General features: G+C 67.4%; 61 protein-coding genes, 1 pseudogene and 1 riboswitch (2 of these 63 running past the window's edge). Of the genes and pseudogenes, 25 read left to right on the top strand and 37 right to left on the bottom strand.

Annotation, left to right across the window (positions count from 1 at the left end):
- From MC380_RS14400 to MC380_RS14410, 3 genes are all read right to left on the bottom strand, one after another.
- Nucleotides 1–395: the 5' end (the start) of a M1 family aminopeptidase gene (locus MC380_RS14400; RefSeq protein ID WP_242165564.1), read on the bottom strand. Its footprint begins 2311 nt before the window's first position; only the first 395 of its 2706 coding nucleotides appear in the window; its start codon is at nucleotides 393–395; its stop codon lies off the left edge, out of view.
- A gap of 134 nt (nucleotides 396–529) precedes the next feature.
- Nucleotides 530–1057 carry a carboxymuconolactone decarboxylase family protein gene (locus MC380_RS14405; protein ID WP_242165566.1) on the bottom strand — a complete coding sequence of 176 codons (528 nt, stop codon included), beginning with the start codon at nucleotides 1055–1057 and terminating at the stop codon, nucleotides 530–532.
- Between the two features lie 299 nt (nucleotides 1058–1356).
- Nucleotides 1357–1896 carry a peroxiredoxin gene (locus MC380_RS14410; RefSeq protein ID WP_242104698.1) on the bottom strand — a complete coding sequence of 180 codons (540 nt, stop codon included), beginning with the start codon at nucleotides 1894–1896 and terminating at the stop codon, nucleotides 1357–1359.
- Between the two features lie 128 nt (nucleotides 1897–2024).
- On the opposite strand from MC380_RS14410, the gene MC380_RS14415 reads away from it, so the two are divergent.
- The 3 genes from MC380_RS14415 (at nucleotide 2025) to MC380_RS14425 (ending at nucleotide 5939) form a co-directional block, all read left to right on the top strand.
- Complete coding sequence (locus tag MC380_RS14415) at nucleotides 2025–2993, top strand: LysR substrate-binding domain-containing protein (RefSeq protein ID WP_242104697.1); 969 nt, start codon at nucleotides 2025–2027, stop codon at nucleotides 2991–2993.
- Nucleotides 2994–3091: 98 nt separating this feature from the next.
- Nucleotides 3092–4783 (top strand): D-aminoacylase, encoded by a 1692-nt coding sequence (locus tag MC380_RS14420; RefSeq protein ID WP_242165569.1) that lies wholly within the window; start codon nucleotides 3092–3094, stop codon nucleotides 4781–4783.
- 79 nt (nucleotides 4784–4862) lie between these two features.
- Complete coding sequence (locus tag MC380_RS14425; RefSeq protein WP_242165571.1) at nucleotides 4863–5939, top strand: alpha/beta fold hydrolase; 1077 nt, start codon at nucleotides 4863–4865, stop codon at nucleotides 5937–5939.
- Nucleotides 5940–5947: 8 nt separating this feature from the next.
- Here MC380_RS14425 and MC380_RS14430 read toward each other — a convergent pair whose 3' ends face one another.
- Complete coding sequence (locus tag MC380_RS14430) at nucleotides 5948–6469, bottom strand: nuclear transport factor 2 family protein (protein WP_242165573.1); 522 nt, start codon at nucleotides 6467–6469, stop codon at nucleotides 5948–5950.
- Nucleotides 6470–6688: 219 nt separating this feature from the next.
- On the opposite strand from MC380_RS14430, the gene MC380_RS17950 reads away from it, so the two are divergent.
- Together MC380_RS17950 and MC380_RS14435 are read left to right on the top strand one after the other, a co-directional pair.
- Nucleotides 6689–6820 carry a hypothetical protein gene (locus tag MC380_RS17950; RefSeq protein ID WP_277929562.1) on the top strand — a complete coding sequence of 44 codons (132 nt, stop codon included), beginning with the start codon at nucleotides 6689–6691 and terminating at the stop codon, nucleotides 6818–6820.
- Between the two features lie 2 nt (nucleotides 6821–6822).
- Nucleotides 6823–7497 (top strand): hypothetical protein, encoded by a 675-nt coding sequence (locus MC380_RS14435; protein ID WP_242165574.1) that lies wholly within the window; start codon nucleotides 6823–6825, stop codon nucleotides 7495–7497.
- A gap of 67 nt (nucleotides 7498–7564) precedes the next feature.
- On the opposite strand, the gene msrA is transcribed toward MC380_RS14435, so the two are convergent.
- The 3 genes from msrA to MC380_RS14450 form a co-directional block, all read right to left on the bottom strand.
- A complete protein-coding gene (gene msrA / locus MC380_RS14440; protein WP_242104692.1) occupies nucleotides 7565–8245 on the bottom strand; it encodes a peptide-methionine (S)-S-oxide reductase MsrA in 681 nt (226 codons plus the stop codon).
- Nucleotides 8246–8323: 78 nt separating this feature from the next.
- Nucleotides 8324–9259 carry a DMT family transporter gene (locus tag MC380_RS14445; RefSeq protein WP_242165576.1) on the bottom strand — a complete coding sequence of 312 codons (936 nt, stop codon included), beginning with the start codon at nucleotides 9257–9259 and terminating at the stop codon, nucleotides 8324–8326.
- 20 nt (nucleotides 9260–9279) lie between these two features.
- Nucleotides 9280–11454, bottom strand: coding sequence for a GGDEF domain-containing protein (locus tag MC380_RS14450; protein ID WP_242165921.1), 2175 nt, complete (start codon nucleotides 11452–11454; stop codon nucleotides 9280–9282).
- A gap of 260 nt (nucleotides 11455–11714) precedes the next feature.
- Between MC380_RS14450 and MC380_RS14455 the strand changes: the two genes are divergently transcribed.
- The 5 genes from MC380_RS14455 (at nucleotide 11715) to MC380_RS14475 (ending at nucleotide 15802) form a co-directional block, all read left to right on the top strand.
- Nucleotides 11715–13484: a glutamine--tRNA ligase/YqeY domain fusion protein gene (locus MC380_RS14455; protein WP_242165577.1), complete on the top strand. Its 1770-nt coding sequence runs from the start codon at nucleotides 11715–11717 to the stop codon at nucleotides 13482–13484.
- A gap of 2 nt (nucleotides 13485–13486) precedes the next feature.
- Complete coding sequence (locus tag MC380_RS18030) at nucleotides 13487–13930, top strand: hypothetical protein (RefSeq protein ID WP_343223587.1); 444 nt, start codon at nucleotides 13487–13489, stop codon at nucleotides 13928–13930.
- A complete protein-coding gene (locus MC380_RS14465; protein WP_242165581.1) occupies nucleotides 13930–14505 on the top strand; it encodes a nucleoside deaminase in 576 nt (191 codons plus the stop codon). Before MC380_RS18030 ends, MC380_RS14465 begins: the two co-directional genes overlap by 1 nt.
- Before the next feature lie 309 nt (nucleotides 14506–14814).
- Complete coding sequence (locus MC380_RS14470; protein ID WP_242165583.1) at nucleotides 14815–15060, top strand: hypothetical protein; 246 nt, start codon at nucleotides 14815–14817, stop codon at nucleotides 15058–15060.
- A gap of 127 nt (nucleotides 15061–15187) precedes the next feature.
- Nucleotides 15188–15802, top strand: coding sequence for a hypothetical protein (locus MC380_RS14475; protein ID WP_242104686.1), 615 nt, complete (start codon nucleotides 15188–15190; stop codon nucleotides 15800–15802).
- Between the two features lie 75 nt (nucleotides 15803–15877).
- Here MC380_RS14475 and MC380_RS14480 read toward each other — a convergent pair whose 3' ends face one another.
- Complete coding sequence (locus MC380_RS14480; RefSeq protein ID WP_242165586.1) at nucleotides 15878–17074, bottom strand: FAD-dependent oxidoreductase; 1197 nt, start codon at nucleotides 17072–17074, stop codon at nucleotides 15878–15880.
- Nucleotides 17071–18288, bottom strand: coding sequence for a 2-octaprenyl-6-methoxyphenyl hydroxylase (gene ubiH, locus MC380_RS14485; protein WP_242165923.1), 1218 nt, complete (start codon nucleotides 18286–18288; stop codon nucleotides 17071–17073). The genes MC380_RS14480 and ubiH overlap by 4 nt, the downstream gene beginning before the upstream one ends.
- Before the next feature lie 64 nt (nucleotides 18289–18352).
- On the opposite strand from ubiH, the gene MC380_RS14490 reads away from it, so the two are divergent.
- The 10 genes and pseudogenes from MC380_RS14490 to MC380_RS14535 all read left to right on the top strand — a co-directional run.
- Nucleotides 18353–18934 carry a DUF6580 family putative transport protein gene (locus MC380_RS14490; protein ID WP_242104684.1) on the top strand — a complete coding sequence of 194 codons (582 nt, stop codon included), beginning with the start codon at nucleotides 18353–18355 and terminating at the stop codon, nucleotides 18932–18934.
- Between the two features lie 90 nt (nucleotides 18935–19024).
- Complete coding sequence (locus tag MC380_RS14495) at nucleotides 19025–19579, top strand: cob(I)yrinic acid a,c-diamide adenosyltransferase (RefSeq protein ID WP_242165925.1); 555 nt, start codon at nucleotides 19025–19027, stop codon at nucleotides 19577–19579.
- Between the two features lie 25 nt (nucleotides 19580–19604).
- Nucleotides 19605–20516 (top strand): histone deacetylase family protein, encoded by a 912-nt coding sequence (locus MC380_RS14500; RefSeq protein ID WP_242104736.1) that lies wholly within the window; start codon nucleotides 19605–19607, stop codon nucleotides 20514–20516.
- A 149-nt stretch (nucleotides 20517–20665) separates the two neighbouring features.
- Nucleotides 20666–23200 carry an LPS assembly protein LptD gene (gene lptD / locus MC380_RS14505; RefSeq protein ID WP_242104683.1) on the top strand — a complete coding sequence of 845 codons (2535 nt, stop codon included), beginning with the start codon at nucleotides 20666–20668 and terminating at the stop codon, nucleotides 23198–23200.
- On the top strand, nucleotides 23197–24573 hold the full coding sequence (locus MC380_RS14510) for a peptidylprolyl isomerase (protein ID WP_242165588.1): 1377 nt from the start codon (nucleotides 23197–23199) through the stop codon (nucleotides 24571–24573). The genes lptD and MC380_RS14510 overlap by 4 nt, the downstream gene beginning before the upstream one ends.
- Nucleotide 24574: 1 nt before the next feature.
- On the top strand, nucleotides 24575–25522 hold the full coding sequence (gene pdxA / locus MC380_RS14515; protein ID WP_242165590.1) for a 4-hydroxythreonine-4-phosphate dehydrogenase PdxA: 948 nt from the start codon (nucleotides 24575–24577) through the stop codon (nucleotides 25520–25522).
- A 14-nt stretch (nucleotides 25523–25536) separates the two neighbouring features.
- On the top strand, nucleotides 25537–25875 hold the full coding sequence (locus MC380_RS14520) for a tRNA-binding protein (protein WP_242104680.1): 339 nt from the start codon (nucleotides 25537–25539) through the stop codon (nucleotides 25873–25875).
- An 8-nt stretch (nucleotides 25876–25883) separates the two neighbouring features.
- Nucleotides 25884–26702 carry a 16S rRNA (adenine(1518)-N(6)/adenine(1519)-N(6))-dimethyltransferase RsmA gene (gene rsmA, locus MC380_RS14525; protein ID WP_242165592.1) on the top strand — a complete coding sequence of 273 codons (819 nt, stop codon included), beginning with the start codon at nucleotides 25884–25886 and terminating at the stop codon, nucleotides 26700–26702.
- An 81-nt stretch (nucleotides 26703–26783) separates the two neighbouring features.
- Nucleotides 26784–27167: a Co2+/Mg2+ efflux protein ApaG gene (gene apaG, locus MC380_RS14530; RefSeq protein WP_242104678.1), complete on the top strand. Its 384-nt coding sequence runs from the start codon at nucleotides 26784–26786 to the stop codon at nucleotides 27165–27167.
- Between the two features lie 13 nt (nucleotides 27168–27180).
- Nucleotides 27181–27993 (top strand): annotated as a pseudogene (locus tag MC380_RS14535) (symmetrical bis(5'-nucleosyl)-tetraphosphatase); the annotation flags it as partial.
- A gap of 71 nt (nucleotides 27994–28064) precedes the next feature.
- Here the strand turns inward: MC380_RS14535 and MC380_RS14540 are convergent.
- The 8 genes from MC380_RS14540 to MC380_RS14575 form a co-directional block, all read right to left on the bottom strand.
- Nucleotides 28065–28568, bottom strand: a complete 504-nt coding sequence (locus MC380_RS14540) for a dihydrofolate reductase (RefSeq protein WP_242165594.1) — start codon at nucleotides 28566–28568, stop codon at nucleotides 28065–28067.
- A 115-nt stretch (nucleotides 28569–28683) separates the two neighbouring features.
- Nucleotides 28684–29478 carry a thymidylate synthase gene (locus MC380_RS14545; protein WP_242104676.1) on the bottom strand — a complete coding sequence of 265 codons (795 nt, stop codon included), beginning with the start codon at nucleotides 29476–29478 and terminating at the stop codon, nucleotides 28684–28686.
- A gap of 16 nt (nucleotides 29479–29494) precedes the next feature.
- On the bottom strand, nucleotides 29495–30370 hold the full coding sequence (lgt, locus tag MC380_RS14550) for a prolipoprotein diacylglyceryl transferase (RefSeq protein ID WP_242104675.1): 876 nt from the start codon (nucleotides 30368–30370) through the stop codon (nucleotides 29495–29497).
- A gap of 228 nt (nucleotides 30371–30598) precedes the next feature.
- Entirely contained in the window at nucleotides 30599–31087 is a 489-nt protein-coding gene (locus tag MC380_RS14555) for a TPM domain-containing protein (protein ID WP_242104674.1), read from the bottom strand.
- Between the two features lie 10 nt (nucleotides 31088–31097).
- Nucleotides 31098–32015 (bottom strand): TPM domain-containing protein, encoded by a 918-nt coding sequence (locus tag MC380_RS14560; protein ID WP_242165595.1) that lies wholly within the window; start codon nucleotides 32013–32015, stop codon nucleotides 31098–31100.
- 43 nt (nucleotides 32016–32058) lie between these two features.
- Nucleotides 32059–32709, bottom strand: a complete 651-nt coding sequence (locus MC380_RS14565) for a LemA family protein (RefSeq protein ID WP_242104672.1) — start codon at nucleotides 32707–32709, stop codon at nucleotides 32059–32061.
- A gap of 104 nt (nucleotides 32710–32813) precedes the next feature.
- Nucleotides 32814–33563 carry a TerC family protein gene (locus tag MC380_RS14570; RefSeq protein ID WP_242104671.1) on the bottom strand — a complete coding sequence of 250 codons (750 nt, stop codon included), beginning with the start codon at nucleotides 33561–33563 and terminating at the stop codon, nucleotides 32814–32816.
- A 31-nt stretch (nucleotides 33564–33594) separates the two neighbouring features.
- A complete protein-coding gene (locus MC380_RS14575; protein WP_242104670.1) occupies nucleotides 33595–33975 on the bottom strand; it encodes a diacylglycerol kinase in 381 nt (126 codons plus the stop codon).
- Between the two features lie 223 nt (nucleotides 33976–34198).
- On the opposite strand from MC380_RS14575, the gene MC380_RS14580 reads away from it, so the two are divergent.
- Nucleotides 34199–34927 carry an SGNH/GDSL hydrolase family protein gene (locus tag MC380_RS14580; RefSeq protein WP_242165597.1) on the top strand — a complete coding sequence of 243 codons (729 nt, stop codon included), beginning with the start codon at nucleotides 34199–34201 and terminating at the stop codon, nucleotides 34925–34927.
- A 5-nt stretch (nucleotides 34928–34932) separates the two neighbouring features.
- Nucleotides 34933–35229: a DUF1330 domain-containing protein gene (locus MC380_RS14585; RefSeq protein ID WP_242104668.1), complete on the top strand. Its 297-nt coding sequence runs from the start codon at nucleotides 34933–34935 to the stop codon at nucleotides 35227–35229.
- 13 nt (nucleotides 35230–35242) lie between these two features.
- Here the strand turns inward: MC380_RS14585 and MC380_RS14590 are convergent, their stop codons facing one another.
- From MC380_RS14590 to nudE, 11 genes are all read right to left on the bottom strand, one after another.
- The gene (locus MC380_RS14590; protein WP_242165599.1) at nucleotides 35243–36250 is read right to left on the bottom strand and encodes an isoaspartyl peptidase/L-asparaginase; all 1008 of its coding nucleotides are present in this window, start codon (nucleotides 36248–36250) and stop codon (nucleotides 35243–35245) included.
- 103 nt (nucleotides 36251–36353) lie between these two features.
- A complete protein-coding gene (locus tag MC380_RS14595) occupies nucleotides 36354–37589 on the bottom strand; it encodes an ABC transporter permease (protein WP_242104666.1) in 1236 nt (411 codons plus the stop codon).
- On the bottom strand, nucleotides 37586–38134 hold the full coding sequence (locus MC380_RS14600; RefSeq protein WP_242165601.1) for a hypothetical protein: 549 nt from the start codon (nucleotides 38132–38134) through the stop codon (nucleotides 37586–37588). The genes MC380_RS14595 and MC380_RS14600 overlap by 4 nt, the downstream gene beginning before the upstream one ends.
- Nucleotides 38134–38838 (bottom strand): ABC transporter ATP-binding protein, encoded by a 705-nt coding sequence (locus MC380_RS14605; protein ID WP_242104664.1) that lies wholly within the window; start codon nucleotides 38836–38838, stop codon nucleotides 38134–38136. The genes MC380_RS14600 and MC380_RS14605 overlap by 1 nt, the downstream gene beginning before the upstream one ends.
- Nucleotides 38835–40376, bottom strand: coding sequence for an efflux RND transporter periplasmic adaptor subunit (locus tag MC380_RS14610; RefSeq protein WP_242104663.1), 1542 nt, complete (start codon nucleotides 40374–40376; stop codon nucleotides 38835–38837). The genes MC380_RS14605 and MC380_RS14610 overlap by 4 nt, the downstream gene beginning before the upstream one ends.
- A 95-nt stretch (nucleotides 40377–40471) precedes the next feature.
- On the bottom strand, nucleotides 40472–41746 hold the full coding sequence (locus MC380_RS14615) for a HAMP domain-containing sensor histidine kinase (RefSeq protein ID WP_242104662.1): 1275 nt from the start codon (nucleotides 41744–41746) through the stop codon (nucleotides 40472–40474).
- A 24-nt stretch (nucleotides 41747–41770) separates the two neighbouring features.
- Nucleotides 41771–42484 (bottom strand): response regulator transcription factor, encoded by a 714-nt coding sequence (locus tag MC380_RS14620; RefSeq protein WP_242104661.1) that lies wholly within the window; start codon nucleotides 42482–42484, stop codon nucleotides 41771–41773.
- A gap of 286 nt (nucleotides 42485–42770) precedes the next feature.
- Complete coding sequence (locus tag MC380_RS14625; RefSeq protein WP_242104660.1) at nucleotides 42771–43073, bottom strand: DUF962 domain-containing protein; 303 nt, start codon at nucleotides 43071–43073, stop codon at nucleotides 42771–42773.
- 94 nt (nucleotides 43074–43167) lie between these two features.
- Entirely contained in the window at nucleotides 43168–43989 is an 822-nt protein-coding gene (gene mazG, locus MC380_RS14630) for a nucleoside triphosphate pyrophosphohydrolase (RefSeq protein ID WP_242104659.1), read from the bottom strand.
- A 1056-nt stretch (nucleotides 43990–45045) separates the two neighbouring features.
- The gene (gene cysQ, locus MC380_RS14635) at nucleotides 45046–45840 is read right to left on the bottom strand and encodes a 3'(2'),5'-bisphosphate nucleotidase CysQ (protein WP_242165603.1); all 795 of its coding nucleotides are present in this window, start codon (nucleotides 45838–45840) and stop codon (nucleotides 45046–45048) included.
- Nucleotides 45837–46373: an ADP compounds hydrolase NudE gene (gene nudE, locus MC380_RS14640; protein WP_242165926.1), complete on the bottom strand. Its 537-nt coding sequence runs from the start codon at nucleotides 46371–46373 to the stop codon at nucleotides 45837–45839. Before nudE ends, cysQ begins: the two co-directional genes overlap by 4 nt.
- A gap of 68 nt (nucleotides 46374–46441) precedes the next feature.
- On the opposite strand from nudE, the gene bioA reads away from it, so the two are divergent.
- From bioA to MC380_RS14655, 3 genes are all read left to right on the top strand, one after another.
- Nucleotides 46442–47836, top strand: a complete 1395-nt coding sequence (gene bioA / locus MC380_RS14645) for an adenosylmethionine--8-amino-7-oxononanoate transaminase (protein WP_242102907.1) — start codon at nucleotides 46442–46444, stop codon at nucleotides 47834–47836.
- 157 nt (nucleotides 47837–47993) lie between these two features.
- A complete protein-coding gene (locus tag MC380_RS14650) occupies nucleotides 47994–48731 on the top strand; it encodes a 16S rRNA (uracil(1498)-N(3))-methyltransferase (protein ID WP_242165605.1) in 738 nt (245 codons plus the stop codon).
- 311 nt (nucleotides 48732–49042) lie between these two features.
- A riboswitch (S-adenosyl-L-homocysteine riboswitch) is annotated at nucleotides 49043–49120 on the top strand.
- Between the two features lie 11 nt (nucleotides 49121–49131).
- Complete coding sequence (locus MC380_RS14655) at nucleotides 49132–49863, top strand: MOSC domain-containing protein (protein ID WP_242102905.1); 732 nt, start codon at nucleotides 49132–49134, stop codon at nucleotides 49861–49863.
- Here MC380_RS14655 and MC380_RS14660 read toward each other — a convergent pair.
- The 9 genes from MC380_RS14660 to MC380_RS14700 all read right to left on the bottom strand — a co-directional run.
- A complete protein-coding gene (locus MC380_RS14660) occupies nucleotides 49794–50351 on the bottom strand; it encodes an NIPSNAP family protein (protein ID WP_242165607.1) in 558 nt (185 codons plus the stop codon). The genes MC380_RS14655 and MC380_RS14660 overlap by 70 nt on opposite strands.
- Before the next feature lie 274 nt (nucleotides 50352–50625).
- Entirely contained in the window at nucleotides 50626–50964 is a 339-nt protein-coding gene (locus tag MC380_RS14665) for a YciI family protein (RefSeq protein WP_242165609.1), read from the bottom strand.
- Between the two features lie 225 nt (nucleotides 50965–51189).
- Nucleotides 51190–51516 (bottom strand): low molecular weight protein tyrosine phosphatase family protein, encoded by a 327-nt coding sequence (locus MC380_RS14670; RefSeq protein ID WP_242165611.1) that lies wholly within the window; start codon nucleotides 51514–51516, stop codon nucleotides 51190–51192.
- 40 nt (nucleotides 51517–51556) lie between these two features.
- Nucleotides 51557–52309, bottom strand: coding sequence for a CPBP family intramembrane glutamic endopeptidase (locus MC380_RS14675; protein ID WP_242102901.1), 753 nt, complete (start codon nucleotides 52307–52309; stop codon nucleotides 51557–51559).
- Between the two features lie 80 nt (nucleotides 52310–52389).
- A complete protein-coding gene (locus MC380_RS14680) occupies nucleotides 52390–52746 on the bottom strand; it encodes a hypothetical protein (RefSeq protein WP_242102900.1) in 357 nt (118 codons plus the stop codon).
- Between the two features lie 44 nt (nucleotides 52747–52790).
- Nucleotides 52791–53207, bottom strand: coding sequence for a DUF1801 domain-containing protein (locus tag MC380_RS14685; protein WP_242165613.1), 417 nt, complete (start codon nucleotides 53205–53207; stop codon nucleotides 52791–52793).
- 135 nt (nucleotides 53208–53342) lie between these two features.
- The gene (locus tag MC380_RS14690) at nucleotides 53343–53777 is read right to left on the bottom strand and encodes a hypothetical protein (RefSeq protein ID WP_242165615.1); all 435 of its coding nucleotides are present in this window, start codon (nucleotides 53775–53777) and stop codon (nucleotides 53343–53345) included.
- A gap of 106 nt (nucleotides 53778–53883) precedes the next feature.
- Nucleotides 53884–54153, bottom strand: coding sequence for a hypothetical protein (locus MC380_RS14695; protein WP_242165617.1), 270 nt, complete (start codon nucleotides 54151–54153; stop codon nucleotides 53884–53886).
- Nucleotides 54154–54240: 87 nt separating this feature from the next.
- Nucleotides 54241–54495: the end of a T6SS immunity protein Tdi1 domain-containing protein gene (locus tag MC380_RS14700; RefSeq protein ID WP_242165618.1), read on the bottom strand. 285 nt of this gene lie beyond the right edge of the window; the window shows 255 of its 540 coding nt (coding positions 286–540); its start codon lies off the right edge, out of view; its stop codon occupies nucleotides 54241–54243.

The raw sequence follows: 54495 nt of genomic DNA on the forward strand, positions 1-54495 counted from the left end.
CCGAAGCGCGCGTCGTACTCGATGTCGATGGTGGCTTCGCCGGCAGGGATCTGTTCGGCGGCCTGCAGTCTGAGCACGCCGGACACATCCGCATCGCTTGCGCGCAGCGCGATCTTGCGGCCGTCGGCCAACGTCGCCTCGGCTTTGCCGATTTTCAGCCCGCGCCCGTGCATCCAGACCACATCGGTGGCCTGCGCGACCCTGGCCTGGATGCGGGTGCGGCCGCTGAACTCCGCCTGCTTCGGATCGAGCTTGAGTTCCAGCTGCACCAGCTCGGGCACGACGGTGCGCGGCAACGGTCCTTTCGGCACCTCCTGGGCGTGCACCAGGCCGGCAGCAACGAGCAGGGAAGCGGCCAGCATGTGCTTGGCGGGGGGGCGGTGGATCGCGGTCATCGCGTCGGAACTCCAGGGCAAAGCGCCGGAGCATACCGATCCACCCGGACCCGCGGAATCGGCCGAAGGTCCTGCCCGTCGTGTCACACCGGGGCCATGCCGGCTGGACTCTGCCGCCTGGTCGCGGGTCCGCCTTACGCCAGTTCTGCCGTCACCGCGACCGCGTGGATCACCGCGGCGATCTTCAGGGCGCTCTGCACACCCTGCGCGCTCACCTCGTGCTTGCGGATGGTCTTCTCGTGCGAGGCCATGCACATGCCGCAGCCGTTGATCGCGGAGACCGCCAGCGAAGCCAGCTCGAAGGTGATCTTGTCGATGCCCGGACTGGCCATCACGTTCATGCGCAGGCCGGCGCGCAGCGTCGCGTACTCGTCGTTTTCGATCAGGTGAGTGGCGCGGTAATAGACATTGTTCATCGCCATGATCGCGGCGGCGGCCTTCGCCCCGTTGATCTCCTCGGCCGATAGCTGCTCGGCGGCGAAGGCTTCGACGGCGGCGACCAGCGGGGCGTGGCGCGAGGCGATCGCCGACGCCAGCGCGATCGCGCGGATCTGCTTGCCATCGATGCCGGGCGATCCGGTTTCGCCCAGGACCGAGTCGAGGTTGAGCCTGAGGTCCTTGGCGTAATCGGGAAGGGTGTTGCGCAGTTCGGTGAGGGACATGGAGTCTCCAGTTGAGATGGCGAAGCGCCGTCCAGCGATTCCGCTGGCCCACGGCGGGAACGGTGGGCGCCAGGAACGAGCCCATGGCTGAGCCCGCGCGGAAACGCGACGCTCGAAGGCTATGGCGCGGCAGAATCGGGCGGGCCGCTGTCGCGGACAAAACGAAGGCGGCCGAAGCCGCCTTCGGGGCGATACCCGCGGACCGTGCGCCGTGCGAGGGAGGGAGTCGCGACGCGGTGTTGCTGTCCGCAGGTTGCCCAAGCTCTGCCCTTTCCGCGTGCGCGGAAGGGGCGATGGCGTCAGGCGGCCTTGAGCACTTCCTCGCCGGCTTTCCAGTTGCAGGGGCACAGTTCGTCGGTCTGCAGCGCATCGAGCACCCGGAGCACTTCGTCCGGGTTGCGACCGACCGAGCCGGAGGTCACGTACACGAACTGGATCACGCCGTGCGGATCGACGATGAAGGTCGCACGCTGGGCGACACCCTCTTCCTTGTCCAGCACGCCCAGCGCGGTCACCAGTTCGCGCTTGATGTCGGCCAGCATCGGGAACGGCAGGGTGCTCAGGTCCTTGTGGTGGGTGCGCCAGGCGTGGTGCACGAACTCGCTATCGGTGGAGCCGGTCAGCAGCTGGGCGTCGCGGTCCTTGAACGCCTGGTCGAGTCGGGCGAACCCGGTCAGCTCGGTCGGGCACACGAAGGTGAAGTCCTTCGGGTAGAAGAACAGCACCAGCCACTTGCCCTTGTAGGTGTCGTTGTCGATGTCCACGAACGCGTTGTTCAGGTCGTTCGAGACGGTGGCCTTCAGCTTGAAGGCCGGCAGCTTGTCGCCGACGGTCAGCATTGCAGCTCCTTGATGTGGATGGGGGAAGGTTCTGGGCGCGGTCACCGCCCACGATGTGATTATTGCAGCGCAGCATAAATATGACAATTCAATTGTTCTTATGTGCCCGATAGGAATAAACTATTGATATGAACCTGCGCGACCTGCGTTACCTAGTGGCCCTGGCCGACCACAGGCATTTCGGCAAGGCGGCCGCGGCCTGCTTCGTCAGCCAGCCCACGCTCTCGACCCAGATCCGGAAACTGGAAGAGGAACTGGGCGTGGCCGTGGTCGAACGCGCGCCGCGCAAGGTCATGCTCACGCCCGCCGGCCGCGACATCGCCGATCGCGCACGCAAGATCGTGGCCGACGTGGAGCAGATGAAGGAGGCCGCGCGCCGCAGCCAGGATCCGGAAGCCGGCACCGTAAGGCTCGGCATGTTCCCCACCCTCGGCCCGTACCTGTTGCCGCATGTCGTGCCCGGCATCCGCGCGCGGTTCCCCCAGCTGGAGCTGTTGCTGGTCGAGGAAAAAAGCGATGTGCTGCTATCCCGCCTGCGCGAGGGCCGGCTCGATGCGGCACTGCTGGCGCTGCCTCTGCACGACGACCAGCTGCACGCCGAATTCCTGTTCGAGGAACCGTTCCTGCTGGCCGTGCCGGAGGGCCATCCGCTGGCGAAAGCGTCTTCGCTTGCGCTGAAGGACCTCTCGCAGCAGAAGCTGCTGCTGCTCGAAGACGGCCACTGTCTGCGCGACCAGGCGCTGGACGTGTGCCAGTTGGCCGGAGCCGGCGAGAAGAGCGGGTTCCAGGCCACCAGCCTGGAAACCCTGCGCCAGATGGTGGCCGCCAACGTCGGCGTCACCCTGCTGCCGACGCTCGCGATCAAGCCTCCGGTTGCACGCTCGGACAATATCCACCTTCTGCGCTTCAGCGATTCGCGCCCCAGCCGCAGGATCGCGATGGTCTGGCGTCGCAGTTCGGCGATGGGCGACTTCCTGCTGAAGCTGGCACAGGTGTTCCAGGAGCTGCCGGCAGATTTGTTCCTACCCAGTCGGGAACAGCATCCCGCCGGGCCGGGCCGCACCCGGAAAACGCCGGCACCCGCACGGCGCGCTTGACGCCGGGCGCGACCGTACCGGCAAACCCGCCCAGCGCGCCCCAGCCCCGGTTCGCCGCTTGGCGCTAGCATCAGCCCCTGGCTTCAACGGGGCACGCGATGCGCACTCCTCTCCTGCTCGCCAGCGTTCTGCTGGCCGCCTGCGCTTCGGCGCCATCTCCGGCCCCCACCGCAAAGCCCTACGACCTGCTGATCCGCAACGGCGTGGTTTACGACGGCAGCGGCGAGGCGCCGAAGCGGGTCGACGTGGCGATACGCGGCGACCGCGTCGTCGAACTGTTGGCACCCGGCGCGCCCGCGGACGCGAATGAGATCGTCGACGCACACGGCCTCGCCGTCGCACCGGGCTTCATCAACATCCTGTCGTGGGCCGGCGACGCGCTGATCGAGGACGGCCGCGGCATGAGCGACACGCTGCAAGGGGTCACCCTGGAAATCTTCGGCGAAGGCACTTCGGGCGGACCGCTGACCCCGGCGATGAAGACCGAGATGCTTCAGCTGCAGGATGACATCCGTTACGACATCACCTGGGACTCGTTCGGGGGCTATCTCGAGCACCTGGAACGCAAGGGGGTGACGCCCAACGTTGCCTCGTTCGTGGGTGCCACCACTGTGCGCCAGAACGTGATCGGCAACGCGCCGCGTGCGGCCACGGCGGAAGAGGTGGCGCGCATGCAGGCGCTGGTGCGGCAGGCGATGCGCGAAGGCGCGCTGGGCGTGGGCTCGTCGTTGATCTACGAACCGGCGACCAACGCCGAGACCTCGGAACTCGTCGCGCTTGCGAAGGCAGCCGGCGAATCCGGCGGCGGCTACATCTCCCACATCCGCGACGAAGGCGAGAAGCTACTCGAATCGATCGATGAGCTGATCGCCATCGGCCGCGCCGCCGGCGTGCACGCCGAGGCCTACCACCTCAAGGCCAGCGGCGTGCGCAACTGGCCGAAGATGGCGCAGGCGATCGCCCACATCGAAGCCGCGCGCGAAGCCGGGCAACCGGTGACCGCGGACATGTACCTGTACCCCGCCAGTTCCACCGGCCTGGATACGCAGCTGCCCAAATGGGTCCGCGAGGGCGGCGCGGGTGAGCGTATCGCGCGGCTGAAGGACCCGGTGCAGCGCGGCAGGGCGATCACGGACGTCAAGGCCGAAATCGCCAGGCGCAACCCTGCCGAACTCGATGCGCTGCGGCGCACGCTGCTGGTGCAGTTCCGCTCCGAATCGCTCAAGCCGCTGACCGGCCGCACGCTGGCCGAGGTGGCCGAGCAGCGCGGCACCGATCTGGCCACGACCATCGTCGATCTCATCGCCGGGGACGAATCGCGTGTCGGCGTGGTGTTCTTCTCGATGAGCGAGGACAACGTGCGCCTGGGCCTGCGCCAGCCCTGGGTCAGCCTGGGCTCGGATGGCGCATCGGAAGCCCCGGAAGGCGTGTTCCTGAAAGGCAGCACCCACCCACGTGCCTACGGCAATTTCGCCCGCCTGTTCGCGCGATACGTGCGCGAGGAACAGTTGTTGAGCGTGCAGGAAGCGGTACGCCGCGTCACCGCGCTGCCCGCGCGCAACTGGAAACTCGCCAGCCGCGGCTGCCTGGATCCGGGCTGCCATGCGGACATCGTCGTATTCGATCCGGCCACCATCCAGGACCATGCCAGCTTCGCCAAGCCCATGCAGTACGCGGCCGGGGTACGCCAGGTCTGGATCAACGGTGTGTGCGTGGTACGCGATGGCGCACACACCGGCGCGACGCCCGGGCGGGTGGTGCGGGGACCGGGCTGGAAAGCAACACGTTGATGGATTCGCGCCGCCGCCTGATGTCGCCCACCGGTGCTTGCCCGGAATCGTCCGCCCACGCCATCGAGGGAGAACTGCCTTGCGTCCTCTGATCCATCTGCTGCTGGGTTGCGCCCTGCTCGTCGCTCCTGCCGCGCACGCAGTCACCCAGGCCCCCGAGGTCAAGGAAGGCGACTTCATCGTGCGCGACTTCCGCTTTGGCTCCGGCGAAAGACTTCCCGAGCTACGCATGCACTACCGCGCGCTGGGCGTACCGCGCAAGGACGCCCAGGGGCGGGTCGACAACGCGGTGATGATCCTGCACGGCACCGGAGGCTCCGGTGCGCAGTTCCTGCAGCCGCAGTTCGCCGACGAGCTGTTCGGTCCCGGCCAACCGCTGGATACATCGCGCCACTACATCATCCTGCCCGACAACATCGGCCACGGCGGCTCGTCGAAGCCGAGCGACGGCTTGCGCATGCGCTTTCCGAAGTACGACTACGACGACATGGTCGAGGCGCAGCGCCGGTTGCTGGCCGAAGGCCTCGGTGTGGAGCGATTGCGGCTGATGTTCGGCACCTCGATGGGCTGCATGCACATCTTCGTGTGGGCGCAGAAGCATCCGCAGGCCGCGCGCGCGTTCATGCCGATGGCATGCCAGCCGGCGCAGATCGCCGGTCGCAACCGGCTGTGGCGCAAGGCGGCGATGGATGCGCTCCGCGCCGATCCGGCGTGGCAGCAGGGCGACTACGCCCAGCCCCCGCTACAGGGCATGCGCACCGCGTCGAGCCTCACCCTGCTGGCGGGCGCGGCGCCCTGGTACATGCAGGCGCAGTATCCCGATCGGGACTCGGTCGATCGCTACTTCGAAGAGCGCATTGCTCAGGATCTCGCGCGCCGCGACGCCAACGACTTCCTCTACCAGCTCGACGCCTCGCGCAACTACGATCCCTCCTCCGGGCTGGCGAAGATCGTTGCACCGATGACCTGGATCAATTCCGCCGACGATTTCATCAACCCGCCGGAACTGGGGCTGGCCGAACGCGCGCTGCCGCAGCTGCGCACGACCCGGTATGTCCTGATCCCGCAGTCACCGGAGACACGCGGCCACGGCACGCACACCTGGGCGAAGTTCTGGAAGCAGGAACTGGTCGATCTGCTAAGGCGCAGCGAATAGGCGCCCCGTCACTCGTGCTTTGCCGCCTTGCCGTCGCAAGCCGCATGCAGCGCAGTATCGGTTGGGTCGGGGGTGTCCACTGCCGAGACGTGATTGAGCGCGATCACCCAGCGCCCGTCGATCTTGCGCATCAGCCGGGTGTTGATGCCGTACTGCGGCTGTGCAGGGCGCAGCAGGCGGTAGCGGCTGATCAGCTGCGCGGCATCGGCCGCCAGCGGCTGGATGCGGATGTCATAGAAGCACAGCGTGCCACGAGTGTCGGCGGATGCGCCGTAGTCCGATATGTAGTGGTCGAGCGTGCCCTGCCAGTCGCGCTGAAAGCGCCCCTTCGACACGAACACCACGCCGGGATTCTGGAATCCCTGCATGTAGCCGCGGAAATCGCCGCGGTTCCAGGCGCCCTGCATCTCGCGGATCACGCGTTCGATTGCCGCGGATTCTTCGGCCCATTTGCCGGCTCTCGGGGGCTGCGCCGAGAGCGCGGGCGCGGTGGCGCACAGCAGGAACAGCAGCAGGCAGCGGGAGTTCATGCGTTTGGTTTCCGTCTATGACCGGACGACCATAGCCCAGGCGTGGACCCGGCGCAGCAAAGACCAATCGCCCCGGCTTTGCCGGTTCTGCGATTCGCTGGCACAGTCGCTGGCGTCGCGACCCCGGAACAGTCCGGACCGCGAGGACAACCAGGCAAGATAAATGCAGACTTCCGGCCATAAATTGTGTTGCCCCCCTGTCGCGCTGCGGCTGCATCCGTGGCACTGACCAGCGGGCCACGCCACGGGGCGGAGCGCGTGGACATCGAAGCCGATCGCACACGCACCGAAGCGACGCACGATCGCGCGTGCGACGGTGCGCCGCCCGCCGACTTCGACGACGCGGCCTGAGCATGGGCCTGCGCGGCTGGGTGATCCTTGGCGTGCTGGCCGGAGCAGCCGGATGGTGGTATTCGCCGCTGTCCCCCCGCGTCCCGCCCGCGCCGGAGGTGCGCGCCGTTTCCGCGGCGGTGGGTGTCCGTGCCCCGGGTGCGAACCCGCTATGTCCGCCGCCACCGCGCGCAGGCGATGGCGGCGAGCCACTGCAGTCGCCGCTGCCCGCCGCGTTTCCAGCGGTGACCATCGAATCGGCCAGGCTCAATCCGCTAGCCGGTTTCAGCATCGACGCGCGGGTGCTGTCGCGTCGCGACTATGCCTATGGACGCGAAGCCGATTTCTCGCCGACCGACCTGGCCCTGGGCTGGGGCCGGATGCGCGACGAGGAGGTCCTGGCCAGGCTCGACATCGAGCAGCGCGGGCGCTGGTACCACTACCGCTGGCGCGACAGCCCGCCGATCCCGTCGCGCGAGATCGCGAAGTCGAGCGCCAACATGCACATCATCCCGGCCGATCCGGCCGCAGCCGGTGCGTTGCGCCGGGTACGCAACGGGCAGCGGGTACGCATCGACGGCTGGCTGGTCGAAGTGATCGCGGACGACGGCTGGAAATGGCGCAGCTCGCTGACCCGCGACGACATGGGCGCGGGCGCGTGCGAACTGATCTACGCCTGCCGCATCGTTGCGGAGTAGATGTACACCCGGCCGATTGTTGTCCGCCGCGGGCGCGTCCGGCTGCTGACCGGAACGCGACCGGTGATCAGGATTCGAGCGAGACGCCCACCGGACAACTCACCCCGGTCCCGCCAAGCCCGCAGTAGCCGGCGGGGTTCTTCGACAGGTACTGCTGGTGCTCGTCTTCCGCATAGTAGAACGGCGGCGCGGGAAACACGATCTCGGTGGTGATCTCGCCCAGCCCCGCGTCGCGCAACTTGCGCTGGTACGCATCGCGGCTGGCGATGGCCGCATCGTATTGCACCTGCGTGTCGCAATAGATCGCCGAACGGTATTGGGTGCCGGTGTCGTTGCCCTGGCGCATGCCCTGGGTCGGATCGTGGTTCTCCCAGAACGTCTTGAGCAGGGTGTCGAACGAGGTTTGCGCCTCGTCGTACACCACCAGCACCACTTCCGCATGCCCGGTCTCGCCGCTGCAGACTTCGCGATAGGTCGCATTCGGCGTATAGCCCCCGGCATAACCGACCGCGGTGGTGATCACGCCGGGCAGCGACCAGAACTTGCGCTCGGCGCCCCAGAAGCAGCCCATGCCGAACTGCACCTTCTGCAAGCCGGGGAAGCTTGCCTTCGACCCATCTCCGGAGTCGCCGCGCAGCGGCCGACCGTGCACGTGGTGCACGTTGCGCAGCGGCATTTCCGTGGTGCGACCCGGCAGTGCGCGGGCCGGGTCGACCATGCGTTGCTTGTAGGCGCCAATGCCGAACATGGAGTACTCCCGGAAGGTTTCCCCTGTTATGCGGCCTGCGGCTGGCGGATCAACCGCGCAGAGCGGTACAACGCGCGCTCACGCCGGCTGTGCGGGCAGCCGTTCGCGTCCCTTCAGGCCGGAGACGAAGATGCCCGCCAGGCTGACTGCCAGACCCGCCCATTCGCGCGGCATGGTCGCGCGGTCCAGCAGGGCCACGTCGAGCAGGAAGGCGATGATCGGCTGCAGCAGCAGCAACAGGCCGACCAGCGCGATCGGCAGCCGCCCCATGGCCTTCGAGATCAGGATCCACGCCAGTCCGTGCCCGAACACCGCCAGGGCCAGCAACGCCAGCAGCGATCGCACCCCCGGAATGACGAACGAAGCCCCCTCGGCCACGCCCGCGACGGCAAGCACACCCGCGCTACCCAGCGACGCCAGCGCCAGGATCTGCGCGACCTCGATCCGCGAGTCCGCGTCCGCCGCGCGCCGCTGGGTCGTGCGCAAGCTGACGTTGTACACCGCATAGCACAGGCCCGTGGCCAGCCCCAGCCAGACGCCCCAGCGGTAATCCTGCGGCAGGCTGGACCAGCCCTGCCCCAGCAACAGCCACAGGCCGGCGATTGTCAGCACCAGCCCGAGCAGGAATCGCGGGCCGACCCGTTCCCCGAACAGCAGGGCGCCGGCCAGCGCCATGAAGAACACCTGTGCATTGCCCAGCAGGGTCGCCAGGCCGGGGCCTACCAGCAGGATGCTGCGATGCCAAAGCCACAGGTCGGCGGCGAACGCCACTGCCGGCAGCAGGCACCAGACCCAGACGCGATGCGGCAACGCTCGCCACTGGCCGCGCAGGCCGACCAGCAGGCACAGGAACAGGCCGGCGAACAGCATCCGCCAGAACGCCGAGATCGTCGGCGGCACCTGCGATGCCCGCACCATCAAGGCGTTGGTGCCGATGAGCGCGGCACCGGCGAGCATCGCAAGCAGGGCGCGGGTGTCGGCGCTCGAACCGGCGCCGGGAGTGGGTGCGGACATCCCCCCAGCTTACGGATTGCTCAGCCGGGGAAAACCGCCGGACCGACCGAAATGCGATTGCGCCCCTCTCGCTTGGCCACGTACAGCGCCCGGTCCGCGCGGTCGACCAGGGCGGCGGGCTGTTCGCCCGGCGCGCGGGTGGCCACGCCGACGCTGACCGACAGGCGCAGCCGGCTGCCCTGCCATTCCACCACGCAGTCCTCCACGCTGATCCGCAGGGCTTCTGCGATCCCGCGCGCCGTCGCGACGTCGCAGTCGGGCAGCAGGGCGATGAACTCCTCGCCACCGTAGCGGCCGAGCACGTCCTGCGCGCGCAGACCCGTGCGCAGCGCCGCGGCGATCGTGCGCAGACAATGGTCGCCGCAGGCGTGGCCGTGCAGGTCGTTGATGCGCTTGAAATGGTCGATATCGATGAACAGCAGCGACAACGTGCGCTCGCCGTGCCGGCGGCCCGACTCGCGTGCGAGCCACTGGTCGATGCTGCGCCGGTTCAGCGTTCCGGTCAGCCCGTCCAGCTCGGCGGTGCGCTTGAGCGCCTGGGTCGCCACCGCCTCGTTCGCATGCAGCACCGTCAGACGCACGAATTCGGCCGCGGTGGCGAGCTCGTCGTCGTCGAATTCCGCGCCTCCGACGCGCTGCAGCAACAACGCGCCCCAGCCTTGGGCGCCCACCGCAACCGGCACGACCGCTTCGATCGTGCGGCGGGCGTCGCCGGCCAGCGCGTGCTGCAGCGGCCGCCCGGACAGGGACTGGCGCTTGAGCATCAGCAGGCGCGTGCCTTCCAGGCCTTCGACCAGGCGACGGTCGTCGATCGGCTCGGTCACCAAGACGTCGCGACCGTGGTAACCGTGCGCGATCACCGCGGCGCTCACCGCCGTGACGTGCGGAAGCAGGTGCTCGAGCATCAGGCGGAACGCGGTCCATTCCACGTCCGCGGGCGCCAGTTCGCGCAAGCGCGCCTGCAGCACGCGCGTGAGCGCGGTTCGGCCAGCCTCGCGCTGCATGCGGCGTTCCGACGCGACCCGCGCATTGCGTTCCCGGTCGCGCTGCTCGCGATACGAGCCGATGCGCGCGATCAAGCCCAGCCCCAATACCACCAGCAAGGCGAGCAATGCGAGCTGGTAGCCGTAGCGCGTCCACGCCACCACTGCGCCGACGCTCTCCTGCAACATCAGGCGTGCCGCCAGTGCCGTCAGCGTGAGCAACGACAGGGCCAGCGCAGGCAGCGCCATCGGGATTCGTTGCCACACCGCACCGGAGAGCGCGAACAACGCAGCGGCACCGGCCAGCGTCAGCCCGGCTTGCACGATGTACGGGCCCCATGGGGCGAGCTGCGCAACCCCGGCCATCAGCACCATGGCGGAAATCGCAAGCACGAGGACCATGCCCTGTATCAAGCGCTGCTGGTTCGAGCGTTGCCGATCGGCGACCTGCGACACCAGCGCCAGTACCGCTGCGGTGCAGGCCAATGACAGGCCCCACAGCCCGCGTTCGCCCAGCCCGCCCAGCAACCGCAGGCCAGGCACGGTGTACAGGTGACCGTTGCAGGCCCCGAACACCAACCCGGACAGGATCGCGGCGGTGGCCAGGCTCAGGAAGTAGCGCTCGCGCACGGTCCATGACAGCGCTACTGCCACCAGCGCCAGGCTGAAAGTCCCGGCGTAGACCAGCATGCTCAGCGCGACCGTCCGCTGGGTCAGGCGGATCGCGTCGTCTTCCCCGATCAGGTGGGGCTTCAGTGCCAACGCGACATCGCCGCTGGCGTGCAGTTCGATCTCACCGCCGGCCGAATCCGGAAGCGGAAACAGATAGGCGCCCGGGACGAGGCCCTCGTCCGCATCGGGCGCGAAGAATCTCCGGGGCGGGCTGCGCCAGCCCGGACCCTGCAGCCAGACCGCAGCCACCGGCTCGCGTGCGAGCCACACCATGCGCCTGGGTTCCCCAGGTTGTCGTGGAACGTTCTCTAACTGCAGACGCGCTACGGCATGCGCGTCGCTGCGACCGGAAACCGGCAGGGTCGCGCCAGTCGATTCCCGTGCGTCGGACGCCGGCATCAGCCGGACGGCCTGCGTACCCCAGTCGCCGGGGCGCGCCAGCAGGACGATGACCAGCGCGAACAACCCCAGCAGCAGCGCCATCGCCAGCGCGGGCACGCCCTCTGCCAGCCATTGCCAGGACTCGGTTTCGCGCACCATCACGCCCAGGCCCCGGCAACGCGGGCAGCGTTCCACAGCGGGCGCAAACTGCTGCCTGTGTGGGTTTTTCCCGGGTCCGGCATGTCCTTCCCCCTCAGGACGGCGCGCCAATGCTTGGGAGACAACCGACACACAAACCGTGCCAGTTATACAAGCATGGTGTGATTACCATCACAATATCGATCGCCCCCCGCGCCGAAGCGCGGTCAAGCGGGGAAGAGGCGCTCGGATAGACTGATGGTTTTCCCTATTCACTCCCCATGTCGCTGCCTGAATCCGCCATACCCACGCCCGTGATCCCCGACGCCGGAAAACCCGAATCCGTGCGCCAGGATTTCATCCGCCAGATCGTGCGCGACGACCTGGCCAGCGGCAGGCAGCAGGCCGTCCGTACCCGCTTCCCGCCCGAGCCCAACGGTTATCTGCACATCGGCCACGCCAAGGCGATCTGCCTGGACTTCGGCATCGCCGCCGAGTTCGGCGGCGACTGCAACCTGCGCCTGGACGACACCAATCCGTCCCGGGAAGACCCGGAGTACGTGCGCGCGATCCAGGAGGACGTGCACTGGCTCGGCTTCGACTGGCACGCGCTGCGCCACGCGTCGGACTACTTCGAGGTGCTGTACCTGGCCGCCGAGAAGCTGATCCGCCAGGGCGACGCCTTCGTCTGCGACCTGAGCGCCGAGCAGGTGCGCGAATATCGCGGCACCCTGACCGAACCGGGGCGCAATTCGCCGTTCCGGGACCGCGGCGTCGACGAGAACCTGGATCTGTTCCGGCGCATGCGCGCAGGCGAATTCCCGGATGGCGCGCGCACCCTGCGCGCGAAGATCGACATGGCCGCGGGCAACATCAACCTGCGCGATCCGGCGCTGTACCGGATCAAGCACGTGACCCACCAGAACACCGGCGATGCCTGGCCGATCTATCCGATGTACGACTTCGCCCACTCGCTCAGTGATGCAGTGGAGGGCATCACCCATTCGCTGTGCACGCTGGAGTTCGAGGACCACCGCCCGCTGTACGACTGGTGCGTGGACAAGGTCGATCTGGCACATTCCCCGGAACTGGTGAAGCCGCTGACCGACCGGGGCCTGCCGTTCGAAGCCGCCAAACCGCGTCAGATCGAGTTCTCGCGCCTGAACTTCAATTACCTGGTGATGAGCAAGCGCAAGCTGCTCGCATTGGTCGAGGGCGGCCTGGTCGATGGCTGGGACGATCCGCGCATGCCGACCCTGCAGGGCATCCGCCGCCGCGGCTACACGCCCTCGGCGCTGCGGTTGATGGTCGACCGGGTCGGCATCAGCAAGCAGAACTCATTGCTCGATATCTCGATCCTGGAAGGCGCGCTGCGCGACGACCTGGACGCCGCGGCGCCGCGGCGCATGGCCGTGATCGACCCGCTGAAGCTGACCATCACCAATCTGCCCGAGGCGCACGAGGAATCCCTGCATTTCCCCAACCATCCGAAGGACGATGCGTTCGGGGTCCGCCAGGTGCCGTTCTCCCGCCAGCTGTGGATCGAACGCGAGGACTTCGAGGAAGTGCCGCCCAAAGGCTTCAAGCGCCTGACCGTGGGCGGCGAAGTGCGCCTGCGTGGCGCCGGCATCTTCCGCTGCACCGACGTGGTGAAGGCCGGCGACACTGTGATCGAGGTGGTCGGCGAACTCGATCCGGACTCGCGCCCGGGCATGGAAGGGGCCAACCGCAAGGTCAAGGGCACGATCCACTGGGTCAGCGCCCGGCACGCGGTGGCGGCCGAGATCCGCCTCTACGACCGGCTCTTCACCGTGGCCGACCCCGACAACGAGGAAGATGGCAAGACCTACACCGACTACCTCAATCCGGAATCGCGCCGGACCGTCACCGGCTACGTCGAGCCCGCCGCGGCGCAAGCTGCGCCGGAGCAGTCGTTCCAGTTCGAGCGGATCGGCTATTTCGTCGCTGACCGCCACGACCACCGCAGTGATGCGCCCGTGTTCAACCGCAGCGTCACCCTGCGCGATACCTGGACCCAGAAGGGAGGATGAACATGCCCGGGTTGCGTTGCCATGCTATTGCGACCGTACTCGCGCTGGTGCTGGGCGCCTGCGCCGCGCCGAACCAACAGGCGGGAAACAGTGACGCGGCGCCGCAGGCCCAGGCAACCGCGCCGCAGACTCCGGCAGTCAAACCGGCGAAGCCGCCGCGCATGAGCGATCCGCTCCCGCCGCAGCGGGTGAAGGGCGGAACAGTCGTGATCGACGCCAGCTGCAGGACCGATGCCGACTGCACGGTGAAGGATGTCGGCAACTGCTGCGGCTACTACCCGGCCTGCGTCAACAAGAACAGCCCGACCGACCCGGAAGGCGTACGCGCGCAATGCGCGAAGACCGGCATGGCATCGGTCTGCGGGTTCCGGGAGATCTCCGCGTGCAGCTGCAACGCGGGCAAGTGCGAATCCGCCGACGGCGGTGTGCAGCCCGTCGCCCAGTGATGCTCAAGGCGCAGATCCACCTCACCCTGCCCGTCTGGATCCACGACGCGGTCGACACGACGCGACGCTATGCCAGCGACGAGGACAAGGTCGCGCTGGCGATTGAACTGTCTGCCCACAATATCGATGCCGGCAGCGGCGGTCCTTTCGGCGCGGCGGTGTTCGACGGCGACGACCGCATCGTGTCGGTCGGCGTCAACCGCGTGCTTCCGCTGACATGCACGCTCGCGCACGCCGAGAACATGGCCTACATGCTTGCCCAGCAGCGATTGCAGCGTGCCCGTCTCAACATGGACGAAGCCGGCAACCGGCTGGGGCACTTCACGCTGGCGACCTCGTCGCAGCCCTGCTGCCAATGCTACGGTGCGACGATCTGGGCCGGCATCGACCGGCTCCTGATCGGCGCGCGCAGTGAGGACGTGATGGCGCTGACCGAATTCGACGAAGGCCCGCTTCCGGCCGACTGGGTCGGCGAACTCAACCGGCGCGGCATCGAGGTGGTGCGCGACCTCGCACGTGCGGCCGCCTGTAACGTGCTGCGCCAGTACGGGGCAAGCGGCGGCCAGAGGTATTGAGCAACCGGCGGACACGCGCGATACGTGTCCTTGCCGCAGCGTCAGGCCCACACTTCCGGACCCGCCGCAAGCCCGCGTTCAGATCCGCCAGGTTGACGGTGGATTGACCACCGCCGGATTACGGTACGCGCGTCCCCACACCGGACGACAGCGATGAAGACCATATGCCTTGCTGCGGTCGCGCTGGCTATCGGGTCGATAGGCAATGTTGCTGCACAGCAGACCCCAACACCCCCGCCTGCCCCGGCTACAGCACCCCAGTCCATCCCAGTTGCAACGCCTCAACCCCTCCCGAACGCCGCGTCACCCGTGACCGGCACCGCCACCCTGCCCGACGCGCAGGGCAATACCACCACCGTAACCTCGCACCTTCCTGCACCACCCGCCCGCGACCATCGCGCGATGTTCGATGCAATGGACATCGATCATGACGGTGCCATCAGCCGTCGCGAGGCGAGCGGGGACAAGTACCTGTTACGTGCGTATGTCGCCCTCGATAGCGACGGAAACCGCACGCTCGACTACCAGGAGATGCTGCGCTGGTTCGACGACTGAGGCCATCTGCCTTCCCGTGACGTCCTGACGCGATCACCGGGACACGTTCAGCCCGCGTTGCGGCGGTTTACGCGGGGTTGATCCGCATGGGGCTAGCGTGCGCCGCTCCCCCGATGAGGCATCCGCAATGACCCAGCATCTATCGATCCGTCCACTTGCCCTGGCCGTGCTGGCCGCCATGAGCCTGGCCGGCGCTGCCTTCGCGCAGGACACCGCTCAGGTCACCCCGCAGGAACAGGCCACGCAGACTGTCGATGAGAATGCCGAAGCTGCGGCGGAAAACGCACAGCAGGCAAGCACTGACGCCCAGGCTGCGCAGCAGGCCGCCGCCGCTGCCGTCACCCAGCTGGCGGGCGCGACCACCGTGGAAGGTGAGGCACAGGCCGCGGCGAACGCCGACGTCGCCGGCCAGGCTGCGGTGGATGCGCAGGCCAGTGCCAATGCTGCCGCCAGCGCCGCCGAGACCGCGAACGCCGCTCAGGCGGCGGTCGATGCCGGCACTGCTGCTGCGTCCGATGCGGTCGCTGCATCGCAGGCTGCGACCGGTGCCGCGACCGATGCCGCTGCGGCAGCCGGAACCGCCGCGGCCACGGCCGAACAAGCTGCTGCAGCGGCCGTGGGTGCTGCAAACGCGTCAGCGCCCGCTCCGGTGCAGGCAGGCGTCCAGGCCCAGGGTACGGTCACCATTCGCTCCGTGCCCAGCGGCAAAACCGTGACCATCCCGGCCCCAGCCACGCCCTGACGCTCAAACGTTGCTGTTGGGAAAAAGCCCCGCGAGCGGGGCTTTTTTGTTCATTTGCAACTGGCTCCGCATCCGTCAGCCCACTTCCCCCGAGCGTGTTCCGGATGCCCGCCGCCATAGCATGGCCGCCACAGGCGGCAGCCGATTGGCCGCGCCCAGCAGATGGCCACGGAGCAGGGTCGCCGCCATGCCGGGATGGGTGTAAAGGCGGTGGATGCCTTCGAAGGCATAGGTCGCCATCGCATTCTCGCTGCGTCGCTGCCGTGCCCAGCGTGCCAGGCGCTGCGGCGCAGCGAAGTCCGCGCGACCCGCCTGCGCGGCGTGAACCGAGGCAGCCAATGCGCTCACGTCGCGAAGCCCCAGATTGACGCCCTGCCCGGCCAGCGGATGCACCACGTGGGCCGCATCGCCCAGCAGCAGCACCCGCCCACGCACGTAGTCCTTTGCCAGCTGACGCCGCAGCGGAAACGCCGCGCGGCGCGAAGTCGGCTGCAGGCGCCCCAGTCGCAGGTCGGATGCGACATCGAGCTCCCGCGAAAATGCCGCGTCGTCCATGGACAGCACACGCGTGGCCTCGGCCCCCGGCAGGCTCCAGACGATCGAACAGTCGCCGTCGGCGAATGGCAGCAGGGCCAGCGGCCCGCCCGGCAGGAAGCGCTGCCACGCCGTTGCCTCGTGCGGCCGCTCGCTCGCGACGTAGCACACCACGCCCTGTTGTTCGTAGTCGCGTGCAGCCACTTCGATGCCGAGCAGCCGGCGCAGACTGGAGTCGGCCCCATCGGCCGCGACCGCGAGCCGGGCGTCGATGTGGCCGCCATCATCAAACGTCAGGCGCACGCCATCATCGTCCTGATGGCAGTCCTCGACCCGCGCCGGGCAACGCAGGTCCACGCCTGCGCGCGCCAGCGCGTGCCAAAGACGATCCGCCAGCAGTCCATGCTCGACGATCCAGCCCAGTTCGCGACGGCCCAGGGTGTCGGCATCGAAGCTCAGTTCACCGCCGCCCGCTGCATCCCAGACCCGCATGCGCCGGTACGGCTGCGCGCGCGCATTGCGCACCGACTCCCACACGTCGAGCGCGTCCAGCAGCGCGGCATTGTCGGGTGCAAAGGCGTACACCCGCAGGTCGCGATGCTGCGACGACCAGGCCTGCGGTTGGGCCGCTTCGACCAGGGTGACCTGCAAACCTTCCCGCGCGAGCGCCAGCGCGCAGGCGCTGCCGACCACGCCGCCACCGACCACCACGCAATCGAGCCGCGATCGCCGGCTCATCGGACATCGCCCGATCGGCAAAGCGCCGGCACGTCGCCGCGAAAGCCCATCGCACCGCCCACCAGAGACGCCTGCAATGCCGGCATCCGGTCCGCCGCGAACAGGCCCAGCGCGCGCACGGCGGATGCGAACGGTGCGTCGTTCGCGGTCAGCCGCGCCAATCCGTCGGAAAACGCCAAGGTGCGCGCGCGATCCTCGCTGCGACGCTGCGCGTAGCGCTGCAGCAGGCCGTCATCGATCGCATCGATGCCTTCGCCTTCGATCAGCTCGGCAAGCGTTAACGCATCGCGCAGGCCGAGGTTGAAGCCCTGCGCTCCGATCGGATGCAGCGTCTGCGCGGCATTGCCCACCAGCACCGCGCCGGGCGCGGTGGTGCGTTCGGACACGAGCCGGATCGCCGGATAGGCGCTGCGCGGACCGCAGGCGAGAAACCGGCCTGCGCGCCAGCCGAAGACCATCTGCAGTCGCTGCAGGAAACCGGACTCGCCCAGCATGGCCACGGCGTCGGCCTCATGTGCCGCCACTGCATGGACGACGCCGAAGTGACGGTCGCCGCGCGGCAGCAGGGCGGTTGGACCGTCGTTGCCGAAGCGCTCATACGCAATGCCGTCGGGCGGGCGCCCGGTGCGCACCCGGGCGACGAACAGGATCTGGTCGTAGCTCGATTCCCGGGCTGCGATGCCCAGGTCGGCACGCACCCCGCTGCGGGTACCGTCTGCGGCGACGACCAGGCGCGCCGCTATCAGGCGCGATCCTGCGTCATCCTCGATCCGCATCACCCGCCCCCTGGAACCGCTCGCAGCGACGAAACCCGCGAAGCGCGCCGGGCGGTAACGCGACAGGCGCCAGCATTCGAGCAGCCGGGCTTCGAGCGCCTCGCCGAAATCGCGCGCGACGACGACCTGTCCGAAAGTTTCGCGACCGTAAGCTGCGGCGTCGAGTATCACCCGTCCCAGCTCACGCATGCGGCTGACATGGATCCGACGGATCGGTCCGGTCGGCGCACGCAGCTTCTGCATGACGCCCAGGGCGGTGAGCGCGTTGACGCTGGCCTCGGCGAAGCTCAGGTTGCGCTGGTCGAAGACCGGCGGTAGTGCGCCTGCCGGCGTCGCCTCCACCAATGCGGTGTCCACGCCGATCCGGTCGAGCGCGATCGCCAGGCTGGCGCCGACCAGCCCGCCGCCGACGATGACGACTTCGTGCGAGGCAGCGATCTCGGGGCTGGCTGGGGTCATTGCGCTATGCTAGCGGCTCCTTCCGTTCTTTCGTTCGGACCAGATGAACCGCTTCGAATCGAACCGCAGTATCGCGCCCGGCCCATGGGTGCTGGTGGCCATGATCGTGGCCGCGGCCATGAGCCGCCTGCTGCCGCATCCGCCGAATTTCTCGCCAGTCGAGGCGATCGCCCTGTTCGGCGGCGCCTACTTCGCCTCGCGCGCCTGGGCGGTGCTGGTTCCGCTGGCGGCGATGCTGATCTCGGACGTGGTGCTGGCTGCGCTCAACGGCGGCAGCTATTCGTTCGCCAACTACTTCGCCAGCACCAGCTTCTGGCTGGTCTACGGCTGCATCGCCGTTTCCACGGTGCTCGGTTTCGGCCTGCGCGGCAAGGTCGGCGGCGCGAGGGTGCTGGGCTACTCGCTGCTCGGTTCGGCGCTGTTCTTCCTGGTCACCAACTTCGGCGCGTGGCTCGGTTCGACCATGTATCCGCAGAACGGCGCCGGCCTTGTGGCCGCCTATGCCGCGGGCATCCCGTTCTTCCAGTGGACCGTGCTCGGCACGCTGTTCTATTCGGCGCTGCTGTTCGGCGGTTTCGCACTGCTGCGCCGCCAGCTCCCGATGCTGCGCGCGCAGACGGTGTGACGAAGACGGGGATGGAGAATCGCGGATAGGGAATTGTCGACGCCAAAGGTTTTCGGCTTCCCGCTGCTCATTCCCAATTCCGTACGCCTCATGGGCAACCGCCTCTCGAAGATCTACACCCGCACCGGCGATGACGGCACGACCGGGCTCGGTGACGGCACGCGGGTGGCGAAGGATTCGGCTCGGGTCACCGCGTACGGCACCGTCGACGAGGCCAATTCCGCGATCGGCCTGTTGCTGGCCAGCGAGATGCCGGCCGACGTACGCGAGCTGCTGACCTCGGTGCAGCACCAACTGTTCGATCTCGGTGGCGAACTTTGCATTCCCGGCCATGCCGCGATCCAGGACGAGGATGTGGACCGGCTGGAGCAGCAGTTGGATCGCTACAACGCCGACCTGCCCGCATTGAAGGATTTCATCCTGCCGGGCGGGGGTGAAGCGGCAGCGCGCTGTCACATGGCCCGCACGATCGTGCGCCGCGCCGAGCGCGAGACCGTCACCCTATCGCACCACGATCCGGTGCGGCCGCAGGCGGTGCGTTATCTCAACCGGCTGTCGGATTTGCTGTTCGTGCTGGCACGGGTGCTGGCCCGCGCCGAAGGCCTGGGCGAAGTGCTGTGGAAGCACGAACGCCGCCACCGTTGAGCACCGGGTCGCAGGCGAGATGAGCGTGCGCATCTACACCCACGAGGCGTGCCTGGCGCACGACACCGGGCCAGGGCATGTGGAACGGCCGCCGCGGCTCACCACCGTGATCGAAGCGCTGCGCGCCGCGTTCGACGACCTCGACTGGCAATCGGCACCGCGTGCCGGGCGCGAACAACTGCTGCGCGTGCACTCCCCGGCACTGCTCGAGGCCGTCCTGGCGCCTCAGCGCGACCGCATCGTCGCGCTCGATCCCGACACCATGCTCTCGCCGCAATCCGCCGAAGCCGCACTGCGCGCCGCCGGCGCCTTGGTCGCGGCGGTCGACGCCGCATGCAGCGGCGAAGCCGTCCGCGCGTTCTGCGCAGTGCGGCCGCCCGGCCATCACGCCACTGCCGACACGGCGATGGGGTTCTGCCTGTTCAACAACATCGCCGTTGCCGCGGCGCATGCGCTGGCGCGGCACGGGCTTGCACGCGTGGCGATCGTCGATTTCGACGTGCACCACGGCAACGGGACACAGGATGTTTTCCAGCACGAACCCCGGGTGATGTACCTGAGCTCGCACCAGTCGCCGCTCTATCCCGGGACGGGAAGCGCGGGCGATCGTGGCGCAGGCAATATCCGCAATGCGCCCCTGTCGCCGGGCGCCGGCAGCCGGCGCTTCCGCGAAACATGGGAGCAGGCCCTGCTGCCGGCGATCGACGAGTTCCGTCCGCAACTGCTGCTGGTCTCCGCCGGTTTCGATGCGCATTGGCGCGATCCGCTCGCGCAGATGCAGCTCGATGCCGACGACTTCGGCTGGCTGACGGCCGAGCTGGTGCTGCTCGCGAACCGGCATGCGGCCGGACGCGTGATCTCTGCGCTGGAAGGCGGGTACGATCTGCAGGCGCTGGCCGAGTGCAGCGTGGCTCACGTGGCCGCGCTCAAGGGCTGAGCCGATCGCTTCGTTCAGGCGGCGTTTCAGGGGATGCTCGGCGCCGACGCATCGTTCGCACCGGCCGATCTGGGGCCCTCCCCTTCGCATTGCCCCAGGGCAAGGGATGGGGCAAGCTAACGGCCGCTTTTCGACCGGAATAACGCCGCGTGCGCCGATCCCTCGCGTTGCTGCCGCTACCCCTGTGCATTGCGCTGTCGCTCCAGGCCCAAGCCCAGACGAACGAGCGCTCGGACGAGTGGAGGCTGTGCCCGATCGAGGATGCGGTGCCTGCGTTCGGCGACACCGGTACCAGCGAAACCTCGCCCGATCAGCGCGCTCAACTGCCCACCGACATCCTGGGCGATGCGGTCACCGGCACCGAAGGCCTGGCCACCACCTTCAGCGGCAACGTCGCGCTGACCCGCGGCGACCAGTTCCTGGGCACGGACAACCTGACCTTCGACAGCGCCACCAACCGGTACACCGCCAAGGGCAACGTGCGTTACCAGGACGCGGGTATGCGGCTGGTCGCCGACAGCGCCGAAGGCGACCAGGAAGCCGATAGCCACAACATCCAGAACGTGCGCTACCAGCTGACCGAGCAACGCGGCAACGGCGGCGCCGAGCAGATCCAGCTGCAGGGCACGCAGGGATCCCTCTACGACTCGACCTATTCGACCTGCCCGCCGAGCCAGCGCATGTGGGAGCTGCAGGCGGACCGCATCGACGTCGACACCGCGGAAGGCACAGGCGTCGCACGCAATGCCGTGCTCCGGGTGGGCAAGGTGCCGGTGTTGTACGTACCGTGGTTTCCCTTCCCGCTGGACGACCGGCGCCGCACGGGCCTGCTCTACCCGAGCATCAGCATGAACAGCCGCAACGGATTCGACTGGCGGCAGCCGATCTACTTCAACCTGGCGCCCAACTACGACGACACGCTCTCGCCGCGGCTGATGACCAACCGCGGCCTCATGCTGAGCAACGAATTCCGCTATCTCACGCCCACGGGCAGAGGAACCCTGGATCTGTCGTACCTGCCCTCGGACGGATTAACCGACGACAAGAAGGACGAGGAACTGGCTGAGTTCCTGGAACACGGCTACGACCTGGACAACCGGCGCAAGGACGACCGCGGCAGATTCGGCTTCAGGGGATTCCAGAACATCAGCCCAGCGTGGCAGGCACGCACCAACCTTAATTGGATCAGCGATCCCCGCTACCTCGAGGATTTCAGCAGCACGCTCGACGGGGTCACGTCCTATTCCATCTCCAGCGACATCGGCGTGTACGGACGGGGCCGTTACTGGGGTGCGGGACTGATGGCCGACCATAAGCAGCTCGCCGATTACACCATCCGCGAGTACCAGCTTCCCTACGACCGTTTGCCGCGCGCATTTGCGCGTTGGGAGCAACCGCTGGGTCGCTGGTTCGCAGCGGGCGTCGATGCCGAGGCCGTGCGCTTCCAGCATATCGACGACACAGGCATCGCGCAGACCTTGGCGGACGGCACCGTGCTCGACTACGAACTGCGGCCGGGTGGGAGCCGCATAGACCTCAAGCCTTTCGTCAGCATGCCGCTCGAAGGAGCGAGCTGGTTCGTCAAGCCGACCCTGGCCTGGCGCTATACCGGCTACCAGCTGGACGACGGCATGAGCGACTCTATCGCGTACGCCCGCGCGGTCGATGCTGTTGCGGGAACGACAACTCCGATTACCGGCGCGCTGGTGGACAGCCTCCGCGATGACAGCCCTTCACGGAGCTTGCCGATCGCCTCGCTCGACGCCGGTCTGTTCTTCGATCGCGAGACCAGTATCGGCGGCACCGGTTTTCTGCAGACGCTGGAACCACGCCTGTTCTATCTCAACGCACCCTATCGCGACCAGGACGCGTTGCCGCTGTTCGATACCTCCGGGATGACCTTCAGCTGGGGACAGTTGTTCCGGGACAACCGCTTCAGCGGCGCGGACCGGCAGGCTGACGCCAACCAGCTCACCCTGGCCCTGACGAGCCGCCTGATCCGGCAGGCCGATGGACGCGAGAAACTGACCGCCAGCATCGGCCAGATCAGGTACTTCGACGACTCGCGGGTCGGGCTCAGCCTTGCGGACCCGGGCATCGAGCGCGGCAAGTCCGCCTGGGTGGCCGATGCGAACTACGCGGTGAACGACCGCTGGACCATCGGCGCTTCCTACCAGTGGGATCCGCAGTTCAGCCGCAGCAACCTGGCCAGCATCCGCACCCGCTATCTGATCGGGGACGAGGGCATCGTCAACCTGGGCTATCGTTATCGCAGAAACCCTTCCACCGGCGTCGACCTGCTCAAACAGGTGGACCTGTCGTTCCTTTACCCGCTGACCCCGGCCTGGAGTCTGGTGGGCCGTTACTACTATTCGCTTCTGGACGATCCGGCGCGGGACATCGAACCAACGCTGCTGGAAGGCATCTTCGGCGTGCAGTGGGACAGCTGCTGCCTCGCAGCGCGCCTGGTCGCACGTCGCTACATGCGCAACCGGACCGGCGAACTGAACGATGCCATCCAGCTGGAGATCGAGCTCAAGGGCCTGGGCTCGGCCGGACCCGACACGGAAGGCCGCCTGCGCCGTGCTATCCTCGGTTACGACCGCGAGGACCTCTACCTCGTTCCGCCGCCCGAAGCGCGGGCCGGCGACGACGACAGCCTGCAAGATCCCACGACCCTATGAAGAAACTGCTTGTCTCCGCGCTGGTTTCCGGCGTGCTGCTCTGCGCATCAGTCCAGGCGCAGCCCCTCGACCGGATCGCGGCGGTAGTCAATGAAGACGTGATCCTGCAGAGCGAACTCGACCGGGCCACGCGCAATATCCTGACCCAGTACGCGAATCGCCAGGACCAGCTTCCGCCTCGCGATATCCTGGAACGACAAGTCCTGGAGCGCCTGGTCATGGTCCGGCTGCAGGTGGCGCGCGCGGCTGAAACCGGCCTGCGCGTCAGCGATGAGGAAGTGGACGCGGCGATCAACAGGATCGCCCAGCAGAACAACATGAGCCTGGACCAGCTGCGCCAGCAGGTCGCGCGCGAGGGTGGGTCGTTCGCCGACTTCCGCAGCTCGCTGCGCGATGAACTGGTCATCCAGCGTCTGCGCCAGAGTTTCGCGCAGAGCCGGATCAGCGTGAGCGACGCCGAAGTCGACGCCGCGCTCTCCAGCCAGCAGGCAGCAGGCAGCGCCCAATACCGCCTCGCCCACATCCTGGTCGCACTGCCGGAGAACGCTACGCCCGAGCAGATCGCCACAGGCCAACAGAAGATCGAAGGCATCAAGGCGCTGATCGACAAGGGCGAGATGGACTTCGCGGCCGCCGCGGTGCGCTATTCCGACAGCCAGAATGCGCTGGAGGGCGGCGATCTGGGCTGGCGCAGCCTCAGCGAGATCCCGACGGCATTCGCCGCCACGATCAGCAGCATGCAGCCGGGCCAGGTGATTGGCCCGACACGAGGGCCGAGCGGGTTCCAGCTGCTCAAGCTGGTCGAAACCCGTGACGCCTCGCAGGCTGCGCCGTCCACGGTCACCCAGTACCAGGCGCGGCACATCCTGGTGCGAACGGGCGAAGGCGTGGACGAAAGCGCCGCGAAGGCCAAGATCGATACCCTGCGTGCACGGATCGAAGGCGGTGCGGACTTCACCGCGATCGCAACCGAGAACTCCGAGGACAAGGCGACGGCGGCGCGGGGCGGCGATCTTGGCTGGTTCACCCAGGACCAGTTCGGGGCCGAGTTCGGCACCCAGGTCGCAGGGCTTCAGGACGGGCAGGTGTCGGCACCGTTCAAGACCGAAGCCGGATGGCACATCGTGCAGCGGGTAGCCGAGCGCCAGACCAATACCGGCGATGAGAATCGACGGGCACAGGTCCGCGAGACCATCGGCCAGCGCAAGCTCGAGGAAGAATGGACGCGATTCCTGCGCGAGATGCGCGGCGAGGCCTTCGTCGACGTCCGCAGCGGGGCCGGCGCCACCCCGGCGAACACGGCTCCCCCTACTGCTCCCGCGCCCGCCGCGCCTCCTGCACCGGCCCCGGCTCCGCCCCCAAGCGGCGGCTGATATGCGACGCCCGCGGCTGGCGCTGGTGCCGGGCGAACCGGCCGGCGTCGGTCCGGAACTCTGCGCGCGCGCCCTGGCGCGCAACGTCGATGCCGAACTGGTCGTCTACGGCGACGGCAGCGCGATCGAACGCGCCGCGCATGCGATCGGTGTCGCGCTGCCGGCCTTCCAGGCAGTCCCATTTCCGCACCCTGGCGTTCACACCTTCGGCGCGCCCGATCCTGCCAATGCGGTGTCCGTGGTCGCCGCGCTGCGCGCCGGCGCGCAGGCCTGTCTGGACGGCATCTGCGACGGCCTCGTGACCGGCCCGGTGCACAAGGCCACCATCAACCAGGGCGGCATCCCCTATACCGGCACCACCGAGCTGCTGGCCGAGCAGGCCGGCTGCGAAGTGGTGATGATGCTGGCCAACGACATCGTGCGCGTCGCGCTGGCCACGACCCATCTGCCGCTGCGCGCAGTGGCCGACGCGATCGACGCGTCATCCCTGCGGCGCACGCTGCAGATCGTGCACGCGGCACTGCGCGACGACTTCGGCATCGACACCCCGCGCATCGCCGTGCTGGGCCTTAACCCGCACGCGGGCGAAGCCGGGCATCTGGGCCGTGAGGAGATCGACGTGATCGAACCGGTCATCGCCGCGCTGCGCGATGCCGGCATGCGATTGCTCGGCCCGCTTCCGGCGGATACCGCCTTCCTCCCGGCGAAGCTGCGCGAATGCGACGCGGTGCTCGCGATGTACCACGACCAGGGCCTGCCGGTGCTCAAGTACAGCGGCTTCGAGCAGGCGGTGAACATCACCCTGGGCCTGCCCTACCCGCGGGTCGCGGTCGATCACGGCACGGCGTTGGACCTCGCTGGCCGCGGGACCGCCGATCCTTCCAGCCTGTTCGCCGCTATCGACACCTGCGCGCGGATGGCCATCGCCCGCACCTCGATGCGCGCATGAGCGGAGACCATGACATGCCGGAGATCGCCTGGGACGATTTCATGAAGGTGGAGCTGCGCGTCGGCCGGGTGCTGTCGGCCGAGCCGTTTCCCCAGGCCCGCAAGCCGGCCTATGTGCTGCGGGTGGATTTCGGCGCGGACATCGGTGTGCGCAAGTCGAGCGCGCAGATCACGGCGCGCTATACGGCCGAAGAATTGGTCGGCCGCCTGGTCGTGGGCGTCGTCAACTTTCCTCGCAAGCAGATCGGTCCGGTGATGTCGGAATGCCTGATTACAGGTTTTCATGACGCCAACGACGCGGTGGTGCTGTGCGTGCCCGACGCAGACGTGCCGCTCGGCACGCGGCTGCTCTGAGACCACCGATGGCGTTCACCGAACCGGCCAAGAAGTCGCTAGGCCAGCACTTTCTGCACGAGCGCGGCATCGTCGCGAGGATCGTGCAGGCGGTGGATCCCCAGCCCGGCGACTGTCTGGTCGAGATCGGGCCCGGCCAGGGCGCGATCACGTTTCCTCTGCTCGATCGCCACGGCGAACTGACCGCCATCGAATTCGATCGCGACCTGATCGCGCCGCTAAGCGAGGCGGCACGCGCGCATGGCCGGCTGCGGATCATTTCCGCCGACGTGCTGGACGTGGATTTCACCGCGCTGGCGCGCGAACTGGCGCCCGCCGACGGCAAGCTGCGACTGGTCGGCAACCTGCCCTACAACCTGTCCTCGCCGATTCTGTTCCATGCGATCGATCACGCGACGACGATCCGCGACATGCATTTCATGCTGCAGAAGGAAGTCGTCGATCGCATGGCCGCCGCGCCCGGGAGCAAAATCTACGGGCGTCTGAGCGTGATGCTGCAGGCATATTGCAGCGTCACGCCCTTGTTGAACGTGCCTCCCGGCGCATTCCGTCCGCCGCCGAAAGTCGATTCGGCCGTGGTCCGGCTGGTGCCGCGTCCGCCCGATGCGGCCGGGATCGCCGACCCGAAACGCTTTGCCGACATCGTCCGTGCGGGTTTCGGCCAGCGGCGCAAGACCCTGCGCAATGCGCTGAAGGGCGTGTGCGACGAAGCCGGATTCGCAAGGGCCGGTATCGATCCGGGTGCGCGCGCCGAGCAGCTGTCGGTGACGGATTTCGCGCGGTTATCGGACACACCGAAGCCGGAGCCCGCAGAACCGCACGCCTGAGGCGTCCTACATGCACACCCCATGCGTGCGTGCAGTGCCGGGCTTGGCCTGAAGTTCACACCGATTGCATACACTGTGCCCATGAACGAGCAGTCCGACTACGCGCTGGAGATCAGCATCGCCACGCAATTCCTGGACGAGCAGTCCGACCCGGAGGCGGACCGCTACGCCTTCGCCTACACCATCCGCATCCGCAACCTCGGTCGGCTGCCCGCGCAGCTGCTGAACCGGCACTGGATCATCACCGACGCCAACGGCAAGGTCGAGGAAGTGCGCGGCGAAGGCGTGGTCGGCGAACAGCCGCGGCTGGAACCGGGCGAGCAGTTCACCTACACCTCCGGCGCCGTCCTGGGCACATCGGTCGGGACCATGGAAGGGAGCTACGACATGGCCGGCGACGACGGTACCCGCTTCGACGCGCCGATTCCGCCGTTCACCCTGTCCGTGCCGCGCACGCTGCATTAGGACTGGGCCTGACGTGGCTGTCTGGGCAATCGGCGACCTCCAGGGCTGCTACGGCGCGACGCAGCGCCTGCTGGAGCGGCTTGCGTTCGATCCGGCGCGCGATCAGCTGTGGTTCTGCGGCGATCTGGTCAACCGTGGCGGCGAATCGCTGGAAACGCTGCGCCTGGTGCATTCGCTGCGCGAACGCAGCATCGTCGTGCTCGGCAACCACGATCTGTCGCTGCTCGCCATCGGTGAGCGCAGGCCCGAGGAGCAGAAGCGGGTCAATCCGGACCTGCAGCGCGTGCTGTTCGCGGAGGATGCGCGCGAGCTGCTCGACTGGCTGCGCATGCAGAAGCTGGCGCATGCCGACCGTGCGCTCGGCTGGCTGATGGTCCACGCCGGGCTGGCGCCGAAGTGGACGACGCAGCTGGCCGAAAAGCATGCGCGCGAGATCGAAGCCCGGTTGCAGGGCGACGGCTATCGCCGCCTGCTCAAGAACATGTACGGCGACCGCCCCGCGTGGTCGCCCAAGCTGGCCGGAATCGATCGCGAGCGCGCGATCGTCAACATCTTCACCCGGCTGCGTTACTGCTCCCCGCGAGGGCGCATCGCATTCGAGGAAAAAGGCGCGCCGGGAACGCAGCAACCCGGCCTGTACCCGTGGTACGAAGTCCCCGGTCGGGTCGAGCGCGACCTGAAGATCGTCTGTGGCCACTGGAGCACGCTGGGCCTGTTCATCGGCCATGGCGTGCATGCGATCGACACCGGCGCGGTGTGGGGCGGCAAGCTCACCGCGCTGCAGCTCGACAGCGAAGAATTGCGCATCGTCCAGGTGCCCGGCCGCACGACCTAGAGCCTGCCCCGGACTTGATCCGGCATCGGCGCCACGCCGGCGAGGTCCGGAAGTGACGCAGACTACCGCTTGTGCGCGTAATCGACGAACTCGAACGCAAAGGCATGTGCCGCGTCGGCCGGGTGGCGCTCGCGCGCCTCGACGGTCCACGCATCCGGATCGAACCGCGGAAAGAACGCGTCGGCCCCATCCACCCGCGTGTCGACGTGGGTCAGGTGCATGCGCAGGGCCATCGGCAGCGCCAGCGCGAACACGTCGCCGCCGCCGATCACGCACAGCTCCCCGGCTTCGTCGGCCGCGAAGCGGAGCGCCTCGTCCAGCGAGGCGACGGCGCGCATGCCCGCGAACGGCACCTGACCCGAGCGGGTCAGCACCAGGTTGCTGCGTTTCGGCAGCGCCCGGCCAAGCGATTCGGCGGTTTTGCGCCCCATCAGCACCGGCCTGCCCAGCGTGAGCGCCTTGAAGCGCTTCAGGTCATCGGGCAGGTGCCATGGAAGCTGGTTGCCCCTGCCGATGGCGAAATCGCGATCGAGTGCGGCGATCAATACGAGCGAACGGACGGCCATCCACGATCTCCGGATCCTGAATTCGTCGTCCCCGCGCAGGCGGGGGTCCAGCGACTTTTTCCACCATTCAGCAAAAGCGAAGCCGCGGCCTGCGCAGGATTGGCGGATGCGGGGGTCACACTGCGACCGGCGCCTTGATCGCCGGCAGCGGATCGTAGCCCTCGAACGCGATGTCGTTGTAGGTGAACGCGAACAGGTCGGTCACGTCGGGCTTGAGCCGCAACGTCGGCAACGCCCGCGGTGCACGCGACAACTGTTCGCGTGCCTGTTTGTAATGGTTCGAATACAGGTGCGCGTCGCCGAGCGTGTGCACGAAATCGCCGACTCGCAGCCCGCAGGCCTGCGCCACCATATGCGTCAGCAACGCGTAGCTGGCGATGTTGAACGGCACGCCCAGGAAGATGTCGCCGCTGCGCTGGTAGAGCTGGCAGCTGAGCCGGCCGTCGGCGACATAGAACTGGAACAGCGTATGGCAGGGCATCAGCGCCATCTGCGGCAGGTCGGCTACGTTCCAGGCGCTCACGATCAACCGGCGCGAATCCGGATTGCGCCTGATTTCGTCCAACACCCACCGGATCTGGTCGATCTCGGTGCCGTCGGCCGCCGCCCAGCGCCGCCACTGCTTGCCGTACACCGGGCCGAGCTCACCGGCCGCATCCGCCCACTCGTCCCAGATACCGACCTTGTGTTCCCTGAGATAGGCGATGTTGGTTTCGCCCTTCAGGAACCACAGCAGCTCGTGCACGATCGAGCGCAGATGCAGCTTCTTGGTCGTGACCAGCGGAAAACCCTGTTCGAGGTCGAAACGCATCTGCCATCCGAACACGCTGCGCGTGCCGGTGCCGGTGCGGTCGGCCTTCTCGGTGCCGTGTTCGAGGACGTGACGCAACAGGTCGAGGTACTGCTTCATCGCACGCGGGTTCCGGTCAAGGCGCCGCTGGTTGCAGCGTGGGTGAGCGCCGCGACAGCCACAGCCAGTACAGTCCCAGCAGGATCAGCGGCGTACTCAGCACCTGGCCCATGGTCAGCCAGCCGAAGGCGAGGTAACCGCCCTCGCCCAGCTGCGCATCCGGTACGCGCACGAATTCCACCAGGAAGCGGAAGCAGCCGTACATCAGCGCGAACAGGCCGGCGACGGCATAGCGCGGGCGCGGCCTGCGCGAATACCACCAGAGCACGCAGAACATGACCAGCCCTTCCAGCACCGCCTGGTACAGCTGCGAGGGGTGCCGCGCCAGCGCATCCAGCGCGCCGCTCGCGTACTGGGCCTGCAGCTGCGCTGGCGGCATGCCCGCCAGGGTCGATTCCGCGCGCGGAAAGATTACCCCCCAGCCGGCCTGGGTGTACTTGCCCCAGAGCTCGCCGCCGATGTAGTTGCCGAGCCGGCCCAGACCCAGGCCCGGCGGCACCAGCGGCGCAACGAAATCGATCACGTCGAACACGTGCAATCGCCGCTTGCGCGCCCACCAGAACACCGCCGCCGCCACCCCCAGCAAGCCGCCGTGGAAGCTCATGCCGCCTTCCCACACCTTGAACAGCATCAGCGGATTGGCGAGGAAATCGCCGAACGCGTAGAACAGGACGTAGCCGATCCGTCCGCCCAGCACCACCCCGAGCATGCCGTAGAACAGCAGATCGCCGAACCCCTGATCATCCACGCCCGGCAGCCGGCCGGCGCGGATGCGGCGCCGCCCCAGCCACCATGCGGTGGCGAAGCCGAGCAGATACATGATTCCGTACCAGTGGACTTGCAGTGGCCCGAGGCGGAAGGCGATCGGGTCGATCTGGTGCAGCTGGATCATGCGTGGCCGGGCCGATGGGATGCGTCGCGCTATTGTGCCGTGCTGCGCACTGCTTCGCGCATCCGCACCGTTTCAAGGCATCGCCGTGTACCGGGATTCCCCGCTCCGGCCGTGCCGATGGATGCACCGACGCCGGGTCGCAACGCAAGTCGGGCAGGACGGCGCAGCGACGCCTGGCGGCTGCGTAGGGCGAAGCCGCGGTCCCGACGAGGCGGGCCTGGGCCCGCCCTACAGCAGGTGCGGAAGATCGGGCAGCTCGTTGTGGTCGACGTCTTCGGCGACCCGTGGGAAATGCTCCGCGAGCAGGTCCGAGACCGCCGCGATGCCGGCGACCGCAGCGTCTTCGGCATCGCCGGAGCGCAGCCGCTCCTCCATCAGCTGGCACACGCCGCGCCATTGTTCGTCGCTGACCCGCCCATCCAGGCCGCGGTCGGCGACGATCTCGATGCGATGGTCGGCCAGCAGCAGGTACACCAGCACCCCGTTGTTGGCGGCGGTATCCCAGACCCGCAGCTGGGCGAAAACTTCGTGAGCGCGGGCGCGGGCATCGCGTCCGGCCCAGAGCGCAGGCAGCTCCAGCGCAGCCTCCACCGCGAAACACACCTCGCCGCGATGCCGCAGCTCGCCCTCGGCGACTGCGGCCGAAATGCGCTGCAGGCTGGTTTCCGGGAACGTGGCCCGGGCCGGGCGCGCGAACAGATGGCGCAGCAGTCTCATTCCCACGCCCTCACCAGCTGCCGGAGGCGCCACCGCCCCCGCTCATGCCGCCGCCGCCGGACCAGCCGCCGCCCGACGAACCGCCGCCCCAACCGCCCCCGCCGCCGGTCCCGATCCACGGGCCGTTGCCGAAACCGCCCCAGCCGCGGTCACGCGCGTAGCGCCCGCCACCTCCGCCCGAAATCAGGCCGACCACGAATCCGATCACCGCGCCCAGGCCACCCACCAGCAGCACCGACGACAGCAGCCAGGCGATCGCACCGCTGGCGCCGCCGCCGAGCAACCCGCGCAAGCCCGCCGGCAGGCGCCCGAAGATGCCGCGCGCCACCTGGGCCACGATGAAAGCCGCGAACAGCGCGAACAGCCAGCCCTCGCCGCCGCCCTCACCGCCCTCGCTACCCTGCCGGGTCATCGGTTCGGGCAGCGGCTCGCCGTCGATGAGTTTCACCAGCTGCGCGGTGGCATCGATCAGGCCGCCGGCGTAATCGCCCTGGCGGAACTTCGGCGCCAGATATTCGCGGATGACCCGACCGGCCGTGATATCCGGTATCGCCCCTTCCAGCCCATACCCGGGCTGGATCCGCACCGCGCGATCGTCCTTGGCCACCACCAGCAGCACCGCGTCATCCACACCCTTGCGGCCGAGCTTCCATTGGTCGAATACCCGCTGGGTGTACTGCTCGATGGATTCGGGCTGGGTGCTCGGCACCAGCAGGATCTGCAACTGGCTGCCCTTGCGCTGCTGCAGCGCCAGGGCCTGCTGCTCGAGCTGTTGCTTGCTGGCCGCGTCGAGCGTGCCGGTGGTATCGACCACCGGCGAGTCCAGCGGCGGTATGGCCGCGAGCTGTTGCGCCCAAGCCGGCACCCACACGCCCGCACACAGCAGGACGCACCATGCGAACGCTCCAGCCAGGCTCAAGCGGCGCATCGGCGGGCGCACCAGGGGGCCTTAGCGATGCCGCGGACCGGCGTCAGCCGCCCGGCGCGGGCTGCGGTTCGGGCTGCGGCTCGGGCTGCGCGGCCGGCGGCGGCGTGGTCCCGAAGTCGACGTTCGGCGCTTCCTGGATCTGGGCTTCGTTCTCGACCGTGAAGTTCGGCTTCTGCTTGTGGCCGAACATCATCGCGGTCAGATTCACCGGGAACTGGCGGATGTAGCTGTTGTAGTCCTGCACCAGCTGGATATAGCGGCCGCGCGCCACGGTGATCCGGTTCTCGGTGCCTTCCAGCTGCGTCTGCAGGTTGAGGAACGAGGCGTCGGCCTTCAGGTTCGGATAATTCTCCGTGACCATCAGCAGCCGCCCGAGCGCCTGGCTCAGCTCACCCTGCGCGGCCTGGTACTGGGCGAGCGAGGCCGCATCGTCGGCATTCACGTTGATATTGCTGACCTTGGCGCGCGCCTCGGTCACGGCGGTGAGCACCTGCGCCTCGTGCGCGGCGTAGCCCTTGACCGTGTTGACCAGGTTCGGGATCAGATCGGCGCGGCGCTTGTACTGGTTGAGCACCTCGGACCAGCCGGCCTTGACCGCCTCGTCCTTCTGCTGGATCTGGTTGTAGCCACAGCCGCTGAGCAGCACCGCGAATAGCGCGAGCACGGCGCCACGCAAGATCACTGAAGCGCGCATCGGAAGCACTCCTGGTTGGAAGTCGGGCCGGAAACGGTTTGCGAACACGGACGCGCCATTGTGACGGCAGCGCCCTGTTAACGGCATGTGCAGACCGCTGGATTTCACCACTCCCCGGCGCCGGGGATGTGCGCCTTGCTCGCGTTGCGGCGCATCAGCAGGTTCAGCCATTCCACCAGCACCGAGAAGCCCATGGCGAAGTAGATATAGGGCTTGGGCACGTGCACGCTCAGGCCGTCGAGGATCAGCACCGCGCCGATCAGCAGGATGAAGGCCAGCGCCAGCATCTTCACCGTCGGGTTGCCGTCGATGAACTTGCCCAGCGGATTGGCCGCCAGCAGCATGATCGCCACCGCCAGCAGGATCGCGAACACCATGATCGGGATGTGCTGTGCGATTCCAACCGCAGTGATCACCGAGTCGAGCGAGAACACGATGTCGATCACCGCGATCTGCGCGATCACCACCCAGAACACCTGCGAACTCTTGGTGGTCCGCGGATCGTGATCCTCGCCGCCCCCAATCAGCTCGCGAATCTCCAGCGTGCCCTTCACCAGCAGGAAGATGCCGCCCAGGATCAGCACCAGGTCGCGGATCGAGATGCCCATGCCGAAGACGCTGAACAGGTCCTGTTCCATCCGCGCCAGGAACGCCAGCATCACCAGCAGCACGATCCGGGTGATGCAGGCCACCGCGATGCCGATCTTGCGCGCGACTGCGCGCCTGGCTTCTGGCAGCCGTCCGACCGCGATCGATATGAACACCAGGTTGTCAATGCCGAGCACGATCTCCAGCGCACTCAGGGTGACCAGGGTGAGCCACGCGTCGGGGGAAGCCAGGAAACTCAGGTCCATTCGATTCTCGTCTCGTCAGATACACGCTTTGTCACAGCCAGCGCGGCACGAGGATCAGGCCCCACACCACCAGCACGTTCAACATCACCACGAACACGGCGGCCGAGCCCATGTCCTTGGCCCGCCCCGCGAGTTCATGGAACTCGGGTCCGTAACGCTCGATCACCGCTTCGATCGCCGAATTCAGCAATTCGATCCCCAGCACCAGCAGGCAACTGCCCAGCAGGAGCGCGCGTTCCACCCCGGTCTGTCCCAGCCACAGCGCCAGGGGCGCCAGTACGATCAGCAGATAGACCTCGAGGCGGAACGAGGATTCATGCAGCCAGGCCGCACGCAGGCCCTGCAGGGACCAGATCGTGGCTTTGAAAATGCGGCTGGGGCGACGCGGCAGATGTCCGATTTCATCGGCCATGTCAGCGTCCGGCGACCATGACGGCGGCACGGGTCGGCCGGACCGAAACGGACATGCGGATGGTGTCGGGTCTGGCCATGGAGTCCCTGGTCGGCCGGCGGCCGCAGCCCCGTGATTTTGCCACACGCGGCCATCGACTCTCCCCGGCACGCGGCAAATCCAGGCATTTGCAATGCGCGGGAAGCGCTGGTTCACTCCCGGAACACCCAACAAGGAGCCACTGATGCCGTTGCGCCCGCTGCTGCCTGGCTTCCTGATCCTGTTGCTGACCCTCAGCTGTGCCAGCGCACCACATCCGGCCACTGCACCGTCGAGCACGAACGGTGTGGCCGCGGAGGCTGCGGTTCAAGTCGATCCGCCCTCCTCTTCCGAATGGGCAACGGACATGGCGCGCTTCGATGCGGAGGACGCCGCCTCGAAGCCGCCCCGGGAGGCCTTCGTCTTCACCGGCAGCTCATCGGTGCGAATGTGGGACACGCTGGCGACGGACTTCCCTGGCAAGCCCCTGCTCAATCGCGGGTTCGGCGGCTCGCAGTTGCGCGATTCGGTGCATTACGCGCAGCAGATCGCCGTCCGTTACCAGCCGCGGATGATCCTGATCTATGCCGGCGACAACGACATCAACGCCGGACGCAGCCCGCAGCAGGTGCTGCACGATTTCCGCGCGTTCGTCGCGCGCGTGCGCCGCGACCTGCCCGACACTCCGATCGCCTTCCTGGCGATCAAGCCCAGCCCGTCGCGCGCGCAGCAATTGCCGAAACAGCAGCAAGCCAATGCGCTGGTGCGGGCCGAAGCGACGCGGCTGCACAAGGTCGAATTCATCGACGTCGCCACCCCCATGCTGGGTGCGGATGGGCAGCCGCGCGCTGAACTGTTCATCGAAGACCAGCTGCACATGAACCGCGCCGGCTACCAACTCTGGCGCGGTATCGTCGCGCCCTACCTGGACTGAGCCGCATGCCCAAGGCCTACTGGATCAACTGCTTCCGCCGCATCGACGACCCGCAGAAGCTGCAGGACTACGCGGCCATGGCCGGCCCGGCGATGCGCGCGGCCGGCGGCCGCTTCCTGGCCCGCGGCCTACCCGCGCACGTGTTCGAACATGGGCTGCGCGAACGGGTCACGATCATCGAGTTCGACAGCGTCGCGCAGGCCGTCTCGGCCTACGAAAGCCCCGCCTACCAGCAGGCCCTGCGGATCCTCGGCGACAGCGCCGAGCGCGACATGCGGATTGTCGAAAGCGCCGGCGAGTGACGACCCAACCCGGCTACTGCTCGTCGCGGAACACCGCGGTGCCGCGCGAGCCGTCCTTCTTCACCCAGCCGCGATACATGCCGGACGTGTTGAACGGCATGGCGATATTGCCGTCCTTATCGAGGGCGATCACGCCACCGTCGCCGCCGAGCTCCGGCACGACCTTCATGACCACTTCGTCGGCGGCCTGTTGCAGGGTGTCGCCCTTGTACGCCACGCGCGCGCAGATGTCGTGCGCGACCGATGCGCGGATGAAGTATTCGCCCCATCCGGTGCCGGACACGCCGCAGTTGGCGTCGGCATAGGTGCCGGCGCCGATGATCGGCGAATCGCCGACCCGGCCCCACTTCTTGTTGGTCATGCCGCCGGTGGACGTGGCCACCGCGATATGCCCCTGCGCATCCAGGGCGACGGCACCGACCGTGCCGAAATACTTGCCGCGCAGGTCTTCCGCGGGCGTACCCGCATCGGCTTCCGCCTTCTCGCGCGCTTGCGCCTGCTCCAGCTGCTCGCGCCGGTTGTCGGTGTCGAACCAGCCGTTCTCGACGCGCTCGATGTCCTTGAAGCCGTCGGCGAACGCCTCGGCGCCGTCCTCGATCAGCATCACGTGCGGCGATTGCTCCATCACCTTGCGCGCCAGGCGGATCGGGTTGCGCACCGTGCGCACGCTGGCGATCGCACCCGCGCGGCGGGTGTGGCCTTCCATGATCGAAGCGTCCAGCTCGTGCCTGCCCTGGGCGTTGAACACCGCGCCCTTGCCGGCATTGAAGCGCGGCGATTCCTCCAGCACCACCACGGCCGCCGTCACCGCGTCGAGCGCGCTGCCGCCCTTGGCGAGGATGGCGTTGCCGGCATCCAGGGCCTGGTCCAGATCGGCGCGGATCGCCGCTTCGTCGGCGTCGCTGAGCGCGTCGCGCTCGATCACGCCGGCCCCGCCATGGATGACGAGCGCGGTCGGTTTGTCCTGGGCGGTTGCGGTGGTCATGGCGAGACTCAGCAGAAAGAGAGCGATCAGGCGCATGGCGGGCTTCTCGCGGGAAAACGCAAGGATACCGCGCCGCGAACGCCATTCCATGGCGACCGCCCCAAGCCGCCGCAGCGGCCTTGGGACGCATCCCCCAAAGTCACTGCTGCCGCAGGGCCTCGATCGGGTCGAGCAGCGAGGCCTTGCGCGCCGGGTAATACCCAAAGAACAACCCGGTGCCGATCGAGAAGGCCGCGGCGAGCATGACCACGCGTGCGTTGAGCTCGATCGGCAGCTCGCTGAACTTTCCGACCAACAACGAACCGACGATGCCGATGCCGATGCCGATCACGCCACCGATCAGCGAAATCAGCATCGCCTCGGCCAGGAACTGCCGGCGCACATCGTTCGGGCCCGCGCCCACCGCCATGCGCAGGCCGATCTCGCGAATGCGCTCGGTCACCGAGACCAGCATGATGTTCATGATGCCGATGCCACCGATGATCAGGCAGATGGTCGCCACCGCGCCCAGCAGCTTCGACATCAGATTGGTGGTCGCGGTGCGGGTGGCGACGATCTCGCTGATGTTGCGCACGTTGAAGTCGTCCTCCTCGCCCGGCTTGATCCGGTGCCGCTGGCGCAGCAGCGCTTCCACCTCTCCCTGCACATAGCCCAGGTCCTTGGCGTCGGTCACCGTGAGCGCGATCTGCATCACCGTGCTCGGCGGCAGGCCCATGGCGCCGAGCAGGCGCCGGCGCGCGGTCTCCAGAGGCACCATCACCACGTCGTCCTGGTCCTGGCCGAAGCCGCCCTGGCCCTTGGGCGCCAGCGTCCCCACTACGGTGAAGGGCACGCGCCCCAGGCGGATCGTCTGGCCGACGCCGCTCTCATCGCCGAACAGCGTGCGCCGCACCGTCTCGCCGAGGATCACTTCCTTGCCGGCGCTGCTGTAATCCTGTGCGTCGAACCCATCGCCATCGGTCAGCACCCAGCCGTTGATCTCGAAGAAGTCAGGCTCCACGCCCTGCCAGCTGGTCGAGGCATTGTTCTCCGCGTACACCACCTGGGTATTGCCGCGCAGCGCCCCGGCGACGTACTGCACTTCGGGGATTTCCTCGCGGATCGCCTCGGCATCGCCTTCGGTCAGGGTGAAGAAGCTGCTCGAACTCATGCGCACCCCGCCCGGCCCGCGACCGCCGCCCGGCGAAACGTCGAGCCGCTGCGAGCCCAGCCCCGAGACCAGCTTGTCGATTTCGGCCTGTGTGCCCTGCCCGACCGACACCATCACGATCACCGCGGCAATGCCGATGATCACACCCAGCGAGGTCAGCGCGCTGCGCATCCAGTTGCCGCGCAGGGCGAGGATGGCTGTGCGGAGGATGTCGAGGAAGCTCATGCCGTGCCCGCCACTCTTGACCTTGACTTTCCGTAGACCAGCAGTCGCCGCTGCACCCGGACACCCGTAGGGCGGCCGCCATGGATGGCGGCCGTTTTCGGACCGAGCCATGGATGGCGAGTCCGAAAATGGCGACGGCACCGCACGCTCCTTGAGCGATCTGTCGGGGAAGGCCGTTTTCTTTGGGTACTTTCTTTTGGGCCAGCAAAAGAAAGTACCTCGCCCGCAAGGGCGAAACGGGTTTGATCTTGTTCGCTGACAAAAGGAAGGTCAAAGGCTTTCGCCTTTCGGCGAGTTACTTTTCTTTGCTGGTGCAAAGAAAAGTAACCAAAAGAAAGCACCTTCCTCGTGAAGTCAAAATCGCTCAAGGCGCGTGTCGTACCGTCACCATTTTCGGACAAGCCATCCATGGCTTGATCCGAAAACGGCCGGCATCCATGCCGGCCGCCCTTCGGGTGTCCGGGTGAATGGATTCGCGAATCTTGCAAGGGCAAAAGCAACGGCCAGAGCTTCGGTTTGCCTACGGCACGAATGACTGCATCCATCACCCCGCCTCCTGCGCATGCAACTCGCCATCGCGCATCACGAAAATCCGGTCTGCATACGCGGCCACGTCGTTGTCATGGGTGATGATCACCACCGTGTGCTGCGCATCGCGCAGGCGCTTGAACAGGGCCAGGATTTCCTCGCCCGTCTTGCTGTCCAAGGCCCCGGTCGGCTCGTCGGCCAGCAGGATCGGCGGGTTGTTGATCAGTGCACGCGCGATCGCCACGCGTTGCTGCTGTCCGCCGGACAGCTCGCTCGGCAGATGCGTCGCGCGGTCGGCCAGTCCGACCGATGCCAGCGCGGCGCGGGCGCGTTCCTGGCGCTGCGCGGGCGGGATGCGCGCGTAGCCCAGCGGCATCGCCACGTTGTCCAGCGCATGCATGCGCGGCAGCAGGTTGAAGCCCTGGAATACGAAGCCGATCTTGTCGCGGCGCAGCTGCGCCAGGGCTTCCGCATCCAGGGTGGACACGTCGATCCCGTCGCAGGCGTAGCTGCCGGAACTGGGCGTGTCCAGACAGCCGATGAGGTTCATCAGCGTCGACTTTCCCGAGCCCGACGGACCCATGATCGCCACGAAATCGCCACGCGCGATGCGCAGGTCCACGTCCCTGAGCGCCACGACCTCGGCCTGGGTGCCCGCCGAGTAGACCTTGCCCAGGCCGTGCGTCTCGATGACCGGGGCCGGCGTGCCGTCCCGCGTCATGGTGCTGCCGGCGTGGCCGCCTGCGCAGCACGCTCACCCGTCACCAGTTCGTCGCCTTCCTGCACATTGCCCGAGATTTCGGTGTCGGTACCGTCCGAGGCGCCGATCCGCACCATGGCCATCTGCGGTGTGCCGTCGACCAGCTTGTAGACGGGCGCCCGGCGCGCGTTGAGTAAAGCGCCGAGCGCGGCGTCCCAGGTCGTGCGCTGGGTTTCATCCAGCAACGCGCGGAACGCGGCGAAATCCTGCTGGAAGCGCTGGGCCATGCGTTGCCGCATCTGCGCGGCCATGTCGCCGCCACTTTCACCCATCACGATGCGTGGACCGCCCATGCCGCGCCCCCCGCCGAACAGCGCGTTGCCGCCCTGCTGCGGCTGGCCTTGGCGAGCGAGCTGGCGCTGCTGGATGGCCTGGACGGCGGCATCGAAGGCGTCCTGCTGCGACGCGGTCAGCCGCATGCCTGCGGCCGCGCGCGCCAGGTCTTCGGTGATGCCACCACCGCCGCCTCCCGGGGGGCCTATCGGCTGGGCCTGCGCGTCCACCGTGTCGTCGGCAGGCTTGTAGCGCAGGGCAGCGTTGGCGACCTTCAACACGTTGCTGCGCTTGCTGACCTCGATCTCGGCATTGACCGTCAGCCCTGGCAGCAGCGTGCCGTCGCTGTTGTCGACGGTCACCACTACCGGGTAGGTGACCACATTGTTCGTCGTGGTGGCCGAGAGCCGGACCTGGTCGACGACACCGCGGAACCGGCGGTCGGGAAAGGCGTCGGCGGTGAACGACACCGCCTGTCCCTGCTTGATCTGGCCGATGTCGGACTCGTCCACCGCCAGCTCGATCTTCATCTTCGCCAGGTCCTCGGCGATGGTGAACAGCTCCGGCGCCTGCAGGCTGGCGGCGACCGTTTGCCCGGGTTCGATCGTCCGGGTGAGGACGACACCGTCCACCGGCGAACGGATCACGGTGCGTTCGAGATTGAGCTGCGTGCCCTGGGTGGCAGCAGTCTGCTGCCGGATCTGCGCCTGGGCCGAGTTCACCTGCGCCTGCGCCTGATCGCGCGCGGCGCGCGCAAGGTCGACGTCCGCTTTCGACACCAGCTGCTGGCTGCCCAGGCCGGCCTTGCGCCGGTAGTCCAGATCCGCGTTGCGCAGCGTGGCCTGGGCCTGGCGCAGGGTCGCCTGCGCGGCGGCGATCTGCGCCGAGCCTTGCGCGATCTGCGCCTCGTACGTGCTCGGATCGATCCGCGCCAGCACCTCGCCCTTCTTCACCGGGGTGTTGAAGTCGACCCGCACCTCGGTGACCTGGCCGGAGATCTGGCTGCCGACGGTGACCGTGGAAATCGCGCTCAGCGTGCCGGTCGACGAGATCGCCACGCGGATGTCGCCGCGCTCGACCCGAGCCGTGCGGTACTGCCCTTCCGCAGCGGCCCCGTCGCGCTTCGACCACCACCACAGACCGGCGGTTACCACTGCCACTGCGGCCAGAGCGAGTGCGAAGCGTGGAATGCCGCCGCGGCGGCCCTGGTATCGCGGTGTGCTCATGTGGGAGGGGAGGCTGGGGTCGAGGCAGGCTAACGCACCGCCCTTTGCGGCGTTGACACCGATCCGGCCGGAACCTGCCCGGATACTGCGTCGGTTCAGCCGCCGAACCGGATCACCGCCGTGGTGCCGCGTCCGGATTCGCTCTCGATGCTGACCGGCCAGTCGAAGCGTTCGCCCAGGCGCCGCACGATCGACAGCCCCATGCCCTTGCCGGACGGGTTCTCCAAGTCGGCACGATAGAACGGATCGTAGGCGCGGCGCAGGGTTTCCTCGGACATGCCGATGCCGGTGTCCTGCACGATGACGCGATCACGATCGATGCGCACATCGATGCGGCCGTGCTCGGTGAAGGTGCATGCGTTGCGCAACAGGTTGTCGAGCATCACCCCGAGCACCCGGGGCGATGCGTGCAGACGCGGCGAGGCGGATTCCAGCACGCTCAGCTCCACCGGCTTGCCGGCCAGCAGCGGACGCACCTGCTCGACCTGCTCGTACACCACGTCGCGCACGTCGAAATCCTCGCGCTGCGGTTCCACTTCGGATTCGCGGGCCAGGATCAGGAACGCATCGACCACCTGCTCCATGTCGCGACCGGCGCGCTGGATCCGCTGCAGCGAGCGCGATGCGCGCGTCGGAAGGTCCGGATCTTCGGCCAGCATGTCGCTGGCCACGCGGATCACCGTCAGGGGCGTGCGCAGCTCGTGGCTGGCATCGCGGGTGAAATCGCGCTCGCGGCGCACGAACGCGCGGGTGCGCTCGGCCATGCGCTGCAACGCGCCGGCGAGCTGCCGGGTTTCCTGTCCGGCATCAGCGGGCAGCTTGTCCGGCGCCAGCGCCTGGGTGTCGGGCTCACGCGGATCCCAGCGGGCGACCTCGCGCGCCAGCCAGTCGACCGGCGCCACCACGCGCTTGGCGATGCGATAGGTCAGGCGCGTGCTCAGTACCACGGCCAGCACGGCCAGCAGCAGCGGGGTGATCACCAGCAACAGACCATAGCCGGCGACCCGCGAATGCCGGTACACGATATACAGGCGCCCGCCGGGGCCGTCCTGCACCAGCACGTGTTGGCGCTGGGCGCCCACGATGCTCAGGCCGGGCTGCAGCGCGCGCAGTTCGGCGGGCACTCGCGCGGCCGATTGCGGATCGCCCGTCCAGTAGGCCTGGAGCATGGTCGAGTGTGGCAACTGCGCATTGGCATCCCCGGCGCGCTCGCGCAGGAAACTGGCCGCTTCCTCGCGCATATAGCGCCGGGTGACCTGGTCCACCGCGATGGAACCGGCCACGAAGGTGCCCAGCACGATCACGATGGTCGCGATCACCGCCTGCAGGATGAAGGCGGACTTGAGCCTGCGCGACAGACCTCCGGCCATTGCAGTTGCGCCTTCGCCGCCGCCCTACGCGGGCGGCTGCTCGATGTCGGCGATGCGATAGCCCGCACTTTGCACGGTATGCAGCAGTGGCTTGCCGTAGGGCTTGTCGATGGTCTTGCGCAGGTTGTACAGATGGCTGCGCAAGGTGTCCGAGTCGGGCAGGCTGTTGCCCCAGATCTCGCGCTCGATCTCCTGGCGGCTGACCACACGCGGGGATTCGCGCATCAGGATGGTCAGCAGCTTCAGCCCGATCGGCGAAAGCTGCAGCTCGGTCCCGCCGCGGGTGGCGCGCAAGGACGCCGGATCCAGCACCAGGTCGGCGACCTTCAGCACTTCCGAGCCCACCTGGCGACGTTCGCGACGGATCAGCGCACGCAAGCGCGCCTCGAGTTCCTGGATCGCGAAGGGCTTGGTCAGGTAGTCGTCGGCGCCGGCCGAAAGCCCGGTCAGTTTTTCGTCGAGCGTGTCGCGCGCGGTGAGCATCAGCACCGGCGTGGATTTGCGCGCTTCCTCGCGCAGCCGCTTGCAGACCTCGATGCCGTCCAGCCGCGGCAGCATCAGGTCCAGCACGATCACGTCGTAGGTGTTCTCCGACGCGAGGCGGTAGCCATCCAGGCCATCGGAAGCGTAGTCGACCTCGAAGCCACGGCTCTCGAGGTATTCGCCGATCATTTCCGAGATGTTGCGGTTGTCCTCGACGATCAAGACGAGTCCCGCCGGCTCCTGTGGATTGCGCATGGAAGTTTCCAGAATCTTCAGCTTTGTGAAGGGTGCCGGTGAAACTGTGGAAATTGCGTGAAGGGGCGCGGCACCGAGCGTTCAGTTTTCTGAGCCTTTCCCATGGTTTACGAGGGCTTGTTCGCAGCTTTCCTGCCCTTGGCCCCAGACGGGGGGCCATAACATTCGCCAGTCACGCGTGCTCGTAGGTGTATCGGCGCCACCGGCGCCTGTGATCGCCCGCCCGCGATCATCGCCACGCTGCGGCGCACCCAATGCCGCGCGAGCGCCCTGCGAACTTCGACAGCTAGAACGGAATCTTTCCGCGCAGGATGTCCTTGAACATCACCCAGTCCCCGATAAACGAATACAGCGGATGCTTGAACGTCGCCGGCCGGTTCTTCTCGAAGAAGAAATGCCCCACCCAAGCGAACCCATAGCCGCACAGCAGCGCCGCCAGCAGCCACCAGGCATTGCCGCGCACGATGGCCAGTGCCACCAATAGCAACACCCCGCAGCTGCCGATGAAATGCAGCCGTCGTGAGATCCGGTTCGCATGCTCGCTCAGGTAGAAGGGATAGAACTCGCGGAAGCTGGCGAATCTGCTCATGGCAATTCCTCGCGCGGCGAGCGCCTCCTGGCTACGACGTCATCCCAATGGGAACAAGCCGGTCGCGCCGAAGCGGCGCTTCTGCAGACCAGCATCAATCGCATTCGGCGGCCTTGGCCCGGTTCCAATAACCATCCTGCGCCTCGAGCGCCAGGTCGGCAAGCTGCACGCCGTCGTCCGCGGCCAGTGCCTCCATCGCACGGAAGCGACGCTCGAACTTGTGGTTGGCGCGGCGCAGAGCCGCACCGGGATCGACCCTGGCATGGCGGGCCAGATTGGCGGCGACGAACAGCAGGTCGCCAATCTCCTCTTCCAGCCGCTCCTGCACGCCGGGGTCGTCCGGCGCAGCGGAACGCGTCGCGAATTCCGCGCGGACTTCCTCGATTTCCTCGTGCAGCTTGTCGATCACCTGTGCGTGCGATGGCCAGTCGAACCCGACCGTGGCCGCCTTCTTCTGCAGCTTCACCGCGCGCTGCCACTCGGGCAGGCCGCGCGCGATGCCGGCCAGCGCGGAACTGTCGTGCGCGTCGCCGTGCTTGGCGATCCGCTCCTTCTTCTTTTCCGCATCCCACATCCGGTTGAGCGCATCGCTGTCGGCCACGCTCATGCCGGCGAACACGTGCGGATGGCGGCGGGTCATCTTGTCGCCGATCGCCTCGACCACGTCGCCGAATCCAAACGCGCCCTGCTCCTCGGCCATGCGCGCATGGAACACGACCTGCAGCAGCAGGTCGCCGAGTTCATCCTTCAGGTCTTCCAGGTCGCCGCGGTCGATGGCGTCGGCGACCTCGTAGGCTTCCTCGATGGTGTACGGGGCGATGCTGGCGAAGGTCTGCTGCAGATCCCAGGGGCAGCCGCCTTCGGGATCGCGCAGGCGGGCCATGATCTGGAGCAGGTGGTCGATGGAGTGGGTCATAGGAATAGGCTACCTGCTTACTGTGGCCGGGGGCGGCATATAGGAGGGCCATCGCCCCTTGTCCGGCTATTGCAACCAGGGGAGTGCGCTGCCAGAGCCGTCATCCCCGCGGAGGCGGGGACCCATGGACGTTAGTACTTCACGCCAGGCTACCTACGCGGCATGGTTATTACGCTGCGAGCCGCACTTATGCTGAAACGCGGACGCTAGAGAAGCAGAGCTTTCGCCTGCCGGCGAGTTACTTTTCTTTGCTGGTGCACTGCGCCGAAGGCGCGAACGGCGAAGCCGGCCCGAAGGGCGAGCACCGCAGGTGCGAGTCAAGAAAAGTAACCAAAAGAAAGCACCTTTCTCGTGAGATCAAACCCGCTCAAGGGGTGTGCGGTGTCGTCGCCATTTTCGCAGCGGACGTCCCTGTCCGCTCCGAAAGCGGCCGGCATCCATGCCGGCCGCCCTCCGGGTGTCCGGATGCAGGTCGCATACACAGTGTCAGGAACGTCAAAGGCTTGGTCGAGTCATCAGCCGCAAGCGCGATCGGTGGGTTGGTGGAGTCAGTCGTCGACTTTCTTGCTCCGCCAACAGCCACCAGCATTCGGAAACCCCGAAGGGGCGGCGGCCATGGATGGCCGCCGTTTTCGGATCGAGCCATGGATGGCGAGTCCGAAAATTGCTTCGGCATCCACATCCCTTGAGCGATGTGGATCCACTGAGGTGCTTTCTTTGCCTACTTTCTTTGCACCAGCAAAGAAAGTAGGTCGCCGCAAGGCGAAAGCTCTGCTCCTAAGAGCGAAATGTCCGGACGCCGCAACGCAGCAACAACGTCCTTGGGTCCCCGCCTGCGCGGGGACGACGAGATCAGCGAGCATTCGCTGCAGAGCGCACCAGCGAAGAAAGTAACTCGCCGAAAGGCGAAGGCCCTGCTCTTAAAGGCCAATACGTCCGGAACCTGCGGAAAAACAGCAGCAACATCCTTGGATCCCCGCCTCCGCCTTCGCGGGGGCAGCCTCTGCGCGGGGATGACGGTCAAGCTGTGGGCCGATCACCCACACGCGCAAGACGCTACAACCACTCCCGCCAAGGCAACGATGGATCCCCCAACGCCAGAAAATCCCCGTTGAGCACCGTATCGCGCTGGTTGTAGCGCAGCGGCCTGCCGCGCGGGTCCATCACCAGCCCGCCGGCGGCTTCCAGGATCGCCTGGCCGGCGGCGGTGTCCCATTCGCTGGTCGGCCCGAAGCGCGGATACACGTCCATCGCACCTTCGGCGATGCGGCAGAACTTCAGCGACGAACCTTGCGCCATCGGCTCGGTCTCGCCCATGCGGTCCATGAACGCCTGCGTGCGCGCGTCGCGGTGGGAGCGGCTGGCGGCCACGCGCAGCGGCGCAACAGCGGGTCGGCGGCAGTGGATCGCCATGTCCGTATCCCCTTCGCGCCGGAATGCACCTGCACCGGGCACGCCATGCCACAGCGCGCCAGTGACCGGTTGCTGGATCACGCCGAACACCGCCACGCCGTCCTCGACCAGGGCGATGTTCACCGTGAACTCGCCATTGCGCTTGACGAACTCGCGCGTGCCGTCGAGCGGATCGACCACCCACAGCCGCGGCCAGCTGCGGCGCAGCAGCGCCGGCACCTGCTCGGCCGATTCCTCCGACAGGATCGGGATGTCCGGCGTCAGCCGCTCCAGGCCTTCGACGATGCAGGCATGCGAAGCCAGGTCCGCCTCGGTCAGCGGGCTGGCGTCGGACTTGTGCTCCACGTCGAAGCAGGTCTCGTAGACGGCGAGGATGCGCGCGGCGGCATCCCGGGCCAGGGCGATCACGCCGTCGCGCACTTGGGTATCGAGGGTCATGTGTGGTTCCTGAGCCATTCGCGCACGATGAACAGGGCCGCGATCGAGCGGCCTTCGGAAAATTCTTCACGCAGGATCAGCTCGTGCAGCCGGTCCAGCTTCCATGGCACCACTTCCAGTTCCTCGGGCTCATCGCCCGGCAGCCGCTGCGGATACAGATCGCGGGCCAGCACCAGATGGGTCTGGTGACTCATATAGGTCGGCGCGAGTGACAGCGTGCGCAGCACCTCGATCCGCCTGGCACCGTAGCCAGCTTCTTCCTTCAGTTCGCGATCGGCGGCCTGTTCGGGCGTTTCGCCGGCGTCGATGCGGCCCTTGACCAGGCCCAGCTCGTAGCGGTGCACGCCGGCGGCGTATTCGCGCACCAGCAGCACGGTGTCCGAGTCGAGCATCGGCACCACCGCGACCGCGCCATGGCCGCCCGAATGCACGCGGTGGTAGCGGCGGCGCTCGCCGTTGCCGAATTCGAGGTCCAGCTCCTCCACCACGCGCTCGCCTTCGCTGCGCCGGGTGACGCCGTGGATGGTGGGCAGGCGGCGAGAGCTCACGGGCGGCGCCCGGGGCCGGTGCGGCGCGCCATGCGGCAGGGGATAATCGGGGGATGCAGGACGATGCTCACTCGAACACGATTCTAAACGACGCCGCCGGCTGGCAGGCGCGCGACCTGTCGGTGCTGTGGCATCCGTGCACGCAGATGCGCGAACACCCCGACATATTGCCGCTGGTGCCGATCGCGCGCGGCGAAGGCGCCTGGCTCTTCGATCACGATGGCAATCGCTATCTGGATGCGGTGTCGAGCTGGTGGACCAACCTGTTCGGCCACGCCGAACCGCGCATCGCGGCCGCCATCGCGGCGCAGGCGATGCGCCTGGAGCAGGTGATGCTGGCCGGCTTCAGCCACGAGCCGGCGATCGAACTGGCCGAAGCCCTGCTCCGGATCGCGCCGACGCAGGCCGGGCGCGCGCCGCTGGCCAAGGTGTTCTACGCCGACAACGGCTCGGCCGGCATCGAAGTTGCGCTGAAGATGGCCTTCCACTGGTTCCACAACCAGGGCGAACACCGGCGCACCCGGTTCATCGCGCTGGAGAACGGCTACCACGGCGAAACCATCGGCGCACTGGCGGTCGGCGACATCCCCCTGTACCGGCGCGTGTACGCACCGCTGCTGATGCAGGCGATGTTCGTCCCTTCCCCCGATGCCTACCTGGCGCGCGAAGGCCAGAGCGCTGCAGGCCATGCGCAGGACGCCGCCGACGTGCTGGCGCATGTGCTCGACGAACATCCGGGCGAAGTCTGCGCGCTGGTGCTCGAGCCGCTGGTGCAGTGCGCCGGCAGCATGCGCATGTACGACCCGGTATACCTCAAGCGCGTGCGCGAACTGTGCGACGTGCACGGCGTGCTGCTGATCGCCGACGAGATCGCTACTGGCTTCGGCCGCACCGGCACCATGTTCGCCTGCGAGCAGGCAGGCATCCAGCCGGATCTGCTGTGCCTGTCGAAGGGTCTCACGGGCGGCTTCCTGCCGCTGTCGGCGGTGCTCGCCACGCAGGCGATCTACGACGGTTTCCTGGACGATTCGCGCGAGCGCGCCTTCCTGCATTCGCACAGCTACACCGGCAATCCGCTGGCCTGCGCGGCGGCGCTGGCCTCGTTGCGGATCTTCGAGGAAGACGACGTGCTGGCGCACAACCGCGTCACCGCGACGCGCATGCGCGAGCTGGCCGCGCGGTTGGCCAGTCACCCGCACGTGGCCGACGTGCGCCAGACCGGCATGATCGTGGCCTTCGAGCTGGCTCGGGACGGTGACAGGCGCACGCCGTTCGCCCCGTCGCTGCGCGTCGGCCTGCGCGCGTACCGCGCCGCGCTGGCGCGTGGCGTGGTGCTGCGGCCGCTCGGCGATGTGCTGTACTGGATGCCGCCCTACTGCATCGATGAGACCCAGCTGCAGCTGCTCACCGAAGTCACCCGCGCGGCGATCGACGAGGCCACGGCATGAACCCGATTCTCGTGCAAACGCGTTTCGTTGCAGCCGCCTCCGTGGGAGCGGCCTTGGCCGCGAATGCTCTTGATGCGGGTGACCTGGCAGCAAAAGCAATCGCGGCTAAAGCCGCTCCCACGACAGCCGCTCCCACAGCATCCGCAGAGCGGGCACCATGCGTCTGACCCGCGTCTTCGTGGACGCGCCGCTGTCCGTCGGCGCCGCCGCCACCCTGCCCGACTCCGCGGCCGGTCATCTGCTGCGCGTGCTGCGCCTGGGCGTGGGCGATGCCTGCGTGCTGTTCAACGGCGACGGTTGCGACCATGACGCGCGGATCGTGGCCGCGGGCAAGCGCGACGCCACCGTGGAAATCGTCGCCACGCGCGCGATCGGCAACGAATCCCCGCTGCGCATCGTCCTGCTGCAGGCGCTGGCGCGCGGCGAGAAGATGGACTGGATCGTGCAGAAGGCCACCGAGCTCGGCGTGGCCGGGATCGCGCCGGTGCTCAGCGAGCGCGGCGAGGTGAAGCTGGACGGCGAGCGCGCCGACAAACGGGTGGCGCACTGGCGCAGCGTGGCGATCTCGGCCTGCGAGCAGAGCGGGCGCGCGCGCATTCCGCAGATCGACGCGCCACAGCCGCTGTCGCGCGCTCTGGCGCAACTCTCGCCGGAGTCGCGCCGGCTGGCCCTGGATCCGGATGCCGATGCCACCTCGGCGTCGCTGGATCTGGGTGCGGAATGCACGGTCGTGATCGCCATCGGCCCCGAAGGCGGCTGGTCGCCCGGCGACCTCGCCCTGCTGCGCGGCGCCGGCTTCACCGGCCTGCGCCTGGGCCCGCGCGTGCTGCGCACCGAAACCGCGGGCCTGGCCGCCATCGCCGCGCTGCAGGCGCGCTACGGCGATTTCGCCTAGACCCTTTCTCAAGAGCAAGTGTCCTGCTTTTTGCTCGTCGTTCCCGCGAAGGCGGGAACCCATGGACGTTGGTCCCAATGGGTTGAAGTCCATGGATGACCGGCCTGCGGCTGCTGAAAACCGCCTCCCGCCTTCGCGGGGATGACGGCGTGGAAAGCCGCGCATCCCGGAGTCGAACCAGGCTTTGAGGCTGCGCGCGCCCTGATGCCGTCGCGTTGCAGGCACTGTGCGCCGCATCCGGATTGACAGCCCCGGCCGATGTTGTTGAGCTATGCGCGTTATCTCCGTCGCGCTGCACCCGCAGCCGACCCTGCCTCGAGGGGCGCTGCAGCGGACCGAAGGTCCGTCACGCTCGACGCAGGTCCGGATGGCAAGGGCGCCTCTGACAAGAGGATGCCGTATGAACGATTTCCGCAATCAAAGTCCGGCCGGCCGCGTCGTGGGCCTGTGGCGTTACCCGGTGAAATCGATGGCCGCCGAAGCGCTGGCCGAGGTCGACGTGTCGTGGCACGGGCTGGCCGGGGATCGCCGCTGGGCTTTCGTCCGCGGCGATGCGCCGCGCAGCGGATTTCCCTGGTTCACGCTGCGCCAGCGCGCCGACCTCAACCACTATCGTCCTTCGTTCGTCGAGCCGGAGCGGCCGGACAAGTCGCCGACCGTCGTGCGAACGCCGTCGGGCGCCGTGCTCGAGGTGACGGATCAGGCGCTGGCGGCCGAACTCGACCCCGCCGGCATCCGTGCGATCAAGCAGGACCGCGGCATCTTCGACACCTTCCCGCTGTCCCTGGTCACGACCCAGACCCTGTCCGCGCTGGGCGAGATGGTCGGCGACCGGCTCGACGTCTCGCGTTTCCGGCCAAACCTGCTGGTGGAAGCCACCGACGAAGCGCCGTTCCAGGAAGACGACTGGGTGGGCCGCGTGCTGCAGATCGGCGGCCTGCGCATGCGCATCGACCAGCGCGATGGCCGCTGCGTGGTGATCACCATCGACCCGGCCACGACCGTGCGCACTCCCGAGATCCTGCGCACCGTGGCGCGCGAGCGCCAGGGATGCCTCGGCGTCTACGGGTCCACCGTGGCGCCGGGCCGCGTCTCGGTCGGCGATGCGGTGGTGGTCGAATCCGCCACGTAATCGTCTGCACGCAAAGCGCGCGAGTGAGCCAGGCGCGCGCCGCGAATGCTCAGTCTGCCTTTGCAAGCCGGGCTGTAGGACACGCGTACCAGGGGCTGGCCATTGGCTTCGCGGACCAGCTCGCCGCTTGCCGCGGCGGTGCGCCGCTTGATTTCGATCCACTCCTTGTCGGCCAGGAACGCTTTCCAGCGCGCGTCCATCGTGGCCCGGTCCGGCCAGGACAGCACGTAGACGAACTGCAGCTTCTCGCCGGTATCGCTCTCCCACATGTCGATCACGCTGAAGCCATGCCGGCGCATGATGCGCAGGGCGTGATCCTGGAAACGCTGGTGGAACGCATCCTGGTTGGCGCGATTGATTTCGTAGATGCGCAGCTGCTGCAGGCTGCTGCCGTTGCTGTGGCAGACGAAGCGATCCGGTTCGCTGGCGCCGGCACTGGTGGTCAGGGCGATGAGGCTCAGGAACAACAAGATCACAACGTTGCGCATGATGCGTCTGCTCACAAGTGGTGGTGCGATTCCCGGGTGGACGGGTGCGCTGCATCGAGCCACCTGATACGTCCGCCTCGGCTCGGCGGATTACAGCCCGATTCCGCGTCCGGCGCACCGGCCAGAAGTCCCGGGAAGCCGCGTTGCACGAGACATGGGCGCAGTTCCGGGGCAAGCCATACGTCCATCCGCGAGGCAACCCCAGCGGGCGCCGCAACCGTTGCGAACACTGGGCCGTGTGCGTTCGAAGTACCCGCATGCCACGGCACCGGGCTCAGCCTGCCAGCTGGCCCCACACCGGCCGGACCTCGATGGTGGCGGCCGCGGCCATCGGATGGCTGGCGGCAACCTCTGCGGCGACCCCCAGGCCGGCGCACTGGATCAGCTCGTATGCGCACATCTGCTCGCGCGAGCGGGAGAACGGTCCATGCTTCCGGCGTGCTTCGCCCTCGCGCACCCGCACGGTGACGGCCTCGGACGCCGGCCGCAGCGGATTGCCGTGCACGCGCACGCCCCGGGCCTCCATGGCCGTCACCCAGTCCCGGATCTCCGTGACCAGGCGCTCGGTGGGTGCGAACGTGTCGTCGTGGGCAATGATGAGCAGGTAGTGCAACGGTCTCTCCAGTCCACCGGGCCAGGCGCCCTTCCTGTCATGACGAATGAGGGGCGCGAAAAGTGACAACCGGAACCCGACCGGCCCGTGCACGAGCGTCGCTCCGGCGCGACCGGTGCTCCGGACATATCCCGGTCGCGCCGGAGCGGCGCTCCTACAAGGGAGTTGAGTTCCCGTAGCGCATCCAGGTCCCGGCGCCGGCGCACCCGAACCCGCGCAAACGCGTCACGCCAGGTGACGCGGCACCCTGGCCTTGAGCAGCTCGATCAGGTCCGGATCCATGTAGGCGTAATCGTCCGGAATCTCCAGGCAGACCACGTGCGTGTCGCCGAGGTACGGCTTGAACCGGGCCGAGAGCTTGTTGCGATGCATGCGTTCCATCACGAAGACGATGTCCGCCCACTGCAACAGCTCAGGCGTCAGCGGGTTCTCGGCGTCATGGTTGAGACCGGCCGATGCGGTTTCGATCCCCGGCCAATCGGCAAACACCTGTTCCGCCGTCGGGCTGCGCAGGCGGTTCTGGCTGCAGATGAAAAGCACGTTGCGGGTCATCGCGATAGCCGATCGGCGGGCCGGTCTCAATCTACGTCACTCACGCAAGCCCGAATGCCAGGGCCAGGAAGCCCATCGCTCCGAACCCGGCGTGGATCACGATCCCCACCCATGTGTTGCGCCGCCGCTGGACGACGTAGGGCAGCAACACCGTGATCGGCACCAGGGTCAACAGGACCTGCCAGGGAAAGGCGGCGTGGAACAGCAACCATAGGACCCCGTTGATCAGCCAGGCCTTTCCACCGAAGGCAGCCTCTTGCCGCGGCAGTACGACGCCCCGCCAGACAAACTCTTCCCCCACGATGTTCAGTACGAAGAATGGAAGCCACGCCCCGAGAATCCAGTACCGGCCAGGGCCCAGCGGCTCGAACGCCATGAACGAGGGTTGCAGGCCGGCCCCGTAGTGCAGCATCCGCAGCGTGGCGCCGATGCCGCCGGTCAGCGCGCCGACGGCCACCAACCCTCCAGCCGCCCACAGCCAGTCGCCGCCGTTCATCGGACGCAGCCGCAGCCGCGCTCCCAACGACTCCTGCGTTCCTGCACGTCTCTCCCGACGTAACAACAGAGCAGCCGCAAGCAGCAGCGGGCCAAAGAGCACGAGGCTCGCCGCCAGGAACCACATCACCACCGCCTCGGCCCCCGTGGCGGAAACCAACGCCGGGATGGCAACCCGCGTTGTCAGGAACAGCAGCAGAGCAGCTGTGCCGAACAGCGCGGCGGAGCCTGCCAGCCCCAGCGCAGGCACCCGATCGGGCCTAGTCCCTTTGCGACTTGCAGCGTTGTTGGTTGTCAACACTTCCTCCCCCGCCGTGCTGTGCCGGTCGCTTCAGCAACGTCGTCCGGACAGGATGCGACCGCTCCGCCTTGAACGCCTCACGCGCCCAGCACGATCACTTGCTCGCGCGCCCCACTCTGCGCTTTCCCATAACGCAACTTGACCTGCGCCCCCTGCATGAAACCGGTCGACTCCAGGACCGGCCGGACCGTCGCGAACAACCGGTCGGCATCGGGCCCGTACATGTAGAAGGACCCGTCGCTGCCGTCCGTCGCGATCTCGTTGCCGTCGAACTCACCGGCACCCGCGGCAGAAATCGCCTCTTCGAGCCGGGTCTCCAGCGCGAATATCGGATCCAGATCCGTGGACCCGTATTCGAAATTCACGATGACCGCATGCTCCGGTGGTGGCTCGGCGGCCTTGGGTCGACCAAACAGTTTGTCGAAAATGCTCATTGAATGCCTCGTGCCTGGGTGAACCGATCGGTGGGACAGCCGGTCTAGCCGTATCTCCGCTTGACCTCTGCAACGGATGCCGCGATGAGCTGCTCCAGCACGGCAGGATCGATGTCCGAGAGCCTGCGGATGTACAGGCAGGCCTTACCCATCTTGTGCCGGCCCAGCCGCGCAAGCAGATCGGCCTGATCCGCGCTGGCTGCAGTGAGGTAGACACTGATATCTCCCTTCCGCGGCGAGAATCCGGTCACCGCCCAGTCGCCCTCGCGACCGCTTTCGTACTTGTAGTGATAGGTATCGAAACCGACGATGCTGCCGCCCCACATGACGGCGGGCTTGCCCGTGATCCTGCCCATCATGGTCATGAGCGCCTGGCAGTCCTCGCGACGCCGATCGTCCTCGATCGCATCCAGGAATGCGGACACGTTCGCGTCGGTCGGTTTGGTCTTGTTCCCGGTCATGGAATCTCCATGGCGACCCGCAAAGCGGACTCGGCTTGAGCAACGTAGCCCTGATAAGCGAAGCGCATCCGGGATGGTCGCCCGTTCCGACCGCTCCCGGGTGCGGCCTATGGCTTTACCCGAACTACGTCACTGCTACACATCCTGCTGCAGCGTGGAGCCTAAGCTCTTTTGTGCCAGACGGTGAAACGCAAAGGTACCGCGAATGCCGTTGATAAAAAGAAGCACGAAAAAGATGGCCATGATTGCGCCAACCGATGCAACCTGCGGTTCGACTGAAAATTGATAGATCTTTTCAAACAGAAAGAGAACCAAACCAACAACTGCAAACGCCCTTGAGCGGCGTCTTATGCGCCAGGCGATTAATGCGAACAGAGCGGCATCGATGTATGCATAGGGATTTATCGCCGCAATCTCGCGTCCAGAAAATACAGTGATCGTTGCGATGACGGTTGTTATGCCCGCAACGAGCACGGCAGCCCAAAAGCCCTGATCGGATGCTTTGGCCGCGTCGGCGATGTTGGTGATCTTGGGCCAATACCACGAATCTCTCGTACCCTCCGTCGCCATTTTCCCCCTTCTTTGACGTATGTCGTGTGGACCAAGCCGACCCGCGAAACGGACCCGGCACGAATGAATTGCTGGACAGCAACCCGCAAACGCACACGGAACGATCTCACTCCGGTATCACCGGCTCATCACCCCGCACGGCGGATCTCGGGCGGCTCGGCAGCGATCTCGGCGCGCATCTTGCCGAAGCGAAGCCGGGCGCGACCCGGGCGCTGTCCGATGACCGGTACACCAGGCGATCGCCGACGACAGTGCCGACATAGCGGCCGTTCAGGCCGAACAGCTTGTCTTCCCGCATGCGACCCACGACCTGACCTGCTGCGCTGTACAGCGTGCTTCCGGAAACCTGCAGCGGCTTACCGTTCTTGGTGTGCATACGACCTCCGTGGTCGATCGATGTCGCCTGCGCCAGCAGTGAGTCGTCGCGCGCAGCGACTGCGGATGGAATGCATCTTGCGGTGCGCTAGTCGACGATATTGAGCTTGACCTGCGCGCCGTCGGGGAGACCTTCGATCTGCCGGGCGATGTCGCCCGAAGCCGACACGAGCCCAACGAGCGAGATCGTGGCGAGGTTATCACCCCCGTACTCGCCGCCGAACGTGCCGGGGATCCTGAGGCAGTACTTGAACCCTGGCGCGAGCGGGCCGAGGCGTTCGCGCGCCTGCTGCACCAGTTCGGTCATGTACCAGTCGTGCAGGAACTCCTGATCCTGCGACAG

This window comes from Lysobacter sp. M15 (assembly GCF_022662515.1).
Taxonomy (GTDB): Bacteria; Pseudomonadota; Gammaproteobacteria; order Xanthomonadales; family Xanthomonadaceae; genus JAKPBU01.

Bases quoted from the DNA above. Each gene is read 5' to 3' on its own strand.
- MC380_RS14405 (WP_242165566.1), bottom strand. From the start codon at position 1,057: ATGTCCCTCACCGAACTGCGCAACACCCTTCCCGATTACGCCAAGGAC.
- MC380_RS14410 (WP_242104698.1), bottom strand. From the start codon at position 1,896: ATGCTGACCGTCGGCGACAAGCTGCCGGCCTTCAAGCTGAAGGCCACC.
- MC380_RS14415 (WP_242104697.1), top strand. From the start codon at position 2,025: ATGAACCTGCGCGACCTGCGTTACCTAGTGGCCCTGGCCGACCACAGG.
- MC380_RS14420 (WP_242165569.1), top strand. From the start codon at position 3,092: ATGCGCACTCCTCTCCTGCTCGCCAGCGTTCTGCTGGCCGCCTGCGCT.
- MC380_RS14430 (WP_242165573.1), bottom strand. From the start codon at position 6,469: ATGAACTCCCGCTGCCTGCTGCTGTTCCTGCTGTGCGCCACCGCGCCC.
- MC380_RS14435 (WP_242165574.1), top strand. From the start codon at position 6,823: ATGGGCCTGCGCGGCTGGGTGATCCTTGGCGTGCTGGCCGGAGCAGCC.
- msrA (WP_242104692.1), bottom strand. From the start codon at position 8,245: ATGTTCGGCATTGGCGCCTACAAGCAACGCATGGTCGACCCGGCCCGC.
- MC380_RS14445 (WP_242165576.1), bottom strand. From the start codon at position 9,259: ATGTCCGCACCCACTCCCGGCGCCGGTTCGAGCGCCGACACCCGCGCC.
- MC380_RS14450 (WP_242165921.1), bottom strand. From the start codon at position 11,454: ATGGTGCGCGAAACCGAGTCCTGGCAATGGCTGGCAGAGGGCGTGCCC.
- MC380_RS14455 (WP_242165577.1), top strand. From the start codon at position 11,715: ATGTCGCTGCCTGAATCCGCCATACCCACGCCCGTGATCCCCGACGCC.
- MC380_RS18030 (WP_343223587.1), top strand. From the start codon at position 13,487: ATGCCCGGGTTGCGTTGCCATGCTATTGCGACCGTACTCGCGCTGGTG.
- MC380_RS14465 (WP_242165581.1), top strand. From the start codon at position 13,930: ATGCTCAAGGCGCAGATCCACCTCACCCTGCCCGTCTGGATCCACGAC.
- MC380_RS14475 (WP_242104686.1), top strand. From the start codon at position 15,188: ATGACCCAGCATCTATCGATCCGTCCACTTGCCCTGGCCGTGCTGGCC.
- MC380_RS14480 (WP_242165586.1), bottom strand. From the start codon at position 17,074: ATGAGCCGGCGATCGCGGCTCGATTGCGTGGTGGTCGGTGGCGGCGTG.
- MC380_RS14490 (WP_242104684.1), top strand. From the start codon at position 18,353: ATGAACCGCTTCGAATCGAACCGCAGTATCGCGCCCGGCCCATGGGTG.
- MC380_RS14495 (WP_242165925.1), top strand. From the start codon at position 19,025: ATGGGCAACCGCCTCTCGAAGATCTACACCCGCACCGGCGATGACGGC.
- MC380_RS14510 (WP_242165588.1), top strand. From the start codon at position 23,197: ATGAAGAAACTGCTTGTCTCCGCGCTGGTTTCCGGCGTGCTGCTCTGC.
- pdxA (WP_242165590.1), top strand. From the start codon at position 24,575: ATGCGACGCCCGCGGCTGGCGCTGGTGCCGGGCGAACCGGCCGGCGTC.
- MC380_RS14520 (WP_242104680.1), top strand. From the start codon at position 25,537: ATGCCGGAGATCGCCTGGGACGATTTCATGAAGGTGGAGCTGCGCGTC.
- rsmA (WP_242165592.1), top strand. From the start codon at position 25,884: ATGGCGTTCACCGAACCGGCCAAGAAGTCGCTAGGCCAGCACTTTCTG.
- apaG (WP_242104678.1), top strand. From the start codon at position 26,784: ATGAACGAGCAGTCCGACTACGCGCTGGAGATCAGCATCGCCACGCAA.
- MC380_RS14540 (WP_242165594.1), bottom strand. From the start codon at position 28,568: ATGGCCGTCCGTTCGCTCGTATTGATCGCCGCACTCGATCGCGATTTC.
- MC380_RS14545 (WP_242104676.1), bottom strand. From the start codon at position 29,478: ATGAAGCAGTACCTCGACCTGTTGCGTCACGTCCTCGAACACGGCACC.
- lgt (WP_242104675.1), bottom strand. From the start codon at position 30,370: ATGATCCAGCTGCACCAGATCGACCCGATCGCCTTCCGCCTCGGGCCA.
- MC380_RS14555 (WP_242104674.1), bottom strand. From the start codon at position 31,087: ATGAGACTGCTGCGCCATCTGTTCGCGCGCCCGGCCCGGGCCACGTTC.
- MC380_RS14560 (WP_242165595.1), bottom strand. From the start codon at position 32,015: ATGCGCCGCTTGAGCCTGGCTGGAGCGTTCGCATGGTGCGTCCTGCTG.
- MC380_RS14565 (WP_242104672.1), bottom strand. From the start codon at position 32,709: ATGCGCGCTTCAGTGATCTTGCGTGGCGCCGTGCTCGCGCTATTCGCG.
- MC380_RS14570 (WP_242104671.1), bottom strand. From the start codon at position 33,563: ATGGACCTGAGTTTCCTGGCTTCCCCCGACGCGTGGCTCACCCTGGTC.
- MC380_RS14575 (WP_242104670.1), bottom strand. From the start codon at position 33,975: ATGGCCGATGAAATCGGACATCTGCCGCGTCGCCCCAGCCGCATTTTC.
- MC380_RS14580 (WP_242165597.1), top strand. From the start codon at position 34,199: ATGCCGTTGCGCCCGCTGCTGCCTGGCTTCCTGATCCTGTTGCTGACC.
- MC380_RS14585 (WP_242104668.1), top strand. From the start codon at position 34,933: ATGCCCAAGGCCTACTGGATCAACTGCTTCCGCCGCATCGACGACCCG.
- MC380_RS14590 (WP_242165599.1), bottom strand. From the start codon at position 36,250: ATGCGCCTGATCGCTCTCTTTCTGCTGAGTCTCGCCATGACCACCGCA.
- MC380_RS14595 (WP_242104666.1), bottom strand. From the start codon at position 37,589: ATGAGCTTCCTCGACATCCTCCGCACAGCCATCCTCGCCCTGCGCGGC.
- MC380_RS14600 (WP_242165601.1), bottom strand. From the start codon at position 38,134: ATGGATGCAGTCATTCGTGCCGTAGGCAAACCGAAGCTCTGGCCGTTG.
- MC380_RS14605 (WP_242104664.1), bottom strand. From the start codon at position 38,838: ATGACGCGGGACGGCACGCCGGCCCCGGTCATCGAGACGCACGGCCTG.
- MC380_RS14610 (WP_242104663.1), bottom strand. From the start codon at position 40,376: ATGAGCACACCGCGATACCAGGGCCGCCGCGGCGGCATTCCACGCTTC.
- MC380_RS14615 (WP_242104662.1), bottom strand. From the start codon at position 41,746: ATGGCCGGAGGTCTGTCGCGCAGGCTCAAGTCCGCCTTCATCCTGCAG.
- MC380_RS14620 (WP_242104661.1), bottom strand. From the start codon at position 42,484: ATGCGCAATCCACAGGAGCCGGCGGGACTCGTCTTGATCGTCGAGGAC.
- MC380_RS14625 (WP_242104660.1), bottom strand. From the start codon at position 43,073: ATGAGCAGATTCGCCAGCTTCCGCGAGTTCTATCCCTTCTACCTGAGC.
- mazG (WP_242104659.1), bottom strand. From the start codon at position 43,989: ATGACCCACTCCATCGACCACCTGCTCCAGATCATGGCCCGCCTGCGC.
- cysQ (WP_242165603.1), bottom strand. From the start codon at position 45,840: ATGACCCTCGATACCCAAGTGCGCGACGGCGTGATCGCCCTGGCCCGG.
- bioA (WP_242102907.1), top strand. From the start codon at position 46,442: ATGCAGGACGATGCTCACTCGAACACGATTCTAAACGACGCCGCCGGC.
- MC380_RS14650 (WP_242165605.1), top strand. From the start codon at position 47,994: ATGCGTCTGACCCGCGTCTTCGTGGACGCGCCGCTGTCCGTCGGCGCC.
- MC380_RS14655 (WP_242102905.1), top strand. From the start codon at position 49,132: ATGAACGATTTCCGCAATCAAAGTCCGGCCGGCCGCGTCGTGGGCCTG.
- MC380_RS14660 (WP_242165607.1), bottom strand. From the start codon at position 50,351: ATGCGCAACGTTGTGATCTTGTTGTTCCTGAGCCTCATCGCCCTGACC.
- MC380_RS14670 (WP_242165611.1), bottom strand. From the start codon at position 51,516: ATGACCCGCAACGTGCTTTTCATCTGCAGCCAGAACCGCCTGCGCAGC.
- MC380_RS14680 (WP_242102900.1), bottom strand. From the start codon at position 52,746: ATGAGCATTTTCGACAAACTGTTTGGTCGACCCAAGGCCGCCGAGCCA.
- MC380_RS14685 (WP_242165613.1), bottom strand. From the start codon at position 53,207: ATGACCGGGAACAAGACCAAACCGACCGACGCGAACGTGTCCGCATTC.
- MC380_RS14690 (WP_242165615.1), bottom strand. From the start codon at position 53,777: ATGGCGACGGAGGGTACGAGAGATTCGTGGTATTGGCCCAAGATCACC.
- MC380_RS14695 (WP_242165617.1), bottom strand. From the start codon at position 54,153: ATGCACACCAAGAACGGTAAGCCGCTGCAGGTTTCCGGAAGCACGCTG.